The sequence below is a fragment of the Actinacidiphila paucisporea genome (assembly GCF_900142575.1).
GTDB lineage: Bacteria > Actinomycetota > Actinomycetes > Streptomycetales > Streptomycetaceae > Actinacidiphila > Actinacidiphila paucisporea.
The window spans coordinates 43,926-100,906 of the sequence record NZ_FRBI01000003.1 but is presented as its reverse complement, the minus strand read 5'-3'; the positions used below and the strand labels follow the sequence as shown (position 1 = coordinate 100,906).

Genomic DNA, 56,981 nt, shown 5'->3' with positions numbered 1-56,981 from the left:
TGGCCGGTCACCGCCGTCGCCGGCCCGCGCGACACGCGGCCTGCCGGGTGCCGGGGGCTCAGTGCCCGGCCGGCGGCCCTCCCCAGGGTGAAGCGCGCCGGTCCAGGCTCTCGTTCCAGAGCCTCCGATACGGGGCCAGCCAGGCGTCCAACTCCGCCAGCGGCTCCGCCCGTATCCGGTACCGCCGCCGCTGCGCGTCGACGGTGACGGTCACCAGTCCCGCGTCCCGCAGCGTCCGCAGATGCTTGGAGACGGCGGGCTGGCTCATCCCCAGCCGCTCCACCAAAAATGCCCAAGGCCTGCCGGGCCGTCTCTGCGAGGGCCCGGCGGGCGAGATGAAGGGGTGAGCTGGGCTACCGGCTGCGGGCGGCCCCCGAAGGTCGGTCAGGCCGGCGCCCCCATGATGATGCACCGGGCGGGCGAAACCGCTCCCGGCGACATGTCCGCCAGGTCGCCCGTGGAGGAGCCCCATGTGGCCGCCCCAGTGGGCGATTTGGCGACCGGTATCCCCGACCAGGGCATTTGACTTGCCTCTGGCATATGCGGGAGAGTAGCCGCCGTGGGAGGCGCGGAGTCGACCGTCATGGCTGACGCCGCCTGAGCGGTGGCCGCCCATGTGAGGCAGACCATGGCGGAAATAGCCATGGTCTGGGGCACTTTGTTCATTTCGTCCTTGCGGGCTTCGTAATGGTATAGAGGCGCCATAGGCTAGCGTTGGCTGAAATCCCTGCGCAACAAGATCCCTCCTGCGGCACGTGTGGCGATAGAATGTCGCGCACTTCCGCGTGCCGCGTGCCGTCCGGCGCCTCACGGACGGGCCCGGGTCAGTCCGTCAGGCCGTCCTCGATTTCCGCCAGGCGGCGCCGGATGGCCGCGCTCTCCCGGTGCTCTTGGGCCTGGGCCGCCTCGAATGCGCGCCGCAGCAACGTATGAGCCGTGCGCGGGGCGCCGGACGCGAGGTGGACTTCCGCCAGGAGAATCTGCGCCTCCACGACTTCGTCCAGGTCGCGTATTCTCGTGGCCGTCGCCACGGCGGCGGAGAGGTGCTCCGCCGCGGCGTCGAGCCGGCCCGCGTCGAACTCGATCCGGCCGAGGCCCCGCAGGGCCTCCGCGACCTGGTGTGCCGCCCCGATGTCGCGTGCGACCTGGAGTGCTTCGGTGAGGCAGGCGACGGCCTCCGCCGGCTCGCCGTGCTTCGCGTGCGCCACGCCCATGCTGATGAGGGTGTCCGCCTGGCTCTTCCTGTCGGCCAGCGAACGGAAGACCAGGAGCGCGGCTCGGCACAATTCGAGAGACCTTTCGCTGTCCCCCATTTCGGTGAGTACGTCGGCGAGGCTGCCCTGCGCGATGGCCTGTTCGTGCCGGTGCCCGGAATTTCCCAGGCGTGCGATGGCCTCTTCGAAGGCGTCGCGAGCCGCGTCGAGATCTCCGGTCCGCCACGACCACTCGCCGATGTTCACCAGAGCGCTCGCGGCCCACCTTTCGTCGGCGGTTTCCACGAATCCGGCGCGCGCTTTCTGGAAATGCTCGAGCGCGAGGTCGTTCTCGCCGAGATGGAGCCGCGCCACGCCGATGTTGTTGTGCAGCCGGGAAAGGAAGAAGACATCTCCCGTCTCCGCTTTCAAGGTGAAAGCCCGCTGGAAATGGTCAAGGGCGAGCAGGTGCTCGCCGCGGTGCCACTGGAGCGCGCCGACCGTACGGAGCGCCTCCGCCTCGGCGGCCGTGTCGCCCGTCGCGCGGGCGATGTCCTGCGCGCGCCGGCCGGCGTCGGCCGCGCCTTCGTACTGGCCCGTGTTGGCGAGCGCGTCCGACAGGCCGAGCAGCGCCCGGCACAGGTCCGGTGGCTCGCCGTGCTCCGACCAGTGGGCGACGGCCCGTTGCAGCACGTCGACGGTGTGCTGCCAGTAGCACTCGGCGTTGAGGAAGCCGGCGACGCCGAAGGCGAGCCGGGCGGCGAGGTCGGGGTGGCCCTGGGCCACGGCGAAGCGCTCGACGGACAGGATGTTCTCTCGCTCGCTCGTCAGCCAGGTCGCGGCGGCTTCGGCGTCGGCCCAGGTCGGAATGCGCACAGGGTAGTTGGCCGCACCAACGGCCCCGCGCAACCTGCGCGGATAGGCGAGGCGGTCGGCCCGGTCGACGGCCTCGACGTAAAAAGTGATCAAGCGGAGGGCGATCTGCCCGCGAAGGTGTTCGTCATCCTCCGTGGTGACGAGATGGTGGGCGTACTCGTGCAGAAGATCATGGTAGGTGCACCGGTCGGGAACGGTCTCGCGCAGGAGGGCGTACGCCAGCAGCCCTTCCACGACGCGTTCCGCCGCGTCCGGGGAGGTGTTCAGGATTGCGGCGGCGACCGGAACGGTGACGTCCGGTCCCGGGTGGAGGCTGAGCCGGCGGAATGCCTGGCGCTGCGCTTTGGTGAGCGTGCGATAGCTGAGATCGAAGATACGGGTGAGGTCCCGGTCCGCGGTGTCGTGGATCTCGTTGAGGCGCCCCGGGCGGGCCAGGCGGTCCTGGAGGGTGGCGAGCGTCCAGACGCCACGAGCCTGGAACCGGCTGGCGATCAGCTCAAGTGCGAGCGGCAGCCCGCCCAGCAGGTCGACGACGCGGCCCACCGCCGCGAGGTCCCGGGTGCGGTCCTCGCCGGCGAATCGGCGGAAGAGCGCGATCGCGTCCGGGCGCGGCAGCACGTCCAGCCGCACGCAACGGGCCGCGGGCAGCCCGGTGATGTGGCGGCGGCTGGTCAGTATCACCAGCGACGCGGTGTCCTGCGGTAGCAGCGGGCGGACCTGGGCCGCGTCCACGACATCGTCCAGGACGATGACGGCCCGGCGCCGGGCCAGCATGGAGCGCCATAATCCGGCCAATTCGTCCACGTCGACCGGGATGTTGGCGGACGGGGTGCCGAGTGCCCGCAGCAGGGCGGTGAGCGCCTCGGCGGGAGTCAGCGGGTCCTGGAGCGCGGAGTGGGCGCGCAGGTCCAGGTAGAGCTGCGAGTCCGGGTAGCGGTCGGCGAGCCGGGCGGCCGTGTGGACGGCCACGGCCGTCTTGCCGATGCCGCCCATTCCGCTGACGGACTCCAGGGCGACGACCGGGCCGTCGGCCGCGGTGGCGAAGGAGTCGGTGAGGGCGCGCAGTTCGTCGTAGCGGCCGATGAGCGGCGGCTGGCTGGGCAGATTCCGCGGGGCGTGGTCCCCGGCGCCTTCCGGGCGCGGGAGCGCGACGGCCCTCACCGGCGTGCCCGACGTCACGGGGGCGGACGGGGCGGCCGCCGCCCTTACCAGGTCGGCCACCGGGACGTGGTTGAGCACGCCGACGTGGATACGTTCCAGCGCCGGCCCCGGGTGGCCGCCGTACTCCTGCATCAGCACCCGCCGTGCCCTCTCGTAGACCCGCAGCGCGTCGGCGTAGCGCCCGCAGCCGTAGTAGGCGAGCGTGAGGTGGCCGAGCAGGGTTTCGTCGTCGGGGTGCAGGGTTGTCAACGCGACCAGCTCGGCGACGAGTTCGCGGTACCGGCCGAGGCGCAGGTCGACCGCGGTGCGCGAGACCGCGGCCGCGAGACGGCGCTCGGCGAGTGCCGCGCGCACGGTCTCGGCCCACAGGCCCGGCAGTCCGCTGAGGGCTTCGCCCTCCCACAACTCCTCCGCCTGGCGGAAGACCTCGGCTGCGCGGTGGTCCTCGGCGGTGGTGGCGGCGGCGTTCACCAGCCGCTGGTAGCGGTGCCAGTCGACGGTTTCCGGGTCGGCTTCGAGGGTGTAGGTGTGGGTGCGGCCGACGATCCGCGGGGCGTGCGGGGTGGTGCCGGCCCGGCGTAATCGGCCCTTCAGGCGGGAGATGTAGGTGTGGGCGTTCTCGCGCGCGTGCGGCGGCGGATCGCTGTCCCACAGCCGGCTCACCAGAGTGTGCAGAGCGACGGGACGTCCGACGTCCAGCGCGAGAGCGGCCAGGACGGCCCGCTCCTTCAGCGAGCCGAGCTCCAGGCGCTCGCCGCCCACCTGTAACGACACCGACCCCAATAACCGGATTTCCACCAGCGTTCCCCTCTCCGCTGGCCGCGTCCCTGATGATGAGCATGACATGGGCATGCGCTCAGCTGCCAGGGAGGGAGAACGGCCTGGCCGGATTACGGCCTTCAGGGCGTGAACGTGCGATTCGCGCAGACGAAATGACCTTTAGCATATGCGCGCGGCATGAGTTCGAGGGTGCGCATGCCGCACAAGGGGGCGTAAATGGACGGTTCACCGCACGGCGTGCACCACAACAGCATCTCGGGAGACGCGCAGCTGACCGGGCTCACCATCCAGGCCAGGGACGTGCACGGCGGCGTCCACCTCTACGCCCCGCCGAGACCCGTGCCACGACAACTGCCGCCCGTTCCCGGCCATTTCACCAACCGCACCGGTGACCTCGCGGCCCTGGACCGGTTACTGGCGCGCCTGCCGGCGGGGCACGGCGGCTCGGCGGCGGCCGTCATACCGCTGATCGTGGTCAACGGGCCGGCCGGCATCGGCAAGACCGCCCTGGTCTCCCGCTGGCTCAGCGGCCGCACCGCCGACTTCCCCGGCGGCCAGCTCTACGCCGACCTGCGCGGCCACACCGCGCAGGGGCCGGCGGCGCCCGGCGAGGTCCTGGGGCGCTTCCTGCGTTCGCTCGGCGCGTCCTGCGTGCCCGCCGACCTCGCGGAGCAGACGGCCGAGTGGCGGTCGCAGTCGGCGGGCATGAAGGTGGCGGTCCTCCTCGACAACGCCTTCACCGCCGCGCAGATACGCCCCCTGCTGCCCGCCGGTCCCGGCAGCGTCGCCGTGGTGACCAGCCGCCGACGGCTGACCGGACTCGGCCTGGACGGCGCCGACTTCCACCGCCTCCAGGGCTTCGACGCCGCCGACGGAGTCGAACTGCTCGCCCTCGGAATCGGCGCCGACCGCGTGGCCGGCGAACTCGCCGACGTCCAGCGCGTCGTGGACCTGTGCGCGGGCTTGCCCCTTGCCGTCTGCCTGGCATCCGCGCGGCTGGCGTCCCGCCCCCAGCAGCCCGTCGCGTCGCTCGCCGAGGCGCTGGCGCCCGACGCGGACGGACTCGCGGCACTCGACGTCGAAGGAGAGGTCACGGTGGGCAAGGCCCTGGACGCGTCCTACGCCGTACTCGACGCCGAGGCGGCACTCCTCTACCGGCGGCTGGGCCAACTCCCGCTGCTGACCGCCTTCGACACCCTGACCGCCGCGGCGGCCTGCGCGAGGACCCCGCGCTGGGCCGCCCAGCGGCTCGACGCACTCGTGGAGGCCAACCTGGTGGAGGTCGCCGGCCCCGACACGTACCGCTTCCACGACCTGGTCCGCGTGCACGCCCAAGGCCTGGGCGCCGCAGACGACGACCCCCAGGTGACCCTGCGACGCCTCTGCGACTGGCTCCTGCACACCACCACCGCCGCCGAACAGCTGTTGACTCCCAGCCAGTTGGTGCTGCCGCGCAACTACGTACATCCGCCCGACCTGCCGGTGCCGTTCGCCGACGAGCCGGGCGCCGTCCAGTGGCTGGACGCCCACCGCCTCGACCTGATGGCGGCCACGAGGCAGGCCGCCGACCGCGGCTGGCACGCCCTCGCCTGGCAACTCGCCGACGCCATGTGGCCGCTGTTCCTCCGGCTGCGCCACTACGACCTGTGGGTCGAGGCCTACGACATCGGGCTCGCCGCCGCACGCAGCGACGGAAACCCGCGCGCGGAGCGGCAGATGCTCAACTCCGGCGCCATCGGCCTCAACGCCGCCCGCCGCTTCGACGCGGCCGCGGCCCGCTACGAGGAGTCGCTGCGCGCCGCCCGCACTGCCGGCGACAGCCGGGACGAAGGCCAGGCCCTGCTCGGCATCGGCCGCTGCCACCGGGAGGCGGGCCGGCCGGACGCCGCCGTGCCGTACCTGCGGCAGGCCATCACCGTGTGGGAGGCGTGCGGTTACCCGCGCGGCGCGGCGCTGGCCCGTACGGTACTCGGCGAACTGGCCCTGACCGACGGCCGGCCCGCTCAGGCCGCGGCCCACTTCGCCCAGGCGCGGGAGGCGCTCGTGGCGGTGAACGACCCGCACGACGCCTCCCGCGCCCTCGCCTTCCTCGGCCGGGCCCGCGCGCTGGGCGGCGACCACGAGGGCGGGGCGGCCCTGATGGCGGAGGCGCTCGCCGTCTTCACCGCCTCCGGAGCGACCCACTGGCAGGGCCGAGCACTGGAGATGCTCGGCGACAGCGCCCACGAGAACGGCGACCACCACGGCGCGGTGGACCTGCTGACGCGGGCGCTGGCCTGCTACGAGATCACCAGCCCGGCGGATGCTCGGCGCGTACGCGGTCGGGTGGAGGAGGTGCGGCTGCCGCCGGGGCCTGGACCGGAGCCGGGGCTGCTCCCGGGGCCTGGACGGGAGCCGGGGCTGCCGCCGGGGCCTGGACGGGAGCCGGGGCTGCCGCCGGGGCCTGGACCGGAGCCGGGGCTGCCGCCGGGGCCTGGGGCGGAGCCGGGGCTGCCGCCGGGGCCTGGGGCGGAGCCATGGGCGGCGCCTGCGCCCGGGCCGGTTTCCGAGCCAGGGCGGGAGCCTGCGCCTGCGCCTGCGCTTGGGACGGAGCCGGGCCCGGGCCGGGGCCCGGACTTGGACCTGGACTAGGGGCTGGGCCCGGACTCGGGCTGCGGGCCGGGCGAGGGCGAGCAGCACGGCCCGGTGCCGGACGTCCCGTGGCGGCCGGATCCGCGCTCGCGAGGCGGGCCGGTGGACCGACCGCCACCAGGTAGGCGTGCAGGCAGGACGGGACGAGCGGGTGGTGTACGGTCCCGCTCCGGCCCGTACCCCGGCCGGCGGTGAGCCCGGGGGCGGGCCCGGGGGCGGGCCCGGGGGTGAGCCCGGCGGTCGCTCCGACGGTGAAAGCGGCCCGGCAGCCGGCGCGGGCGACCGCCCAGCCGCCGCCCGACAGGGCCACGGCCCCGAGGGCGGCGCCCGGATGCTCGGCGAGCAAGCGCGCCAGCCGGCGCCACGCCTCACCCTCCGGCCGCGGAAGGCACGCCGTCACGATGTCCGCGCAGGCGGCCAACCCCCGGTCCGCGCACGTATCGGCGTCCACGGCGAAGTGCTCGTCGAGGACGTCGGCTGCAGCGGGGGCCGCGGCCCCGTGGGCGGCTGTCAGCGCGAGGGCGTCCCTGCCCCACCGCAGCGTGACGTCCACGCCGCCCGGCAGGCCGACGCGAAGGGCCGTGCGCAGCGTGACGGTGACGAAGCCCGTCACGCCGACTCCCTCTCCGTGCCCCACACCAGCCGGTCCCACCCGGGTGGTTCCGGCAGCAGCCTGGTCACCGGCGGGTGGGCCGGACCGCCCAGCCCCATCACGCGGTACATCAGCGCGCGCATCTTCCGCGCGAAGAGGCCCGGTTCCGAGGTGATCCTGGTGGCGACGGCCGCGCGCCCGGAGTCCCGCTCGCCGTCACGCCGTTCGGCGGCCGCGTACTCCAGCTGTTCGAGCAGCGGATGTCCCGGCGACAGCGCCGGCACGGCGAGGGCGAGCGCGGCGGCCGGAGAGGCCGGGTTGACCTCCTGCGCCGGCGGTCCGGCCAGCAGCAGCGCCGCTTCCGTCAACGTGCCGTACAGCGTGACGGATCCATGGTCGCCGATGACCACGTCGGCGGCGATCAGCACGCTCCGCCAGTCGACTTCGGGCGGCACCAGCGCGATTCCCGCCTGCCGGCACCGCGCCATCCACGACCTGATCTGCCACGCGCCGTGGCCGGACCAGATGTTCGGGTGCATGAGCACGGCCACCCGGTGCGTATCGCGCGGCAGTTCGCCCATCAGCCGCGGCAGCAGCGCGTCGAAGCGGCTGAAGGACGACCACGGCCCCCACGTCGAGGCGGCCACCACCAGCTTCCGCCCGTCCGAGAGGCCGAGCGCCCGCCGGAAGGCCGGGCGCAGCGGCAGGCTCGCCGTGATCCGGTCGTGCACGGGGTCGCCGACCACCTCGGCGCGGGGCACCGCCTCGGGGCAGTTGCGCCGCAGTTCGCGCAGCTCGGCCCGGTGCGGCAGCACGACGGCCGCGGGCAGCCGCCCGCCGGGCATCAGGTCCACCCTGCGCATCCCGGCCACCCCGGGATCCCGTGTGCCGACCACCCGCTTCAGATACGCCGCCCCGTGCGGCATCGTGATCAGCGGCGCCCGCAACTCCTCCACGCCGAGCCGCCCCGCCGCCAGCGCGAGGTCGAACTCCATCCGTACGGCCTCGTCCCACGGCACCACGGCGCACCCCAGCCGCGCCAGCAGCGCGGGCACCTCGTCCCCGAACACGTGCGGTGGCGCCGTGAAGACCACCTGCACCCGGAAGTCCCCATCGAGCAGCGGCAGTACGTCCAGCAGCCGCCGCACGTAGGTGATGGTGTGCGCCACCACCAGAACCCTCTTGCACCCCACAACCGTCAGATACTGACGCGTCCCCGCGTCCGGCATCCGCCCGATCGTTCGTAAGGCTGACACGACATCCCCCAGGTATCTTCGCTCTGGGCAACCAACCTGGCACCCACTGATGAGGTGCCCGACGGGTCGGACGGATGCCTTGCCACGCCCTTGCAGAAACCTTGCACAGGCCTGTCGGCGGCCCCACCCTGCCGCCAGCCGTCCGGGCGAGGGGGACCGGATGCCCCATGCCGGATGACCGGACCGCGCGACCGGCGCGCTCTCCTCCGGCGTCACCGCCGTGGCGGCGGCTCCCCGCACTCGCTTGCCATGCGTAGGACCACCAAGCCAGCAGGCAGCGGCGGGGGAATGGCCCACCAGGGCTCACGCCCGGTTCGTTGTGGGAAGGCGCGGATGACTCGACGCGCACAGAAAGACAGAGAAGTGGTGCCCCCAACGGGATTCGAACCCGTGCTACCGCCTTGAAAGGGCGGCGTCCTGGGCCACTAGACGATGAGGGCTAACCGGCCAGCCGTCAGCGCCTTGCGACGCAGTTCGGGGACGTGAGGAGCATAGAGGATGCGCGGGGGCTTGGCCAAACGCGTTTGGCCAAACGGGTTTGCCCGAGCCGGTTCGTACCGGCGGGTCCGGCGCGCGGGGGGTCCGCCGGGGTGCGGGCCGCGACAATGGGGGTGTGCTGGAGATGAGCCGCGAGGAGTTCGAGGAGCTGGTCGGGGAAGCCCTCGACCGCATCCCGTCCGAATTGACCCGCCTGATGGACAATGTGGCCGTCTTCGTCGAGGACGAGCCGCCCGCGGGCGACCCCGATCTGCTGGGGCTGTACGAGGGCACGCCGCTCACCGAGCGCGGTGAGTGGTACGCCGGGGCGCTGCCGGACCGGATCACCGTCTACCGCGGGCCGACGCTGCGGATGTGCGAGAGCCGCGAGGACGTCGTGGCCGAGACGGAGATCACCGTCGTGCACGAGATCGCCCACCACTTCGGCATCGACGACGAGCGGCTGCACGACCTCGGGTACGGCTGAGGCGGCCGGGGCGGGGTGAGGTTCGCGTCCGCCGGGCGCTGCGGCCGTACGGGCGCGAGCGTATGTCCTGGCGTGTCCTGCCAGGAGGCGGGGCGTTGGACACGGGGAGACACCGCCCGGCGGCGTACGCCCGTAGCGTGCGCGCGCTCCCGTCACGAACCCCCGAGGTCCGCGCCAGATGCCCTCAGCGCCCGCGCCCGCAGCCGCAGCCGTCCCCGCACCTGAAGCGGCGCCCGTAGCCGTAGCCGCCGCCCGTACGACGGCCGCCGCCAGGTCGCGAGGGCTGCGGTCCGCCGTGCTCGTCGTCCTGGTCGCGGCCGGTGTCGCGTCGTGCGTCAGCGCGGGCAGCGAACCCGGCCGTACCGGACCCGCGCCCGCCGGTTCCAGCGGGAGCGTCGCCGTGTCCGGCCAGGACCACGCGGGGTCCGGTGGCCCGGGGCGGTCCGGTGTCGGCAAGGACGGGATGTCACCGTCTCCCGCGGCCCCCGGCGGCTCGCCCTCGCCGGGGACCGCCGGGCCCCCTGGCCCGGGAAGTAGCGCTCGGGGTCCGGGCGGCCGCGCCATGCCGCCCCCGGCGGGCCACCCGTCCGTACCGCAGCCCACCGCGGGCACCCCGCCGACCGCCGAGCAGACCAGCAGCGCACCGCCGACCGCGGACCCGACCACCGCGCCGCCGGACGACCCGTCCCCGTCCACGACCGACACCGGCACGGATCCCGGGACGACCGCCGGACCGGCGTAGTCGGCGTAGTCGGCGAAGCTGGCTTGGCGACGTATGTGCAGGTCAGAGCGCCTGTGGGGAGGGGATTGGCTAAAGCGGCGACTGATGCGTATGCTGGTAGATCGTTTGATCCCCTGATCCCATTGCCCGGCGCCTGATCCGTTGTGCGCCGCGTGGCGCGTTCCTTTTCTCCTGTGGCTGACCGCATCGAGGCGGTTGTAAGCAACCTACGGAGCTGGCGCGTGCCGTAAGTCTCCGAGAGGTTTTGCTTCCGCATGTCAATTGACAGTGCCGACCGTTCCGCCATGCCCGAGAACGCCGCCGACGCCGCCACCACAGAGATCACCGAGCTTCCCGGGCTCACGGAGCTCACCGAGACCGTCCCCGAGATCGCCGAGATCCCCGAGATCGACGCCGAGCCCGCCGAGCCCACCGTCACCTTCAGCGACCTCGGCCTCGCCGAGGCGATCGTCCGCAAGCTCAACCAGAACGGCGTGGTCACCCCCTTCCCGATCCAGGCCGCCACCATCCCGGACGCCCTGGCCGGGCGGGACATCCTGGGCCGCGGCCGTACCGGCTCCGGCAAGACCCTGGCGTTCGGCCTGCCGCTGCTGACCCAGCTGTCCGGCGGCCACACCGACAAGCGCCGCCCGCGCGGCGTCATCCTCACCCCGACCCGCGAGCTGGCCATGCAGGTCGCCGACGCGCTCCAGCCGTACGGCGACGTCCTCGGCCTGAAGATGAAGGTCGTCTGCGGTGGCACGTCCATGCAGAACCAGATCTACGCCCTGGAGCGCGGTGTCGACGTCCTCGTCGCCACCCCCGGACGGCTGCGCGACCTGATCAACCGGGGCGCGGCCGTCCTGGACCAGGTGCAGATCGCGGTCCTGGACGAGGCCGACCAGATGTCGGACATGGGCTTCCTGCCCGAGGTCACCGAGATCCTCGACCTGGTGCCGGCCGGCGGCCAGCGCCTGCTGTTCTCCGCCACGCTGGAGAACGAGATCGACAGCCTCGTCAAGCGCTACCTGGTCAGCCCGGTCACGCACGAGGTCGACGCCGCCCAGGGCGCGGTCACCACCATGACCCACCACGTGCTCGTGGTGAAGCCCAAGGACAAGGCGCCGGTCACCGCCGCCATCGCCGCCCGCAAGGGCCGCACGATCATCTTCGTCCGCACCCAGATGGGCGCCGACCGGGTCGCCGAGCAGCTGATCGAGTCCGGCGTGCGCGCCGACGCGCTTCACGGCGGCATGACGCAGGGCGCCCGCACGCGCACCCTGGAGGACTTCAAGGCCGGCCAGGTCAACGTCCTGGTCGCCACCGACGTCGCCGCCCGCGGCATCCACGTCGACGGCATCGACCTGGTCCTCAACGTCGACCCGGCGGGCGACCACAAGGACTACCTGCACCGCTCCGGCCGTACGGCCCGCGCGGGCAAGTCCGGCACGGTCGTCTCGCTGGCCCTGCCGCACCAGCGCAAGCAGATCTTCCGGCTGATGGAGGACGCGGGCGTCGACGCCTCGCGCCACATCATCGGCGGTGCCGGCGTCTTCGACGAGGACGTGGCCAAGATCACCGGCGCCCGCTCCCTCACCGACGTCCAGGCCGACGCCGTGCAGAACGCCGCCGCCCAGGCCGAGCGCGAGGTCGCCGACCTCACCCGCCAGCTGGAGCGCGTCCAGCGCCGCGCCACCGAACTGCGCGAGGAGGCCGACCGCCTCACCGCCCGCTCGGCGCGCGAGCGCGGCGAGGACCCGGACGAGGCGATCGCGGCCAAGGCCGCGGAGGCCGCCGCGGCCGCCGCCGCGGTGGTGACCGTGCCGGAGCCGCGCGAGGAGCGCCAGCCCCAGCAGTCCTCCCAGCGGCGCGACGACCGCGGCAACTTCGACCGCCGCCCGTCGTACAACAACCGCGACCGCGACGACCGCCGCTCCTCGTCCTCGTACGGCAACCGCAGCGACTCGCGTCCGTCGTACGGCGACCGGACGGACTCCCGTCCGTCCTACGGCAACCGCAGCGACAGCCGCCCGTCGTACGGCAACCGGTCCGACTCGCGTCCGTCGTACAGCAACCGCGACCGCGACGACCGTCGTCCGTCGTCCTCCTACGGCAACCGCAGCGACTCGCGTCCGTCGTACGGCGACCGGACGGACTCCCGTCCGTCGTACGGTGACCGGTCCGACTCGCGCCCGTCCTACGGCGACCGGTCCGACTCGCGTCCGTCGTACGGCAACCGCAGCGACTCGCGCCCGTCCTACGGCAACCGGACCGATTCTTCGCGTCCGTCGTACGGCAACCGCGACCGCGACGACCGCCGCCCGTCGTCCTCGTACGGCAACCGCAGCGACTCGCGCCCGTCCTACGGCAACCGCGACGACCGCGACAGCCGTCCGACGTACACCCGCGACAGCAACGCCCCGTCGTCGTACAGCGACCGCAAGCCGCGCTGGAAGCGCAACGGCTGACCGCCGTACCACCCGCTGAACGGGCCCGCGCCCTGCGATCTCTCGCAGGGCGCGGGCCCGTTCCGGCTACCAGGCCTCCCACTCCCCGGCCGCGGTCAACGACCTGACCGGCGACGGCGGGGCCGCCGGCCGACCCCCGACTGCCCCGATCCGCGGCGCGGGCCAGACCACCACAACCCTCCCGCACCCCCTCCGACCCCCCGCGCCCCCGGGCCCACCAGGCCCCGACACCCCCTCACCCTGCCAAGCCCCTCCGGAGACCCGGTTATGCTGTCGGTGCGGGCCGTTAGCTCAATTGGCAGAGCAGTGGACTTTTAATCCATTGGTTGTGGGTTCGAGTCCCACACGGCCTACGGGGTCCGGCCTCTTTGGGGGCCGCTGACCTGCGGTTCGGTGCCCCGGTCGTCGGAAGACGGCCGGGGCACAGCCGTGCCGGGGGGCGTGCGTGAGCGGGCGCGCGGCTGACGGAGAGGCCCCGCGACCTCCGGTAGAGGCGTCGCCTGCTGCCGGCCCGTTGTCACAGGGGCGCCCTATGGTGTGTGGCACCGGGGTGAGGTGACTTGGGGGTCATTCATGGGAACCAGTTACGAGGGCGTACTCGTCACGGCCGGAATCGAGCAGGTGCGCACTGCTCTGGTCCAGGCCGAAGCGACGGCGATCGTTGCCCCTGTCGGTGTGGATCGCACCGCGATACTGCCGCGTGAGGGCGCGCACAAAGTCTCGGAGGTCGACGACCTGGGGCGCTACCTCAGCGGCACCTGCGGGTTCAGCGTGCTCGTCCACAGCCTGTACGACTCCGACCTGCTGAGCTTGTACGTCTACAGAGGCGGGGAGTGCGTTCACGAGTACCAGTCGGAAATGGCCTACCTGGGAACTCCCTTTGAGGACGACGACGGTGAGATGAAGGTGGAGTTGGGCGGCGTACTTCACGATTCGGAAGATGCGTCTCCGCCGAGCGGCCCTGGTGGCGCTGATCCCGAGGTGATCGCACCTTTTGGCACCGGGGACGTGGATTTTGATCGGCTAGGCGCGCTGCTCAGGGGCGAGGGCTTGGACGAGGACGAGCGGATTTTTGCCGAGTGTCGGCATTGGGCTGTCGTAGAGGTGTTGAACCTTCAACCCGCCGCGCTGACCAAGGCATACCGTCACGCCAAGGTTTCTGATCTCCCCGGGGCCGTACTGGTCGGCCCTTCGCGGGACGAACCGTAGGCCGACTCCGCTGTTGAGAGACGTGGGAGCAGGCTGTTCGGCTGGCGGAGTCCGTGGTGCGGGGGCGGCTCGCGGCGGGGGCGCAGGTGTAAGCAGGCGTACCCGAAATGTCTGTGAGGACTGCGAACGTCAACCGCCCGGCCTGTAGGAACGGATTTCGCGTACTCAGAGGTCCGCGGCGAGCACCGCGGAAGGTGCTGGGAGCGTCAAGGAGACCCGGCCGCGGTCCACAGTTTGTCCATCAGGCGCATGAGAACCTCGTATGTCTGACCCCGGCGGTATTTGATAACAGGCGAACTGCTGCCGTGCCGGTCTGCTGAGTAGGGCGTCAGGTAGAGGACCCGCTCTGTTGCGACAACACGTCCCAGGTGAGGGATGTTGTAGCCACGCACTTCGAGGTGGCCGGGCACCAGGAGGGGGGTCAGGTAATCGTAGGTCGCCGCTACCTGTCGGCGGAGGAGGTCCGTACCGAAGGCAGAGTCGAAGACGTGCAGTTCGGCCTCACGGTCAGCGATCCAGTCGGCTTCGCCTGTAGGTACGGCGAGCTGCGGGAGCATGATGCGGCAGCGGCAGCGCCGGGTGTGGCTCCGGGTGATCATCTCGGCGAACGTTTCACGTTGGAGTTCGGCTCCGCGGCTTGTGAAGATGAACACCGTCTGCGCGCGGCTGAGTTCGCGCTTGATGTCCGGCCCTGCCTCCCCGCCGTTGGCGAACACCTCCTCGGAGTCGAGGTGAAGCAGATGGGCCGCGACACCGCGAGCGAAGTGGCGTGCTGTCTTCGAGAGTGTCCACGCGAGCAGCACGAAGAGAGCACTCGATAACAGCGATATACCCGTCTCCGTCAGAACTTCCATCCTCACTCCCCCATGGCCGCTGCGGCCATCGATTGCAGTGTCTTCGGTAGCCGGTCGCCAGATCAGAGTGGACGTGGCGAGGCGACCCGCCCGCTCATCATCGCGGAAGCTGCCGGTGTCGCTCACGGTGTTGGCGGACACCGCTGTCCTGGGGGCGGTACAGAAGTGGCAGCAGGAATTGCGGGGCACTATTGGAAGGGGATTTCCGATTGGCCCGGCGGTTCACCGGCAAGGATTGTCGGTCGCGTCAGGGACGTCCCAGCTCGATGCCTGGTGGACCGGAGCGACTGGACTCGGGCTCTGTCTACGGGCAGCACCGCGCCCCGTCAGCCGTAGGGCCGACGGTAGTCAGCCGGACGCAGCGGAGAGGATCACGTCCACCAGTCGGTCCGCCGCGTCCGGGCGGCCGTGCGCTTTGGCCCGCTCCGCCATCGCGGCCCGCTGCGCGGGGTCGGTCAGGAGTGGCCGTGCCGCGTGGCGGAAGGTGTCCGTGGTGATCTCACCGAGCAGGGCGACGGCTGCCCCGGACTCTTCCAGGTGTCGAGCGTTGTGTGCCTGCTCGTTCCCGGCCGAGGAAGCCAGGGGGATGAAGATCGCGGGCTTGCCCAGGGCGGTCAGCTCGGCGAGGGTGCCGGCGCCGCTCCGGGAGATCACCACGTCGGCCAGCGCAAGGACGTCAGGGAGCTCGGGGCCGACGAACCCCGTGAGGTAGTACCGGTCAGCGAACCCCGGGCGCAGGAGTGCCGCGTTCTGCTGCATGGCCTCGACGTTGGCCGGCCCGCACTGATGGATCACGTTCGCGCGTTCCAAAAGCCACGGCAGAGCATCCCGGACAACGTTGTTGATCTGCTGCGAGCCCTGGGCGCCACCGGTGACGTACACGGTCGGAAGACGCCGATCGAAGCTGTCCAAACCCAGGGCTTCGACCGCTTTGTCCGCGTGACCGGCCAGCACCTCGGGACGGACCGGATTCCCTGTGACCACCGCGATTCCGCGCACGGCGTCTGGCAGGAGTGGTAGCGACGAGTCCGACGAGAGAGCGATACGCGTTGCCGAGCCGGCGAGCTTGCGGTTGGCGAGCCCCAGGCGCACCGTCTGCTCGTGCAATACCAGCGGGCGGCGGCACATACGCGCGGCCAGGCCGGCGGGGACGGCGACGTACCCGCCGGTGGCGAGAACGACGTCCGGCCGAAAATTCGCGACGACTTTCCTGGCCTGAGCGACGCCGAGCGGGACTCGTGCCATGTCGAGTACGTTCGCCGGGGACACCATCTTCAGCGGGTTGCTGGAACGGCGGATCTTGCCTGTGGCGACGGTGGTGAACGCGATGCCCTCGGCCGGGGCGATCCGCGCCTCCAAGCCGCTGTCGGTGCCGATCCACAGGACGTCTAGCGCTCCGCCGCCGGCTGCGAGCCGGGTCGACAGCGTCCGAATCGCTGTCAGGGCGGGATAGGTATGGCCACCAGTCCCTCCTCCGGTGACGATCAACCGGAAGGGGCGGGGGAGAGGAGAAGCATTGTTCATCCCGCGCACCTTAGCGGCTCTCCGGTAGCGGACTGGTCGAGTTGTGATCGGCGCGGCACGGTCGGGTGTGCGTGAGCGATGCGTGAGCGGATGTGCTGGCACGGGGGCGATGCGCAGCGGACGGAACGGTAACCGCAGTCCGTCTGACCTACGGGTTTCGGATGGCGACCCACCGTCCACCACCGCCTGGCACGCCCTGGCCAGGACTTTTAATCCATTGGTTGTGGGTTCGAGTCCCACACGGCCTACCAGGCTGCGCCTCCCCGGAGGCCGCTGACCTGCGGGTATGGTGCCCCGGTCGCCTTCGGGCGGGCGGGGCACAGCCATGTCCGGGCTCGTGCGTGAGCGATGCGTGAGGGGCTTCGGCCTGCGGCCCGAGGCGAGTTCGACGTGGGAGGCACGGGTTGAAGGTGATGAGCTGCTGTGCGATCGCGGAGTTGACCGCGGCACGCAGGGTGCGGCGTATCGCCTGCTGGGCGGACGGGCCGGTCAGCTTGCGGAAGGGACACAGCTCGGCGAGCTTCGCCCGCTCCGACCTCAGCCGCGCCCGTTCGGCGTCGTGGACTGCGGCCGCGGGTCAGGCGTTCACTACGATGCCGAAGCTCTCCACGGGTACCTGGTTCTCGCCGGGACCGCCCGCGGCCACAGGTTCCTGCCGAGGTGCCCATCGGCGGCGCTTGCGCCTGTTCGACCGAGGCGACGTCGGCTGGGCTCGGCGTCACGCGTAGGCGCGGACCAGGAGCGTGCCAATGTGGTCAGGCTCGGGGGCGTCGAGGACGCAGGCTTGGGCAGCGGTGAAACCGGCCCGAGCCAGCAGACGTTCCCATACGGGCGGGCGGTAGCTGTAGCGGTAGGTGAACATGGCCTTCCCGGCAAAGCCGCCCTTGTACATGCCCTGCGGACCATACGCCCCGGGGATGGCCGGGGGCTGTGAGAAGACGAAGACGCCGCCGGGGTTGAGGCGCTTCCGGACGAGCGGAAAGAGCTTTGACGGGTCGGTGAACCAGGCGGCTCCGAAAATGGAATACACCGCGTCGTAGGCCTCGGCGGTGGAGCCGAGGTAGTCCAGTACCTCGGCGCAGTGGAACTGGGCACCGGTCGTCCCCCACCGCTCGGTCGTCCTCGCGACCATGACGGGAGACAGGTCCACGCCTGTGGCTTTCACGCCGCGCTGCGCCAAGTGGGCGAGCGCGCGCCCGGTGCCGCAGCCGATCTCCAGCACACTATCCGGGTCGCCGAGGACTTCGGGGCCTGGGCCGTGGCCGGCGTACTGCGTCCAGTGGAATGCCGGTTCGGCGTCCTCTTTGAAGGCGCTGCCGGCGTAGGCATCCCAGAGTTCGGTCTCGGCGGTGATGTCGTGTTGCGCAGGCATCTGTGTCCTCTGCTTGCGGGAAGGGGCTGTGCCCCGCCCCATGATGCCCGCGAGCATCGGAAGGGGCAGGGCACAGTGTCGTTCAGTGGCTGTCGGGAACCTTGTTGTCGCACGGCGAGCAGTCCGTTCCGTCGATCGCCCACAGTTCGATGTCGATCTCGAAGCCGATCGAGGTGAGGAAGTCGGCGGTGCGCAGGCACAGTCCGTCGCTGCGGCGCTCGATGAACGGGGCGTGGTGCTTGTACCGGCCGCTGTTGTACACGTCGCACAGGGCGAACCAGACGGGCGTGTCGAGGATGAGTTGGTGGACGCCGATGTCGACGAGTTTGCCGACTCCGAGGTGGACCTCGGGGTGCTCGATGCAGGCGAGGGTATACATGACGGCGTTGCCGAGGATCCGTTCGGCCATGTCGCGGACCATGGTGTGGTCGCGCAGCAGGAGGGCGATCTCCCGGTCCCAGAGGGTCATGCCGCTGTCGAGGATGTTGACGGTCAGGTGCGCGATGTTGGGCTGGACGGCGTTGAGGAGTGCCCTCGGGTCCCGAGTGCGTAACCCGATACCGGTGTCGATCTGGACGGCTGTGGTCATGGTGCTGTCCTCCTATTCTGAGGGTGAGTGGGGCTTCTGGTCCGCCAGCCAGCTGCTGGAGACCCGTACGGCGCCCTGAAGGCGTGGCGTCGTGCAGTCCGGACGATCGGCGACTTCCACCGGCGCCTGGGCTTGCTAGGGGCGCTCGCACAGCCGCGTCAGTGGGGGAGGGGCCGGGGCGGCGAGCGTGCCGGTTATGTGCGGCCTCCCGGGCCTGAGGCTGGCGAGCGTTGCTGGGCAGACGGATGGTGGGCGGCCCAGTCCTCGCGGGCGGCGATGAGCGCGGGGCGTACCTTTTCGTCGAGAAAGTCGGCGTGGGCGTGGAGCTTCGCCGCGACCTCGGCGAGGCTGTGCGGGTCCAGGCCGGTGATCCAGCGCCCTACGCAGACTTGGAGGTTGACGACCGGCACACGGTGGCCGGGGTCGGGGTCGTAGGGGTTGCAGTCGATGCTGCCTTCGAAGACCGTGTCGTCCTCGGCCCCTTCCCATACGTCAGGGGCGGTGATGGGCAGCATCGGGCCTTCGAAGAAGTTCCGGTGGTTGATGCCGGCCAGCCGTTCCGGCAGCTGGTCCAGGGGGACATTGGCCTCGGTCGGGTCGTCCTCTGCCCAGGCGGGAAGGTAGCCGGAGGTCGCCGATCCGCTGTCGGTGTTGATCGTCCACTTCCCCGGCGTGCTCAAGGGAGGTGGCGTCCGGTCGGACGGCCCGAGTTCGAACCAGACGACTTTCCCTGCGGGATCGGGGGCGCTTCCCCATGTGGTGGCCAGGGACTCGACCAGGAGCAGGCCGCGTCCGCCCTCCGCCTCCGGTGAGCTGTGGCGTCGGTGCGGGCGGGCAGGACTCACGTCGGTGACCTCGACGCGGACCCGCACGCCGGTCCAGCGCACGGCCACCACGCAGGGGGAATCGGTGTGCTGGACGGCATTCGTGATCAGCTCGGTGGACAGCAGCTCCAGGTCGCTGAAGGTGTCGTGCGGCAGCGGCACGTCCCAGTCCCGCACCAAGGCGACGATCTTGCGCCGGGCTTCGGGCACAGCCTCGGATTCGGCTTCGACGCGGAATCCGTGGTTGAAGGCGCGGCGTGGGTCGCTCAGGCTCGGCTGGGCGGGGGGAGCGGAGAGCGCCGCCTTACCCGGCGCGATGGTGTGTGACATGTCGTGGAGACCCTTCGGGGAGGAGACGAAGCACGCCGGTGGCTCAGCGATAAGAAGAGACTCCGCCGACCGTCCGCCCGGCGGGAGTGTGTGCGGGGTCTGGACCCGGGGTTGGCGAACACACACTGTGTGAATGCGAAGTGGTTACGCTCGGCTGCACTGAGTGATGTGAGGACTACATGGAGCCGAACACCCTGCTCGACGCTCTGCTTGACGAAGCCGGCATGTCCCGGATCGGCTTAGCCGCGCGCGTGAACGCCGCTGGCAAGTTTCGGGGCAGACAGATGCGCTATGACCATTCCTCGGTAATTCGCTGGTTGCGCGGGCAACGTCCACGCGGCATCGCGCCCGACCTGATCTGCGATGTTCTCTCTGAGCGCCTGGGCCGATCGGTGAGCCTCGATGACATCGGCATGGGCCTTCCTGGGACCGGTGGGCACGCCTCGCCGTTGGCCGGATTCATTGAGCGCTCCACCGCGCTGTGGCGAGGAGACGGCCAGCAGCGCGAGGGTCTTGCGCGCGCCCCGCTTCTCGCCGGAATGGCCGCGATCGGCCCGGTCTGGGAGTGGGAGAATCCACCGGAAGATCTCGACGTCTCACGTGCGGGCAGCCTCCATGTGGGCCGTGCCGACGTGGAAGTGCTTCGCGTCGCCCGTACGCACTACGAGGCGATGTACCGCCAGACGGGCGGCGTCGCCACGCGAGGCCGAATCGTAAGGTTCCTCGCCGAGCACACGTCCCCGCTCGTTCGGGGTGCCTACACGCATGCCACTGGCCGTGAACTCCACCGCGCGGTGGGCGGCTTGGCGGCAGTTGCCGGAATCTGCGCGTACGACTCCGACGCCCAGGGGCTCGCTCAGCGCTACTTCCACCAGGCATTACGCCTTGCCAAGGCGTCCGGTGACCGCGCCTTTGGTGGCTACGTCATAGCGCTACTGGTCAACCAGGCCGTTTTCGTGCGGGACTTCCGGCAGGCGGTGGCCTTCGCCGAAGCCGGTATCCGTACCGCTGGCGCTCACATCTCCCCAGCGCTGGCCACCGACCTGTACGCCATGCAGGCCAAGGCGTTCTCCCGCATGGGTGACCAGGCTGCGGCCCACCGCTGCATGCTTCTCGCCGAATCCGCCGCCGCGCGCATCCGGCCCGCTGACGAGCCAGCCGAGCTGGGCTACGTACAGCCTGGTCTGGTCGAAGCGCAGTTGGCGGAAGCGCTCATCAGCCTGGGCGATTGGGTCCCGGCCCAGACGTACGCCACCGAAGCGGTACGAGCCCGCGCGCACGCTCGCGGCTCCGTACACCGCCTGGCGACACTTGCCACCGCGGACCTCGGCCGCGGCAATCCCGAACAGGCCGCCGCACACAGCCTGGCCGCACTGGAACTGGCCAAAGGGCAGGAGGCGCAGCGGCTACGGGACCGCTTCACCAAACTCCGTGGTCTGCTCGCCGACCATGGTTCCGCGGCAGGCCGCGATGCGGTGGAGCAGATCGACGCCTCCCTCGCGCTGCCGCTGTGACGGGCACAGCACGTGTCCGGTGCGATAGCGTCCCAGGCACCGAAGCAGACGATCAGGTACGGAGAGGGCACGTGTCGGTCTGGAAGAACCACGGCGAGAAGACCGTCTACGAGAACCCCTGGCTCACCCTGAACCTCGCGGACGTCGAGTTACCGGACGGCCGCCACCTCGACCACTACGTCATCCGTCAGCGCCCGGTCGCCCTCGCTACCACCATCAACGAGGCCGGCGAGGCCCTGTTGCTGTGGCGGCACCGCTTCATCACCGACTCGTGGGGCTGGGAACTGGCCGCCGGGGTCGTCGAGCACGGCGAGGACATCGAAGCGGCAGCCGCTCGCGAAATGCTTGAGGAGACCGGCTGGCGCCCTGGCCCGCTCCAGCACCTGCTGACCGTCGAGCCCTCCAACGGCCTTGCCGACGGCCGCCACCACGTCTACTGGTCCACCAACGCCGAATACGTCGGCCACCCCGAGGACGACTTCGAATCCGATCGCCGGGAGTGGGTCCCGCTTGCCTCCGTCCCGTCCCTCATCGAGCGCGGCGAGATCAGGTCCGCCAACGCGGTGGCCGCGCTTCTCCTGTTGCACCACATGCACGCCGGAGGTTAGAGAGCCGCCGGGGCTCTGCTTGAATCAGCGGTCTGTAGGACGGAGTTCTCGCGCCGTATGCGTGAGCGATGCGTGAGCGGATGCGCTGGCACCGGGCGGTGCGGTGCGGACAGGGCTGCAACCTCGGTCCGTCTGACCTGCGGCTATCGGACGGCGGCCCGCCGTCCGCCACCGCCTGGCACGCCCTGGCCAGGACTTTTAATCCATTGGTTGTGGGTTCGAGTCCCACACGGCCTACCAGGCTGGGCCTCTTCGGAGGTCGCTGACCTGCGGTTTCGGTGCCCCGGTCGTCCTCGGACGTCCGGGGCACGGCCGCTCCGGCCAGTGGCTGTCGGGGACCTTGTTGTCGCACGGGAACACTCCGCGCCGTCGATCGCCCACAGCTCCTCGTCGATGGCGAAGCCGATCGCGGTCAGGTAGCCGGCGGTGCTCAGGCACAGGCCGTTGCTGCGCCGCTCGATTTTGGAATGCGACCGACCTGAAGGTGAGGAGCTGCCGAGTTCACCAGGTGGGCCGCCCTTGGGGGCCACGAAACCGCCCCCGGAGGCGCTTAGACCGTGGCCAGTGCACGTACACCTGGCGCGAGGGGGTGCCTTTTCTGGAGCTCGGTGACGATGCGGCGGATCGCGGGTCGGTCGCGCACCTCGGCCGGGGCGGCCCGGGCAGCGGCCAGGAGTGCGGCTGCGGTCTGCTCAGGCCGACCCCACTGCCACCAGGCGCGCGCCATGTCGGTGTGGAACCGGCCTCGCCGTTCCGCGGTGGCGAACTGCTGCGGAAGCAACCTGCTGCCGATGTCCAGCGCCGTCCCGGAGTCCCCAAGTGCCCAGTGCACGCTCACCGCGTAGGCGTCGACTGCAGCCGGCGTCACCGGGAACAGGCGCTCCCTGGGTGCCGCATCCGGCAGGTTGCGGGCGGCGTCCGCCGCTTCCCGGATCATTGTCAGGGCTTCCGCGCGGTCACCTGACTGCGCCGCGGTGTACGCCGTGGTGCACAGCATCTGGGCGTAGGCGGACCTCTGGGCGTCCGTCGTCAGGCCGGTGGCACCCACGGCCAGTGCGGCGTTGGTGACCAGTTTCTGGGCGGCCTGGGGCTGCCCTTGGTGTCGTAGGACGATGGCCATCTCGCGGGTGGCCGCTGCCGCGGCTAGCGCGGAGCCTGACAGGTCCGCGTAGACCGTGGCCCGGTCGGCGGCGATCCGCGCACTGTCGTATCTCTCGATCTTGATCAGGGCCTGTGCGGTGAGCCCGTAGCAAGCCGACAGGCGCCCCTAACCAAGGTCTGAGCGAGTCCGCGCAGCTTGGTGAGCAGCGCCGAGCAGATCCGGGAGCCCCTCCAGGAGGGACGTGTACCGGCCGGCATCGAACAGAGCCCGAGCGCCGGCCACGCGGGCCTGCAATGCGATCGGCTCGGCGGTGGGTGCAGGCACGGCGGCCAGCGCGTCATCAACGAGCGCGAGCAGTTGGGTCGGGGCGACCAGACCGGCGGCTGCGAGCACGGATCGGCGGCGCATGGGATCCTCCTCGTCGCGACTGGCCGCAACTGTAGTGGTCCCGAACCCGGTTAACCCCAGTGCCGCACCGAGGGCGCCGCCAGGTACACCGACCTCGCGCGCGGCTCGCTGGAGAAGCCGCAGATCCCCGGCAGGACCGTTCTCCAGCCGCGATACGGTCGATGCGGAGCAGCCGATCCGGCGCCCCAGCTCGTCCTGCCGCCACCCGAGGCGGCGGCGCCCTATGCGGACCAACCCTCCGGGCTGGTGCTTCGTGACGTACTCGCGGGCCTGGGAGCTGCTCCACAGCGGATCGACGTTTCGCATAGCGTCTCCACGAGGCCGAAGGGCCGGTCTACTGACCGTAGCCGTAGCCGTAGCCGCACGCCCCGTCGATGACGTGTGCAGAACCTGCAAACCGCTTGCACGGTCCGATGGCTGATCACTGTTCACGTCCGGCCGTTGGTCTCCTGGAGCCAGCGCCCCCACGACGGGGGCCGCCCGCGAAGGGAGCACATGGTGACTACCGTCCTGGAACCCCTTACCAGCGCAAGCCCGCTCGCCCCGACCCGCGACCCGCGTGACTTCGTCACGCCCGACCAGTGGGAGAAGCTGACCGGCCTCCTCATGAGGGACTACCCGTTCGACAGCGTCATGGCGCAGCGCGTCCTCGGGCAGGGCATCGCCTACCTGATCACGGCCATGGAATGCCGGGGGCAGGGGCTGGGTCTGGGCCCCGGGAGCATCGTGGACATCGGCGTCCACATGATGATCCTCGACACCGTCGCCTACGCGGAGTTCTGCCAGAAGTACAACGGCGGCGACTTCCTGCACCACGTACCCGACGTCGCGATGAAAGTCGACGGCTCCGTGGCGCGCACCGCCCAGCAACTCGCCCGCCACGGCTTTCTCGTCGACCAGCCGCTCTGGGACGCCGACAGCTCCAAGTGCACCCCCTGCCGCCCTGGAGAAGACGGCCACTGACCGACGCCTTCCCGTCTGGCCCCCGCTTCGTACCAGAGGTGGGGGCCCCGCGTGCGTCATCCGGGTGGATTCCCCGCAGTCGGCCACGTGCCCGCCCCCACCCCGCCAGGATGTGGCGGGTGACTTCCTCCACCTCACCCGGCACCGATCTTTGGCACCGCTACGGCCAGAGCCTGGTCTGCGACGACGTGAAGCGCGGCGTGGACGGCCGCCTGTTCTGGGACTGGTACCAGCGCACCGGCCCAGGCGCTGAAATCCTCGGGGAGCTGGCCGGCCGCACCGTCGTCGACGCCGGCACCGGGAACGGCCGCCAGGCCGCCCACATCGCCGAGGCACTCAACGCCGCACGCGTCATCGCCATCGACGCCTCCGCCGGCCAGATCGACCGCGGCCGGGAGATGTTCGGGCATGTGGCCCGGCTCGAGTTCGTCCACGCCGACGCCGCCGACCATCTTGCAGCCGCACCGGACAGCGTCGACGTGGCGTACTCGCTCTTCGGGGCCGCCGATTTCACCGACCCCCGCACGTTGCTGCCCGCCATCGCCACCGCGCTGCGGCCGGGCGGAACACTCGTCATCGCCACCCTTGCCCACTACAGCAGCGGTCAGCCGCCGGAGACGGACCTCCGGCCGGCGAGCATCCCGGTCCGACGCGCGGACGGCGCCCGGACCACGATGCTCCGCTGGGTCCTCGACATTCCCGTGTGGGAAAAGGTGCTCACCGAGGCTGGGTTCGGTGATCTCACTACCGTCACGATCCGGGAAGCGGGCACCGAGCAGCAGAAGCCCATGGCGACCAACCTCTTCCGTGCTGTTCGCCAACCCGGCTGAGTGGCTCTCGGCAAGGGCCGGCTGCGCAACCGACCGGAAGCCGTCCATCGAATGCGTGAGCGATGCGTGAGCGGATGTGCTGGCACGCGGCACCTCCCGACGGACCAGGTGGCAACCCGCTGCCGTCCGACCTGCGGCTTTCGGATGGCGGCCCACCGTCCACTACTGTCCGGCATGCCCTGGCCAGGACTTTTAATCCATTGATTGTGGGTTCGAGTCCCACACGGCCTACGGGGTTCCCCCTCTGCGGAGGGGGCTGACCTGCGGTTTCGGTGCCCCGGTTGTCTTCGGACGGCCGGGGCGCGGACGTGCCGGGGCCTTGCGTGAGCGGGAGCGCGACCGGCGGCTAGGGGTGGCGGATACGCGGTACTCTGCGCGGGATCTGAATCCGCCAGCGTCGTCCGCGGCTAAGGGCTCGTGTCGAGGGCGCGTGCCAGGGCCGTCGCCTGCTTTGCCAACGCCCGCTTCCACAGCGCTTCGTCCTGCTCGGCGATCTCCCTCCACAGGGACGCCGTCGCCGTACCGAACGCCGCGAGTGCTTCGGGCGCCGCGTCGCACCACGACGGGAAGCGGTCGGCGAATTCGATCGCGGCCCCGACCGGGTGGCCGGCCTCCATGAGGCGCAGCGCGAGGGCGCCCGGGTCGATCCAGGCGGCGCCGCGTGTCGGCCATGCCCAGTCGATGAGCCGTGCCCGACCTCCTGCGATCAGGACGTTGTCCGGGGCGAAGCCCGTGTGCGGCAGCGCGTCACCGTCGAATTGCTGCAACGTGCCCGGCGGTGTGTACTGCGCCCAGCGGTCGACGGCCTGCTTGATCTCGACGTCCGCCGGTGCGGTGATCCCTTGCAATTCGGCCAGTGCCGCTTCGGGTGGAGCGGCGGGCTCCCCATACGAACGCGAGATCGTGCCGCAGGGTGTGCTCCAGTTCCCCCTCCCACTGCCCGTACAGCAGCAGACGCGGTCTCCACCTGGATCCGGAGCAAATGCGCTGATTCTGATCGTACGAGCCGCAGCGTCAGGTGGGAGGCTGTCGGGCGGTCATCCCCAATCACGAGAGGATCTCCTGTGATCGAGCTGGAATTGGACGCCCGTGGGATGGGGAGTTTACGCTTCGCGATCTCCCAGAGCCACATCCTCGTCGACTCGCTCATGATGCTGCGCGCTTGCGCGCCTGCCGGAACGCGTGAGTGGATTCAGCCCCTGCGTTATGCGTTGACATCCCGTCGCCTCAACGTTGTTCGCGCGCTGTTCTGCGGACCAGCCGACTACATCCCCGATTTCACGGCTCCCCACCCCCCCACGTATGAGCGGTCGTTCGATGAGTGCCTGCACGCCATCGCGACGGCCTCACCCGAGCAGGTGCGGGAGGAGATGGGACTGGTGCTGGATCAGACCCGGGAGTCGGGCCGAGAGGTGCCGCAGCCGTTACTGCGGGCGCTGGACGGCGGTGAACAAGCCTTTGCCGAGGCTGCGGCCGCGGAACTGGCGCAGGTGTGGCGGATCTCCCTGGCAGACCGCTGGCCCGGGTTACGCGCACTCAGCGAGGCGGACATCGCCTATCGCTCGCAGCGCATCACCCAGATCGGCATGGCGGCGACGCTGACCGGACTGACTCGTGACGTGGATTACGCAGCCGGGCGGCTTCGGGTTGCTGCGCGGGCGGACGTGCGGGTCCGCGAAGTCGGTGATCTGGTCCTGTTGCCGCGGGTGTTCGGCCAGCGCGGAGGTGTCGACATCACGCACGGCCCCGGCGATGTGCGGGCGGCCGTGTGGTATCGGATGCGTCCGGTGGGCACATCCCGGGACGCACGGCCGTCGCCGGCGTGCGACCTCGTTGGTCCGACTCGCGCCGCGCTCCTGGCGGACCTGTCCGTTCCCCGGAGCACGAGTGAACTGGCTCACTGCCATGGGCTCAGCCCCAGCACCGTGTCGTACCACTTGGCTGTCCTTCACCGCTCGGGGTTGGTCACCAAGATCCGGGACGCGCGCTCCGTGATGTATCGGCAGACCCATCGTGCGACCCAGCTCCTTGGTGAGTGAAACCTCCTCCCGGCCGATTCGAGCACCTTCGAATTGCTGGTCCTCCCCTGGCGCTGGCTGGTTGATTGATGCACGCAGCCCGCTGTGGCGCCGGCCTTCGCGGGCCGCAACGCGACCGGGTTCGGCACGCCCGGGTCGATCGGCAGACCGGATCCGGAGAACGCCAAACAGGAGGAAGAAACGTGCTCAAAAAGTTGATGGCGAGCGGAGCCGCTGTCGCGGCGGTCAGCATGGGGCTGGCCATGACGTCGGCCGCGACCGCGTCCGCCAGCACATGCCCCTCGGGCGCGCTCTGCGCCTACCTGTCCGCGAACTACGCGGGCGACCCGGGAACGGTGTACGGCAACAACGACAACCTGCTCCAATACAACAAGTTCAACAACGCAGTGTCGGTGTCCAACTCCGGGACACAGTGCTCGGTGCGAATCTACAGCGGCCTCGGCCGGACCGGCAGCTCCGTGACCATCCCGCGCGGCTACGGCATCGGCGACCTCACCGGCACCGCCTTCTACAAGAACGTCGCCTCCAACTACTGGTGCTGATGACATGCGTTCCGTACCAGCGGTCATGATCGCTCTGTGTCTGCTGGCGGTGGGTGGGTGCGGCCAGGCACCCACCCACCGGGGTAGCGATGTACTTCCCGCGCCTTTCGATGGCATCGACGCGGTCCCCCTACAACAGGCCCGGCTCCTCCACGAGTCGGAGGAACGGGCCGTCGCCACCTGTATGCGGCAGCGGGGCTTTCCCTACCTCACGGTTCCCCCGGGACGCCTGGCGGAGGAGAACCCCTACGGGCTACTGACTCAAGCGCAGGCCGCTCAGGACGGCTACGGCCTGACCGCAGCGCTCCTGGCGGGGCCGCCACCCGACCCCAACGCGAAGTTCCTCGCCCAGATGGATGAGGGCCGCCGCACCGCATGGCAGAACGCCCTGACCGGCAGCGGCAAGCACGAGCGCATTCTCCGCGCGCCAGACAGCCCCGAGATGCGCATCAATACGGACGGTTGTGTCTACCTCGGCCGGCGCGCGTTCTACGGCAGTTCCTGGGAGCAGACAGAGCTTACTGTCTCGGGCCTGGTCGTTCGGGTGATTGCCGGGGTCACCTCAGACCCGGGGTTCCGTACGGCGCAGCAGACCTGGGCCGATTGCATGCGCGGCAGGGGTGAGTCGTTCACGACCGTCCAAGAGGCGCGCGGTGCGATCCAGGGGGCTGCCTCCAAGGCCGGAAGTGACAGACTCGCCCTTCAGAACCTGAGTCGCCGCGAACTCCAGCTCGCCGGGCGGGACGCCACCTGCCAACGGCAGAGCGCCCTCGTAGCGGCCGTACGCGCCGCCCAGAAACGCGCGGAGGCTGCCCTGCCGGATGCCTCACGTCAACAGGCCGCCAAGCTGGCCAACCTGCGGAAGCAGGCACTGAGCTCGCAATCTGAGTCGATGTTGTCGTTCCGCACTTGAGGGCGGCGTTTTGCCTGGCCAGGCGTAGGGAGGGTGAACGGTGGGTGCTCCTTGCGTACGCGTGGACACCGGATGCGGGGCGACGCTGCCGGGACCGGCGGGCGCGCACGGCGCGATCTGCTGAGCGATCACACCGGCCAGTGCGGCGCCCTGTGTCGATAACGGGAACGGGGGAAGGCGACGAGGGGCGCCGCGCCCCCAAGCGGGTGGGCGCGGCGCCCCTGTTCGCCGATTGGGAGTGGGCCGGTCAGCCCGCCAGGAGGGGCAGTGCCGCTTCGGCCACCGGGTAGCTCGTCGCCGTCATCGCCTGCTCGATGGCGTACGAGTAGTTCAGTGGGGGCAGCGGCTGGCCGCGCTTGAGTTTGATGAAGACCGAGTCGAAGCCGGAGGTGCCGTTGAACGCCGTGCATTGCAGTTGGACTTCGACGGACGCGGCACCCGGCTCGGTGTCGCCCCACAGGGGAGTGCCGAAGCAGTGCGGTGTCAGCCGGTTGATGGTGGACTGCTCGGCTGAGACCAGCGTGGACTTGAGTAACACGGTGCTCTCGCCCGCGTAAGTGCGGGCGAACAGGGCGATGGGGCCGACGGTGTTGAGGGCGAACCCGACGCTGTCGACCGCGTGCAGGTCGGAGAAGGCGTTGACGTCCGCCTGGGCGAGCGTGACGCAGCTCGTTGTCGCGGCGGCGAACGCCTGCCGGTTGTCCGGGGAGAGCACGCGGATGTCGGCGACCTCTATCACCGCGCTGCGGGCGCACGCTTGCACGTCGGCCGCCTGGACCGCGTCGATCTCGTTGAGGATCTCGGACTTGGCGGCGGTGATCGCGTTCTCGATCTGCGTCGTCGCCTGGTCCAGGGTGAGCGCCCCTCCGAAGAACTTCTGGTAGGCGTCGTACGCCTGCTTCACATAACCCGCGTAGCCGGTGAAATCCCCGATCGAGACGGCCTGGGCGGGTGTCGCCCCGGTCGCGGCCACCAGGACGACGGCGGTGGCCAGCGCGGTCGCCGTACCGGACAGTCGGGCGATCAATCTACCTGACATCGTACGTACCCCCTCCATGAGAAACGTGCTGCCGGCACCCGTGGGCTCCGGTCCCGCCGTGCGCGCGTACCGGTCCCCGTATGCCGCGTGACAGTCGGTCACGTGCATCATGAGTGGGTCGGCAGAAGGGCCGCCATACGAGGGTTTGCGTATGCCCGAGGCCTCGGCGACCGCATACGCTGGGTGCGGGGATGGGGGGCCCGATGCCGAGCTTGTTATCGGTCAGCGATGTGGATCTGCGCACCTTGGCGGGGATCGTCCAGGAGAAACGCACCGATGTGCCGGAAGTGGGGCTGCCACCCTCCCTACTCGGCGATCTGGTGGGCCAGATCCGCTGCGACGAACTGACCGTCGCAGGCTTCGACAGTCACCGGCAGGCGTGGTGGCTGGCGCAGACAGGCACCGGTGGCGGTGGCGAGGCGGCCGAAGAACCCTTCCCCGACGCCGACGTGACGCACTGGTGCCACTACTGGGACTGCCAGCCGTGCAGTTACCCCGACCGCACCGCCGACCTGCGCAGTGTCGTGACGATCACGGACTTCTACTCGGCCAGGCAATGGCACAGCACCGGGATGTACACCGACTACTACCGGCCGCTGGGGATCGAGCACGAGCTCATGCTCTGCATGCCCGCAGGAACGCCGGGAACCGCCGGCCCCGGCCGGACCCTGCGGATATTCCTGTTCCGCGGGCCGGGTCCCGACTTCTCCGAGCGTGACCGCGCGCTGCTCACGTTGCTGCGGCCGCACCTGCACGAGGCGTACCTGGACGCCGAACAGCGTCGGCACCCCGCACCCCGGCTCACACCCCGGCAGTGGCAACTGCTGCACCTGCTCGCCGCGGGGCACACCAACATCCAGATCGCCCGCCGGCTGGGCCTGTCCGAAGGAACGGTGCGCAAGCACCTGGAGAACGCCTACCGCCGGCTGCACGTCTCCAACCGCATGGCCGCGGTCGCCCGCGCGTTTCCGGCGGGAGCACCCCACCAGCGCCGGACCCGCTGACAACGTCCCGCCAGCGCGCCGGCCCCGCTGACCGGGACGCCGGCGCTGGACCCGCTGACCGGGACGCCGCGCGCGCCGGGCGCCGGAAGGAAGCTGGGCCCCGACCGGAACCGGCCCGCTTCAATCTGCCGCGGCTGTGAACCCTGCGTAGAATCGAAGAAGTGGAAGGCTGGCGCGCCGAGTGGGACCACCTCGTCACAAAGCCACGGGGCCGGATGACAGTGGCGCTGCCACTTGCGATCATCGCGCTGATCAGCCTGGCGGACATGATGTCGTCGGCGGCCATCCACCTCGGTCCGCTCGTGGCGCTGGCCCCCGCGCTGACCGCCGCTTTCGCGGGGCCGCGGACGACCGCACTGGTCGGGCTCGTGGCGGTCGGTGCCCAGGAACTCGTCGACGGATTCAACGGCGAGAGTATGACCAACCACATAGCGCAACTCGCTGCCCTGGTGGCCCTGTGCACCGCGATGGTCGCCACCAGCTATGTGCGGGAGCACCGAAACTGGCAGTTGACCCGATTGCGGTCAGTGGCCGACGCGGCCCAGCGGTGCATTCTGCGGCCCCCACCGAATCGCATCGGTCCTCTGCGGTTGGGATGGCTGTATCTGGCTGCCGAGGACGAGGCCCGGATCGGCGGGGACCTCTTCGCCACCGCCCGGGGTTCGGATCCGTCCACCCGAGTGATCATGGGAGACGTACGGGGCAAGGGAGTCGCCGCGATAGGCGAGGTGTCGGTCGTTCTCGGTGCCTTCAGGGAAGGCGCGCACCGGTGCCGCACACTGCCCGATCTCGTCGATGCACTCGAGGAGAGTGTCAGCCGCGACATCGAGGAGGTCGCCGATGTCGAGACCGATCTCGGCGAGCACTTCGTCACCGCGCTCATGCTGGAGATCCCCGATCAGGACCCGTTCGCGGAGGTGATCAACTGCGGGCATCCGCCACCCCTGTTGATCCACCACAACCACGTCACCACTCTCGACTTCGAGCACGCCTCACCTCCGCTGGGCCTGGGCGGGCTGCCCGCCGCGGCCCAGCAGACCGACTCCATCCCCTTCGCACCGGGCGACATCCTGCTCCTCTACACCGACGGCGTCATCGAGGCCCGGTCGCCGAGCGGGGAGTTCTACCCCCTCGCCGAACGCCTCGGCTCCTTCTCCGGGTCCAGCCCGGACGCCCTGCTGCGGCAGATCCAGAGCGACCTGATCAGCCACGCGGGAAAAGAGCCGGCCGATGACGTCGCCCTGCTGGCCATCCAGCGCCTGCCCGCCGGGAAGCACCATGTCTACGAGGCGCATCGGTGACCGACCGCATACGCGCGGCTCTTCGGTCGCCCGGAGAACCCAGTGAAATAGTGTGCCGCGCGCGTGCCGGGACGGCCCCTTCCTGACCCCGCACGGGTGCTTGGGCGGAGGAGGGGCCGAGGGCCGGAGAAGGTTCCCGCCGGTGTCCTACGGCGCCCGCAGCAGCCCGTTCCAGCCGTCGCGCCACACCCTCCGACCTGGCCTTTCACGCTCCTCGTTCCTACGATCGCTCCGGGTTGAGAGGGGGCCGGATGGACCGGAACGTACGCACTGTCGACGATGTGTTCGCGCTGCTGGACGCGCTGTTCACGACCGGATCCGAGGCCGGTCGGCCGGCGACCGGCGACGGCAGGGACTTCTGGGACCGCTTGTACGGCGACCGCTCCAGGCCGGTGCCCTTCTTCCCCGCGAAGCCGGACGAGAACCTGGCCGCCTACGTCGAGCAGGGCCTGATCAGCCCCTGCCGGGTCCTGGACCTGGGATGCGGACCGGGCCGCAACGCCCTGTACCTCGCCTCGAACGGCTTCGAGGTGGACGCCGTCGACCTCTCCCCGGTGGCCGTCACCTGGGCCGAGGACCGGGCTCGTGAGGCCGGAGTGGACGTCCGCTTCGTGTGCGGTGACGCCTTCGCCCTCCCCGCCGGCGAGTTGAACGGCCCGTACGACCTGGTCGTCGACTCGGGGTGCTTCCACCACCTGCCGCCGCACCGCCGCGTCAGTTACCTGGCCTTCCTCGACCGCGTCCTGGTCCCCGGCGGCCACCTCGCGCTCACCTGCTTCGCCGCCGGCGAGAAGGGAATGGGGTCGGAACTTCCCGACGCGGACCTCTACCGCGCACGCAGCCTGCAGGGCGGCCTCGCCTACACACCCGAATCGCTACGCTGGATCTTCTCCGACCTGGCGGAGGTCGAACTGCGCCGCATGCGCGAGCAACCGCCCGAGTCGGCGCTGTTCGGCGTGGCGTTCCTGTGGGCCGCGCTGTTCCGACGACGGCCTTCCTCCCGGAGTGCGACGCGCAGGTCGACCCGCGACTGACGTCGCCGATACGGCCCCCCGCCGAGTCAGTCGGCCATGTCCCGCGCCTGGTAACCCAGCAAGTCCCCGGCGAGCAGCGGGTGCACCAGCTCTTCGATATACCACGCGATGTCGGTCATCTCCGGCGCCGACGAAAGCGTACGACGGTTGATCGACGGTGTGAAAGACGCTTCCTGCCGCCCCGGGTAGAAAAGCAGCAGCCCACCCGTTTCCGCGTCCGGCCGGTACACCGAAATGCCGACATGCAGGGAACGTACCGCGAATGCGTCCAGACTGGCGAGGACTTCCGATTGCTTGGCCGGTTCTTCCTGCGCCCAGTCCAGGTCGTCGTCCTCCTCGATCATGTAGGAGATCCCCAGCGGCTCGACCGGCGTCCAGCCCCTGCCCGCAAGGTTTTTCAGGACGTCGGCGACGCTGACCGAGCAGCCGAAGGTGAGGTCGATGTCAGCGCTTCTGGACAACGGTCACTCCTATTCCATGGGGATGATGCGCCAAGAGAAGCCCTTCTTGGTGAGCCACTCGATGATACTCTGCGGGATGTCGTTCTCGGATATGAGGAGAAAGTTCTTTCCGTTCGCCTGCGCGATCCGCCGCGCGTCTCCCAGGCTCGACTTGAATTTCGCCAGGACTTTGGGATCCCGTTCGGCCAGCTCCCAGTACCTCCCGGACTTCGCCTCGTACCAGGATTCGCGATCGCCTTCCCGCAGGGTTCCGTCGAACTCTCGCCCGCCCTCCTTGAAATTACCCTCGCCGTCGAGCTTCTCGTGCAGATGGTCCTCGTATTCCTTGCCGCGCCTCTGGGCGCCCCTGCCGGGAGGCTCCTCTCCGGGCTCCTCCGGCGGGGGTTTCCCGCCGCCTCTGGCTTCCGCCTCGGCCATCTCGCGGTCGAGTGCCTGGGTGACCTCGGTGGTCTCGGCGTCCACCGCCTCGACCTCGGGGACGCCTTCGGCGGCGGAGGCGAGGACGGTCTCCAACTCGCCTATGTCCTCGGCCGCGAGGTCGGCCATGGCGGTGTCGAGGATGCCGTCGACGGACGCGAACAGCACGGCGGCCTCGCCGGCGTCCAGGGCGGCCGCCCCGGCGTCGGACCCGCCGAGGGTGACGACCGTACCGAGGACGCCCAGTGCGGTGGTGATCCCGATGGCCAGGCCCGCCTCGGTCACCTTGTGCTCGAACTCGCTGTGCGCCTTGTCGATGGATGCGGCGAACTTCTCGCACACCGACGCCAGTTGCGTGCAGGCGAGGTGTGCGGTGGAGAGCGGGGCGAGGCCGCCGGGGTCGCCTTCGTGCCAGATCCGGGCCCAGAAGGCGGCCATCGCTGTGACGGCGCCACTGGTGTTGACGTCGGTGATGGCCTGCACCTGTAAGTGCAGGCTGACGCCGAGGCCGTTGATGTCTCCGGCCGCCGTACGGAAGGCGGCTGCCGCGGAACGAAGCCGGTCCTGGTGGCCGTTCGCCCAGTATTTGTCGATCGGCGGGGGCCAGTGGTTGCTGCCGCCGCCGATCGCCGATGGCGGGTCGGGATACATCACGTCGTCCACCACCGCGGGCCAGCCGAAGAGCTTCAGCGTGCTCTTACCCGCCTTGGGGTTGGAGTGGTGGTCGGCCGTGAGGTAGTTGTTCGCGGTACGCACCAGCCCGGTGGCGGACTGGCCGACCGCCCTCACGGACGCCGACAGCACCGTGAACAGCGCCCTGGCCGCAGGGTCGTAGCTCTTGGCGAACTGCTTGCCGTACTTGTCGTCGCCGGCCATCCCCGCGGCGGCGCGCAGTGCCGAGCCCAAGGTGTCGGCGATGCCGTCCAGCCGGGTCTGCCCGCCGGCGAACGTCGTGGCCGCCGCGTCGAGATCGGACGGCGTGATGTCGATCGGCCCGGTCGGCTCACCCCAACTCACGCTGGACCGACCTGGTGACCAGGGGTTCCCGCGCTGCCCGCGCGACCTCTCGCACGGCCGCGCCCCGGGCGTGCCCCCGGCGGGCTGCCTGCGGTGGGACTGAGTAACGGCGCTGTCATGAAGCCCCCTCCGGCGGTAGCTGCCACTGGCGAAATCCTGGCACGACCGCCGCGAAGCGGACAGGCCCCGACCGCGGCCCGTACGGATCCGGCAGGACTACCACCTGACCGTCCAGCCGCTGCCTGCCGCGTAGGGAGCGGGGTTACGCGGCGCCGCGCGGCGGATCGGCGACGGCGGCCGCGGAGTGCCCGAGATCCAAGTCGGCGACGGAGGCAGTGTGCTGGGCCGCTGCACCACAGGCCGGCCGGAGCCGGACCCGCCGGGATTCGAACCCGGGTCCCTCTTTTTTGCAGAAAGAAGTATCCGTTGCCTGCGCACCGGGCACCCCGATGGCGTGCTGCGAGCCTAGCCCACGCCGGGCACGGGCACGGGCGAACAAAGGCCGGTCCCGCCCGCCGGTCCGTCCCGCCGGACCGCCTCCTCAGCCCTCCGGCGGGCCCGGCAGGGCGTCCGGCACCGACTCCCGCAGCACCGCCAGCAGTTCGAGCAACTGCGCGCGCTGCGAGGCGTTCAGGCTGCGGGTCGCGGTGGCCAGCGCGGTGCGGTCGATCTCCTCGGCCTTGGTGTGGGTGGTACGGCCGAGGTCGGTCAGGGCGAGGAGGTACGCGCGGCGGTCCGTGGGGTGGCGTACGCGCGCGACCAGGCCTTCGCGCTCCAGGGCGTCCACGAGGGAGGTGACCGTGCGGGGGGCGACGTTCAGCACCTCGCCGAGGTCCCGCATGCGCAGCGGTTCGCCCTGCGCGGTGGCGAGTGCCCTCAGCAGTCGCAGGCGCGATACGGACAGGCCGTGGCCGCGCAGCCGGGCGTCGACGTAAGTACGCAGGCGCACCGTCGTCCTGAAGAGGTCGTCGACCAGTACGTCGCTGCTCCGGGTCTGCACCACTGGGTCCCGCCACACTCCCTCTGCATTCGACTGTCGCGCCTGACTTCTGCGCCTGACTTCTGCGCCTGACTGCTGTGCCCGACGCGTGCGTCGACCACCGTGTCGACTCGTGCGTCCACCCGTGCGTCCACCCGTAACGTCGAATTCCCCGCTCGACCTGCGGCGCACGACGCCCGTCCATCTTCATGCGCTGACTCATAGTGAGTAGACTCAGCATATCCTCTCACCCCGTGGGTGCCGGGGACGCACGCCGTTGAGGGCGACGCACGCACTACCCGCCGCAGACCGCCCCGGGCGCCCGCCCCGGGGGGAGGAGGACCATGTCCGGCCGCCGCTTGGACCAGCGCCTGGTCGTACCCGTCATGTTCGTCGCCACGTTCTTCCTCGTGGTGATGGACGGTGCCATCACCACCGTGGCGCTGCCGTCCATTGCCCACCAGTTCGGCGTGTCGGCGGCCGGGAGCGACAGCGTGGTCGTCGTCTATCCGGTGTGCGTGGGTATCAGCATCCCGCTCTCGGGCTGGCTCGGCGACCGTTTCGGCGGCAAGCCGGTGCTGCTCGCCGCGATGGGCCTGTTCACCGCCTCCTCCGTGCTCTGCGGATCGGCCGACAGCCTCGGCCAACTCGTCGTCTACCGCGGCTTGCAGGGCCTGGCCGGCGGGCTGCTGACCCCGGTCGCCGCCGCCATGCTCTTCCGCACCTTCACGCCCGCGGAGCGGGTGCGGGCCTCCCGGATCATGACCATCCCGCAGCAGATCGCGCCGGCGGTCGCGCCCATGCTCGGCGGTGTCCTGATCGACGGCCTGTCCTGGCGCTGGGTCTTCTACGTCAACCTGCCCTTCGGTGCCGCCGCCCTCCTCTTCGGCCTGGTCTTCCTCGACAACTCCCGGCACGGGGCGCCCGGTCGGCTCGACGTGCCCGGCCTGCTGATGTCCGGCGGGGCGATATCGCTGCTCATGTACGGCGTGTGCGAGGGCGCCAGGCAGGGCTGGTCCTCGCCGCCGATCGCCGGCAGCCTGGCCGCCGGCGCCGTACTGGTGACGGCGACCGTCGTCTTCGAACTCCGCACCCCCGCACCGATACTGCGGCTGCGCCTGTTCAAGGACGCGCTCTTCCGCGACACGAAGGTGGTCGGCCTGATCGGCGTGGTGCCGTTCATGGGGGCCATGTACGCGGCGCCGCTGTTCATCCAGGAGGCGCAGGGCGGCAGTGCGCTGCGGTCCGGCAGCAGCACCTTCACCGAGGCGATCGGCGTCCTGCTCACCGTGCAGGTGGTGGCCAGGCTGTACGACAGGGTGGGCCCGCGCCTGATCATCGCCTCCGGGATCTTCTGCGTCGCCGTCGTGCTGGCGGTGATGACCACGGTGGACGCGGGCACGGGGGCGTGGGCCTTCCGGCTCTACATGTTCCTGCTGGGCCTGGGCATGGGTGCGGTCTTCATGCCCCTCACCGTCGTCTCGTTCAGCACCATCGAGAAGGCGGACATGGGGCAGGCGTCCACGCTCAACAGTGTGACCAGCCAGTTCTCCATGGCCATGGCCCCGGCGCTGGTCGCGACCCTGCTGATCGCCAACACCTCGGAGTCCAGTGCGACCGCCCCGCCCGCCGCCTACCGCACCGTCTACCTGGTCCTCGCCGCCATGGCCTTCGCCGCGTCCCTGTTCACCCTCACCCTCCCCGACACCCGCCCCCGACGCACCTCCCCGCCCGGCGCTCCGGCCACCGCGCGGCGCCGCCGCCGACGGGCCGGCGTTGGTCCAGACTATTGACAGGTCCAGACCAATCCGTGGGAGTGTTGCCCTCGACCCCACTCAACCCCCATAAGGAGTGGTCACGTTGTCGAGACAGCGTCTCATCGCGTTCCTGGCCGCACTCGCGGCCGTCGTCGGCCTGGTGGTCCTCGTACCCCTGGCGTCACCCGCCTCGGCGGCGACCTGCGCCGCCGCGTGGAATTCGTCCTCGGTCTACACCGGCGGCATGACCGCCTCCTACAACACCCACAACTGGTCGGCGAAGTGGTGGACGCAGGGCGAGACGCCCGGTGCCGCCGACGTCTGGGCCGACCAGGGTACGTGCAGCGGTGGTTCGGGCGGCACCGGCGGTACGACCGGCGGCTCGGGCGGCGGGTGCAGCTACCCGGCGTGGGTCGCGGGCCGCTCGTACGTCACCGGCAACATCGTGCAGTACAGCAACGGCCTCGACTACATCGCCACGCACGACAACCCGGGCTACGACCCGACGATCAGCACCTGGTACTGGAGCCCTTACACCTGCTCCGGCTCGGGCGGCACCACCGGCGGTACGACCGGTGGCACCACCCAGCCGCCCGCCGGCGGATTCGTGGTCAGCGAGACGCAGTTCAACCAGATGTTCCCGAGCCGGAACTCCTTCTACACCTACGCCGGCCTGACCGCGGCGCTCAGCGCGTACCCGGGCTTCGCCACCACCGGCAGCGACACGGTCAAGAAGCAGGAGGCCGCGGCCTTCCTCGCCAACGTCAGCCACGAAACCGGCGGTCTCGTCTACATCGTGGAGCAGAACACCGCCAACTACCCGCACTACTGCGACGCGAGCCAGCCCTACGGCTGCCCCGCCGGCCAGTCGGCGTACTACGGCCGCGGGCCCATCCAGCTCAGCTGGAACTTCAACTACAAGGCGGCCGGCGACTCGTTGGGCATCGACCTGCTGCACAACCCGAACCTCGTGCAGACCGACTCGGCCATCGCCTGGAAGACCGGGCTGTGGTACTGGAACACCCAGTCGGGACCGGGCACGATGACCCCGCACAACGCCATGGTCAACGGCGCCGGTTTCGGTGAGACCATCCGCAGCATCAACGGCAGCATCGAGTGCAACGGCGGCAACCCCGCCGAGGTGCAGGACCGCGTCAACGCCTATCAGCGCTTCACGTCCCTCCTGGGCGTACCCGCGGGCGGCAACCTCTCCTGCTGACCTCCGCCGATCCGCTCGACCTCCCCGCCCCCGGCGCACCTTCCGGGGGCGGGGTCGTTCCTGCGGGTCGCCGGTGCGGGTCCTCAGCGCGGAAGGCGGGTCATGTAGACGTCGATCGGGTCCTCGGCCGTGACGACGAAGCCGTGCCGCTCGTAGAGGCGGCGGGCGGCGCTGCCTTGCAGGACGTTCAGGTGCACGGTGACGTGCTGCTCGTCGGCGCGGTCCAGCAGCGTACGCAGCACGGCCGAGCCGAGGCCGCGGCCCTGGTGGCGCGGGTCGAGGTAGAAGTGCTCCAGCCACTGCCCGGCCACACCCTCACCGGCGACTTCGGCGGCTCCCTCGCCGGCGACTTCGGCCGGACGGAGGGCGACGCAGCCGGCGAAATCGCCGCCGACCGTGATGATCGAGGTGTGCCGCGGGGAGAAGGCGTCCCGAAGGCGCTGCCGCACGCGGTGCTCGTCGTAGCGCCCGAGGCGTTCCAGGTCCGGGCGCATCACGAGGGCGCGCAGCTCCGCGATCGGCTCGACGTCCGCCGTCGTGGCGGGGTGCAGCGCCCAGTCCGCACCGGGTCCGGGCCCCGGTTCCGGCGCGGGTGCGGTGGCGAGGTCGGTCGTCCGGCTTTCCATGCGCCGGATCATCTCATTCCGGATCGCACGGGTGTACGGGGGTGCGGCTGGGCGGTGCGAGGTGGGACGGGGTGGGACGGGGTGGGGCGGCGCGGCCGGCGACGGCCTGGTCAGCGGTTGGTGTGCACCGGGCCCACCTGGAGGTTCTGGATCCCGGAGGCGACGCACTCCTGCTTGTTCCAGGCGATGTTCGTGGACTCGGTCTGGTTCGGCGGGTAGATGCGGAGGGTGGGGACGGTGGCGAGGCCGCACTGGCTCGCGTCGTACCCGCCCTGGCCGTTGACGGTCCGCAGGTCGACGTACGCGTGGGCGTTGGGGATCAGCGTGACGACGGGGGTGGCCGCGGGGGTCCTGGCGGCCGCCTTGCCGAGCTGGGCGTTGTGGGCCTTCACGAAGGAGACGCCCGGGTAGCCGCGCAGGGTGCAGGGGGCGCTGCCGGTGTTCTGGAAGACCAGGGTGTAGAGGGCGCTGCCCGCGGCGCCTCCCTCACTCTCGACGGTGGTCTTCAACTTGGCCGTGGCGCACGCCGGTTGTATCCCGCCCGCGGATCCGCCCCCCGTGCCGCCCGTGGTTGCGGGATGCTCGGTCGGCGGGGTCGTGGTGGTGGCGCCGGGCGCGGGGGTGTCCGTCGCGGACGGGGGCTCGGAGGTGGCGGTGGCCGCCGCGGTGGGGCTGGAGGACGTGGACGCGACAGGCGCGGCGCCCGAGCTGTCGGAGGGCCCGCACGCCGCCAGTGCCAGGCCCGCGGTGACGAGCAGCAGCGCCGGTACGGTGCGGCCGATGGTCCTGGTGCCCATGGTGTGCCTCTTTCCTGTGCGCCGGGAGTGCTGGCTGTGCTGACGAGTGAAGCCTTGGTGCCGTAGGCGATCCTGCCCCCGGCAGGGGCTCCTGAGGCTGAGCGTTACCGCTCAGGGACAGAACATCCGACCCGCGCGCACATTCGTCTCCCGCCGTGTCGGCCTGCCGTGTCCGCCTGCCGTGTCCGCGCGCCGCATCCGCCCGCCGGGGACCGATGATTTCCGCGCCCCGCAACGGTCCACCGTGCAGCCGCACCCGTACGCGTACCGAGGGAGACCGACATGACCCCGCCGACGACCACCGGCCTCGCGACCCAGCGCGGCCCCGCGAGCGAGGACAACGCCGCCGCCACCCGTATCACGCTCAGCGCCGACGAACTGGCCCCGCCCCAGCCGATCACCGGCCAGGTGGCCGGCGACCGTTACTCGGACATGTCCCCGACCTCGGCGGGCGCGCGAGGCCTGAATACCGGCTGTCGCCGCCTTCAGCGGCAGCGGGTGGTGTCGACGGCGGTACCGGTCGCGGCCGCCGGGTCGGTGGAGACGGTCACGCCGATGTAGGGCCGGTCCGGATTGTCGTGGTAGGCGAAATTGGCCGTGTAGACATAACTGGTCGATCCCTTGGGGAATTCGGCCGTCTGCGGGGCCATGGTCGTCGCACCCCGGGGGCTGCCCGTGGCACTGCGCCACCACGTGAGCCGGAGCGTGCCCGCCGCCGTCCCGTCGTACTCCACCCGTACGACCGCCGTCGCCGTGCGGCCGCGGGGCGAGCAGGTGAGCGTGGTGACGATCCTGGACACGTGCGGGCCGGCCGCCGGCGGGGCTTTCGTGGGCGTGGGGGAGGCGGACCGGGCCGGGGTGGCGGTGGGCTTCGGCCTGGCCTTGGCGGGCGCGTGCGATGCGGACGGGCTGGGCGGGGGAGTCGCCGTCGCGGCCGGCGTGCTCGTCGCGGAAGGCGCGGTCGTGGTGGGAGCGGGGGCGGGCGCCGCAGCCGTTGCGGACGGCACGGTGGCCGTCGGCGAGGCTGTCGCCGCGGTGGCGGCGGCGTCGTCGCTGTTGCCGGTGGCGACGGCGGCGACCGTGACCGCGCCCGCGACGATCACCGCGGCCAAGGCGATGGCGAGGATCTTGGCCCGCCGCCCGAACCGCTGCTTCCCGACCGGAGGTTGTTCACTCGGCGGTTGTTCCATCGGCACGGCGACGACGGGCGGAGCCGGCGGCGGCGTCAGCAACGCAGCGACGAGGCAACCGAGTTCGTGGCGACCCCGCGCCGCCCAATCCTCACCGTGGGCCGCGACGGCGAACGCCTCGACCTCGGCCGCGAAGTCGGCGGCGGACAGCGGCGGTTCGGCCGCGGCCAACCCCCGGTCGAGCAGGGGCTGTACGTCCGCCTGCGACACCGCGCACGCGGCGAAGGTCGCCGTGGCCGCCTGGACGTCGGTGGCCTCCGCCACCGGCTCGGCCACCCCGAGGTCGGCGAGCTTGACCTCACCGCGGGCGGTGACCAGCACGTTCGAGCGCTGATAGCCCTTACGATCGAGCCCGGCCCCCTGAGCGGCCGCCAGCCCGAGCAGCGAGTCCTTCAGCACGACCAGCGACGCCTCGGGACCCGCCGGTATGCCGCCCTCGGTGAGCAGCGCGTCCAGGGCGACACCGTCGACGGCTTCCCGCACGATCGCGGCGTTCTGGCCGTCCTCGACATAGGCGTAAAGCCGTGCCACGTAGGGTGATTCGAGCGGGCCGAGCACGTCGGCCGCCCGCTTGAAGGCCTCCCCGAACCCCTGCTCGTCGGCCACCGCGGCCGAGACGTACGTGATAGCGACCGCGGTCCCATTGCCCTCGTGCCGCGCCCGCACCACGGCGTTCCCTGCCGCGTCGACCCCGGCCTCCCCCTCCTGCACGTACCCGGGCACCCGCCAGGGCCCGCCCGCGGGAGGCCCGGCGGGGGCCGCCGGGGTCTTCGCGGTTGTCACCGGGGCCGCCTTCGCGGGTCCCGCGGCCTTCGCCGGTGCCGCCTTCTTGGCGGGAGCCGCCCGCCTGGCCGGCGCGGCCTTCTTCCGCGGGGCGGCCTGGCCGGCCTTGCCCGCCCGTGCGGCTGCGCCTGCGGCGGTGCTCGTACGCGCCCGGGTGCGCTTGCCCGCACCCGAGCTGGTGGCAGCGGTTGTTGCGTCGGCCGCGTCGGGGGTCGCGGCCCCGCTCTCACCCGCGGGGGTGGTGCTGGGCGCCGCGTCCGTGGGCGGGGTGGTGGCCGTGGTGGGTCCCGCGTCCGTGGCCGGAGTTGCGGCCGCCGTGGGAGTGGCGTGCGCGGCTGCTCGGGTCGCCGCGTCGGGAGTTGCGCTCGCGCTCGTACCCGTGGCCGTACCGCCAGCGGGTGTTGCGCCCGTGGTGGGTGCGGCGTCCGCAATCGGGCCGGTGGGCGTGGCCGGTGCGGCGTCCGTGGTCGGGCCGGTGGGCGTGGAAGGTGCGGCGTCTGCGATCGGCCCGGTGGCCGTGGCGGGGTCAGTGGCCGTACTCGGGCCGGTGGCCGCGGCCGCTTCCGCGGGAGTCGTGCCGGGGCTCTTGCGCGCGGCCGCACCGGAAGCGCGGCCCGCGGCCGTACCGGAAGCGCGGCCCGTGGCCGAGGTCTTGCGCGCCGCAGGCTCGGCGTTCGTGCGCTTGGGCGCGCTCGCCGCCTTCGTCGTGGGCGCCTTTCGGGGCTTCGCCGCCGGGGCCGGGCGGGTCGCCGGCTGCTGGGGGGCGCCGGTGGGCTGGGGCGGGGCAGCGGGTGGGAGGGGCTGCTTCGCGGCGGCCTTCCGCGGGGCCGGGGCCCTGCCGGGCTGGGCGGCCGGGGAAGGCGCCGCGGCGGGGCGCCGCCGGGCGGGCCCGGCACCGCCCGCCCCGGCCGCCGGCTTCGCTCCGGGCGGTTGCGCCGCCGGAGGCTGGTTCTCGTTCTCGCCGGGTATGCCCGTGCCGTCGTGGTCCTGGTCCACCTGATCCCGTCCCTCGTGCTGCCCCTTGTGGCGGAGCCGCTGTTCGCGGCCCCGCGATGCCCGGTTCCGTACTCGGGTTCCACCGGCAGCCGAGCGGATCAGCCGGGGCTCACGGCGGCCGTTGCCCTTTCCTCCACGAGAGGGCCGAGCGTCGAAGACGCGTGCGCCCAGGGGCCGGAGAGGTGGTGCCGTGAGGATCACGAGGGTACTGCCGACCGCCGGAATGCGGGCCCCCGGGGCGCGGTCCTCACTCGTTCCGGTCCGGCCGGCCGGCGGAGGGGTCCCGGGGTCGTGCCGCTCGCCGCGCGTACGACAGCGCGCAAGCCGGGGCGCGCAGGCCCGGCAGCCGCCGTGGCGCGTCGTGCGGACGGGTCCCGCACCGGCGGGACGCGCGCGGGCGGGGTGCCCCGCGTACCGGCCCCGAGGCGCTTCGCCGGCGCGGAAGCCGGCGGGCCCGCCCGCCCGGCGCGCGTGATCGCGTTCCGTATCCAGAGGGTCGCGTGATGTTAGCGTGGCCGCCCACGGCATCGCAGCTGAGTCCGGACGGAACCGACGGAGTTCGACATGACGCATTACCAGGTCATCGCGCATCACCACATCGACCCGGACCAGGATCTGGACGAGGTGCTCGCGCTCTATCCGCCGCTTGCCGAGGCCTCTCGCCAGGAGCCGGGCAACGTGTCCTTCCGGGTCTACCGGCAGTTGGACGACGAGCGTGCCGTCGTGGTCCTGGAGCGGTACACCTCGCGTGCGGCCTTCGCCGAGCACCAGCGGACCCCGCACTTCGAGGACATCCTGCTCGCCCAGATCGTGCCGCGGCTGCGGGAGCGGACCCGGGAGGCGTACGACGTGCCGCCCGCCGAGTGATCACCCCGTGCCGAGGCGGACCTCGGCACGGGGCGGGCCACAGGGATCAGTGGTGCTCGGCCGGCAGCAGGATGCACAGCAGGGAGCAGGCCACGGCCGATGACGGGTCGGTGGTCGTGGGGTGGGTGCCGTAGGGGGAGTTGAGGGCGACGAAGCTCGCGGTCGCCGTGTTCTTCAGCGGGAGCGCCAGCAGGAACGAGCTGCAGTAGACCTGGCGGCTGGTGCCCGAGGCCAGCGTGAAGGTGCCGGCCGCGTGCGAGCAGGACGGTGTGGTCGGGTCGTTGACGGTGACGTCGGTGGCGTCGACCGGGCCGGCGTTGGTGACGGTGATGCGCCAGTAGGCCGTGCCGAGGACCTGGAGCAGGCCGACGGGGCTGGACTTGACCCACGGGCCCGCGCCGCCGGGGCCGCAGGCGTGCGAGGAGCCGGCGCAGATCTCCTTGTTGACGGAGACGTGCGGCTGGCACGCCGCGCCCGGCTGCACCGGGACGGTGACGGTGTTGGAGGTCAGGGCGCCGGTGGCGTCGCTGCCGGTGGCGGTGTCGGCGACCTGGCTGGTGGCGCAGTCAGCGGTGACGACGGTGCGCAGGCACAGTTGCGGGTCGTCGCCCTGGAAGGACACCGTCAGCGAGGGGTTGTGGCCGTTGCCGAAGTCGCTGGTGTCGGTGAGGCTGAACTGCACGGTGACGGTGATGGAGGGATGGCCGGCGGCCGAGATGCCGGACAGGTCGACGGTGCCGGACGGCGAGAGCGCCGGGGTCGCGATGACGGTGCCGTCGGGGTCGGTGACCGAGACGGTGGTGGCGGCCGGGTCGGTGTGGGCGAGGTCGAGGCCGGTCAACCGGGCCTCGGTGTAGGCGGCGGTGTGCCCCGTGCCGCCGTCGCAGTAGAAGTCGGCGGGCGTGAGGGTGACGGACACGCCGGTGTGCAGGCAGGGCGAGCCGCCGGTGGCCGGGTCCATCGAGAAGAGGATGCCCGCGTCGCCGAGGCCGATCAGGCACCGGGTCGTGGCGTCGTAGGCGTACCCGTAGTCACGCGTGGCACCGGAGTTGACCGCGGGGTGCCCGGCGACGGCCGGGAAGCCGGCGCACGGCTGGGCGTGCGTCCAGCTGTAGCAGACGGTGTCGCCGGGCAGCGGCCCGCCCCATACGGGGAAGTAACTGCGGTTGTCGCCGCCTGCGTTGACGACCTCGGGGTTGAAGACCAGCGCTCCGCCGGGCAGCGCGTCCAGGCCGGTCGGGGGCGCGGCCAGCGGGCCGCCGTCGAGCGCGTAGCAACTGGTCGACGGCGAGCCGCCGGTGGAGTCCGCCGTGCAGACACCGGTCGGGTGTCCCGCGGTGTCGTAGGCGACGAAGGCGTTGTATGTGTACGCGTTGGCGTCGGGTCCTGCCGGGTGGGGCGTCGTCCAGCCCGCGCAGGTCGCGCCGGTGGCCGGGTCGAAGCAGCCGAGTGCCGGGCGGCCGGGGGCGGTCGATCCGCCGGCCATGGGGGCCGAGGAGGCGTAGATCCGGCCGTCGGCGACCGCCAGGGAGCCCTGGTAGAGGGCGTAGGTGCTGCCGGGCAGGTCGTGGTTGGCCGGCACGATCGCGGCGAAGGGCTGTCCGGCGCAGGGGGTTCGGGAGGCGATGTCCAGGCACAGCACCTGGCCGGTGCTGGCGACGCCGTAGAGCCTGCCGCCCTGGGCGACGAGTCCGGCGAGCCCGTTGGCGCTGCTCGGGGAGCCGGACGCGGCGGCGAGCGGGAAGAAGCCGCAGTTGGCGCGGGCGCCGAGGTCCAGGCAGCCGGCGCCGACCGAACCGGCGGCGACCGCCGGGTAGTAGACGACGCCGGGCCGCCCCGGGTCCCTGACGTACTGCGGGGTCAGCGTGGTGTAGACGTCGCTGGTGGCGCCCGAACCGAGCTGTCCTGGCGTGGTGTTGAGCGGGCGCGGCCAGGGTCCGCCGGGGCAGGGCTGGCCGGAGGACAGGTCGTTGCAGACGACCAGTCGGACGGTGGGGCCGCTGTGGTGGTAGATGTTCCACGCCTCGACGTCACCGGACGGCGCCCGGAAGAGGATGGGTGCGAAGCCGTCGCCGCCGGTGCTGCGGGGCGCGGCCTGCACCGGCGGCAGCAGGTCGCCGCTCACGTTGGTGCCTGCGCCGATCGCCGCCGGGTCGGTGCCCCGCACGACGGTGGTCGCGGCGCCCTGGTCGGTGCCGGTGAAGGTGCTGCCGTCGGTGGACCACTCGGGAGTCCAGCCGGGCGGTACGTGCAGCGAACCGGGGACGTAGGTCTGCCCGGCCCCGGCGTTGCTGATCGGATCGGTGATGGTGGTGGCGGCCGGCGCACCGGTGGTCGAGGTGTTGTGGTAGGTCACGGCCCAGTTGAGGGTGTCGGAGTGCTGGGCCTGCGTCGTGCCGGGAGTGGTGACGTTCTGCACGGTCTTGACCAGCGGGCCGGAGCCGCCGCCCGGAGGGTGGGTGGCGGGGGACTGGCTGCCCGGGCCTTGCGCGCCCTGGGCCATGACCGGCGAGAGCGAGCCGGCCGCCGTCGCGAGCAGCGCCGCCGATATGGCGACCGCCGCCCGCGCGGCTAACCGGCGCGGTCTGCGGGTCGGGGGGTCTTGTGCGGAGCGGGAGGGCAAGAGTCGGAGCATGGATGTCCCCACCTTCGTCTCGGTGCGCGCGGGCGCCGTCCCGGGGCCCCGCGCCGCGGAACAAGCTAGGCGGGAAAGGAGCCGCGGGTCACTCGAACGGGCGAAAGGAAAGGGGGGTTGAAAGCAATTCTCCGCATGCTTTCGGGAAAGCGCGGAATGGTGGTGATCCGGCGGCGTCTTTACGACCGTGAATGCTCGCGAACGGGAATGCCCAGCCGGGGCGCGCGACCCGCGCGCATTGGCTCAAGTATGCGCTTCTTTCCGATGTTTGGCGGTGCCAATGAGAGGTCGGGCCGGGGCGGAGGCCGCGGGTCTGGGGTGAGCGGGGAGGGCGTGGCTCACGGGGTGAGGCGTGACAGGTGGGGCGCCAGGTGTGTCACGGCATCGCTGCGCCGGGCAGTCCGGCCGTGCGGTCCCGGGACCGGCGCGGCTCCGCCGGCTCCCCGACGATCCCGGCCGCCGTCCGTCAACCGGGCTTTTCGCCCCCGCAATTGGAGCGGCCCGGCGCGCCTCTGGCATAGTCGGCGACTATGGACACCGACGCGTTCTGGACCCTCCTTGAGGACTCCCGGCGGCACGGATTCGGTGGTGACAAGCGTGATGCCTGGCTGCGCCACGCGCTCGCCCGGTGGCCCGCCGACGAGATCGTGTGCTTTCAGGCCCGGCTCGACCAGATGACGGACGAGGCCTTCACCTGGAATCTGTGGGGGGCTGCCGACCGGATCTTCGGCGGCTGGTGTTCCGACGAGGCTTTCCGCCCCTTCCAGCACTGGATGATGGGCCTTGGCCGGGCCGTTTTCGAGGCGGTGGTGAACGACCCCGACGTCCTCGCCTACGCGCCCGAGGTGCTGCGGCTGGCCGGCCGCCCCAGGGCGGCCTGGCCGGCCGAGGACCGGCCGGGCTGGCCGACCCTCGACACGCTCGGCCTTGAGGCGTACGAGCTGGCGACCGGCCCGTCGGACGACTTCGGCGACGCCTTCTACGCGGCCGTACGCACCACCCGCCGCGACGCCGCCGGCGCCCCGGGGCACACCGGCGCCCCCTCGCTGGTGCCGGTCGGCGACCGCGGCCCGTCGGGGCGCCGCTGGACCGCCAGCGACGAGGAGGAGTCGGCCCGGCGGCTGCCCCGGCTCAGCGTCATGTTCCCCCTGGACGGGCCCGCTGAAGACGGCCAGGGGCCGGCGGACCTCACACCCCGTTGACCAGCCGGATGTAGCGCACCCAGTCCCAGTTGGGCCCCGGGTCGGTGTGGTCGGTGCCGGGCACCTGGGAGTGGCCGATGATGTGGTTGCGGTCCTTCGGGATGCCGTACTTGTCGCAGATCTCCGCGGTCAGCGCCGCGGAGGCGTGGTAGAGCGCGGTGGTGAAGTAGGACGGCTGGTCCACCCACCCCTCGTGCTCGATGCCGATGCTGCGGGTGTTGTAGTCCCAGTTGCCCGCGTGCCAGGCGATGTCGTGCTCCCGGACGCACTGGTCGATGGCGCCGTCGGCGGACCGGACGACGTAGTGCGCCGTGGCGGCGTGGGCCGGGTCCTTGAAGAGCGCGATGGTGTCGGCGAAGGTCTCCTGCGTGACGTGGATGACCACCAGCTGGATCGGGTAGCTGGACGGGCGGCTGGACGCGGTGTAATTCGCGGTGCTGGCCGGCGCCCAGGTGGCTGACGGGTAGTCGACCGCGGCCGCGTGCGGGGCGGCGGGTCCGGCGGCGGCGCGGGCGGCACCGGCGGGCCAGAGGTCGGCGGCCAGGCCCGCGGTGGCGGCGGCACCGAGGCCGAGGCTGCCGCGCAGCAGCGAACGGCGGCTGGGCGCGGCGGAGATGGGGCGTTCCATCGAAGGCTCCCTGAGGCGTCATGGTGCGGGCGGGTGCATGACAAGAACGTCGGTCCCGCCCATCGTGCGGCCCGCGCCCACGGCATGCCAAGCGGTTCGCGAATTGGCACAGGTCCAGACCACTGGTGCCACTGTGCCGGCCTCGCGGATATCTCCGCCCGCACCGCACCGGGGTCGCGCCCGCGCCCTCCCGGCGGTCCGCACATCCCGGCAACCGCGCCCCTTTTCGCGCCCGACCGTGCCCCGCTGCGCCCCGGCGTCGCCGCCTCACCGTCGGTAGCCACGCCGCCCTCCCCGATAACAACTGATACACACTCACATCACCGCCCGGCCACATCCGCTGTCCGGTTAATCCCCTTCATCTACGCCCTGTCCGATTGGTTCCCACCCCCAAATCTCCCGTTCGGCTTGGAAAACCTCTCCGGCTCTATTAACGTTCGATAACGCAGCGCGGTCGTCACCGCCGCCGACAAGGCGGCACCGTGCGCTTGCCGAATCCCGTCCGCGGGAACCGGGGACCCGCCCTTCCGCTACCGCGGGAGGGGTCCAATGGGGTGAATCGGGCAGCCGTCAGGCCCGTAGGAGACCTTCCTGCTCCGAACCCGTCAGCTAACCCGGTAGGCGAGAAGGAAGGAAAGGAGTGCGCCCCCGTGGCGTCCAACCAGCCTGCCTACGCTCCTTCCCCGGTAGCAGCACCGACCGGGGAGTGGCCCTTCGGGGAGCGGGACGAGCACCTGCCGTCCGCCGACCCCGCCGCCTCCCCCTCCCCGTACGACGGGTATGACCCCGGCCCCGGTCCCGAGGCCGCAGGACCGCGCAGCCAGCCGCGCCTGCCCCGCCAGCGCAGTGGCCTGCCGGCCCGCGGCGCCGCGGTCGGCACCGCCGTGCTCGGCATCGCGGCGATGGCCGCGGTCGGCACCGGCGGAGTGGCCGCCGCGGCCGACGCCCCCGCCGCCGCGCCCCCGATATCCCTGCCGGACGCACCCGGCTTCCCCGACGCCCTCCCGGCGCCCGCCGTCCCGGCCGCCCAGCCCGAGGTCGCCGTCGGCACACCGTCCTACGACCCCTCGGCCGTCGCCTACACGGCCGCCCCGGCTGAGGACGCCGCCGCGCCCGCTGACGCCGCGGAGGAGGCCCCCGCCGACCCCGGCGAGGCGCTCCGCACCCGCATCATCGACCAGGTCATCCGGCAGCGCGACGCCGCGGCCCGGGCCGAGCGCGAGGCGGCCGAGAAGGCCGCCGCCGAGCAGGCGGCGAAGGAGTCCGCGGCCCGCAAGGTGCGCGAGCAGGCCGCCGCCGCCAAGGCGGAAGCCGACGCCAAGGCCAAGGCGGCCGCCGAGGCGGAAGCGAAGGCCGAGGCCGAGCGGCTGGCCCGGCTCGCCGCCTCCTACGTCAAGCCGCTGGCGTCCTACACCCTCACCACGGCCTTCGGCGAGACCGGCAACATGTGGGCGACCCACACCGGCCAGGACTTCGCCGCCCCCACCGGCACCCCCGTCCACGCGGTGCACAGCGGTACGGTCACCTCGGCCGGCTGGGCGGGCTCGTACGGCTACCGGGTCGTCCTCCGCCTCGATGACGGCACCGAGTTGTGGTACTGCCACCTGTCGACGATGGTCGCCACGTCCGGCCAGGTCGTCACCGGCGACACGATCGGCCGCGTCGGCGCGACCGGCAATGTGCCCGAGCCGCATCTGCACCTCGAAGTACGCCCCGGCGGGGGCGCGCCCGTCGACCCGGTGCCCTGGCTGTACGGTCATGGCGTCGCGGTCTGAGGCACCCGACCTTCCGCCGCACCACCGGCAGTAACCCGCAGGGCCCACGGCCCGCCGCCCCGAGAACAGCCGGCGGCCCCGGCGTACACCCCCCCCGACGCCGGGGCCGTCGGCATGTCGGGCCGCCGCTCAGCCCCCGCTGCCGCTGCCGTCCGCTGCGGCGGCCTCCCGCCGGTGGGCGAAGCCGGCCGCGAAGCCCACCAGGCCAACCAGGTCCGGGGGTTCGGTCTCGCCGTCCAGCGCGCGGTATTCGACCGCGGCGAGGATCGCCATCCGCTCGGCCAACCCCCAGCGCGGGTAGGGGTCGTCGGCGATCAGCTCGGCGGCCAGCACCGGCAGCGGGCGGCCCGCCGCGTGCCCGCGGTGGACGGCGGCGCGCAGGCCGAGCAGGTAGTCGGCGTAGCGGCCGACCTCCGCGGGCGTCATGACCGGACCGTGCCCCGGCACCACCACCCGCGGGTCGCACTCCAGGATGCGCAGGCACGCGCGGTGCACCGACTCCAACGGACCGGCCCAGTGCACCGGGTGGTCCTCGTTGAAGACGACGTCGCCGGCGCAGACGACGCCCTCCTCCGGCAGGTGGACGATCAGGTCGCCCGCGGTGTGCGCGGGCCCCACCTCGATCAGCCGCACCGCCACCCCGTCGACGTCCAGGTCCACCTCACCGCTGAAGGTGCGGGTCGGGTGGACCACGCTCACCCCGCCGAAGTCCCCGTAGCGCCCGAAGTGCCGCCGCATGTACGCCCCGAGGGCCGATTCCGGGTCGCTCAGGGCGATCAGGGCGGCCAGTTCGGCGGGCGCGGGCTCGGCGCACAGGTGCTTGCCGTTGGCGTCGGTGGCGATGATCTCGGCACCGGGGAAGAGGCCGTTGCCGTACGAGTGGTCGCCGTTGCCGTGGGTGTTGACGACCGTGCGGACCTCGGGGGCGGCGCCTTCCGCGGCACCGATGCCGCCGATCAGGTCCTGGAGCCGTCGGGTCATGTCCGCGGTGTACGGCGTGTCGACCAGGAGCGCGGCGCCCGACCCGGCCTTGCGCCCGGTCACCACGACGCAGTTGGCCAGGCCCCAGGTCGCGTGGCCGTCCGGGAGCCATGCGTGGACATTCGGTGTCAGCGCCCGCAGCGCGTGCGGCAGTGGGTTGTTCATGGTGCCTCATTGTGCTGGCCGACCGGGCACTTCGCGGTGTGCGTGTGCGCGCAGGCCAGTTCGGGCCACGCCGGGTCCACCGGCCCGGTCGCGGGCGCGGCCAGCGCGGGCCCGTGCTGCGGCTGCTCGCCCTGGTCGAACAGCACGAACATCAGCCGCCCGCCCGGCACCCCGAAGGGCCCCGCCGTGCACAAGGTCGCCCAGCCCGGACCCCGTTCGGTGTGCAGCAGCGGCAGCGCGTTCTCCGCCCGCGGCCCGATGTACTCGGCCGTCGGGGTGTGCAGATACCGCGCGACCACCGGGTCGAGCCCGGCGTCCGCCTGGAGCTGCGCCAGCGTCCTGTTGTGCGGGTTGGCGACCACCGCGGCCCGCAACTGCGGGACCAGCAGCGTCAGCCAGCTCTGCTCCCAGTCCCCGAGGGTCACCCGGGCCTCCGGGTCGAGCAGCATCCAGCGCATCAGGTTGCGCGGCACCTCGCGCCGCCGGAAGATCCCGGCGAAGGCCGCGTTGTAGGCGACCATGTCCCAGGCGGCGTCGTTCACGTACGCCATCTCACGGGAGCCGCGCAGCACCCGCTCCCACGGGCTCGGCACCGCCTGCCCCAGCTGCGGGTCGAGGCGGTACGCGGGCGGCACGCCGGTCGCGTAGAGGACCAGCGCCTCCCACTCGTGGTCCGACAGGTGCAGGATGCGGGCGATGGGTTCGAGCAGCTCGGTCTCGATCGCCGCCAGGCGACCGCGCTCGACGTAGCCGTACTTGTGCTCGGGCCAGCCGAGCAGCCGCGTCATGTGCTCGTGCGTCAGCCCGGCGACCTTGCGGCCCCGCGGGTCGCCGCGCGGCGCGAGCCCGAACTCCCCCGGGTCGACGCGCGCCCGGGCACGGGCGAGCAGGGTCTGCAGCGCCTCGCGGTCGCGCATGCCGCTCATGGCTCCCTCCCGGCCCGCACCCGCCGTGCGCGTACGGGCCGCACGCTCACAGGTCCCGCGGGTCGACCTCGCGGGCGAGTTTGTACCCGGCCTCGAAACGACTGCCGGCGCCCAGGCGTTCCATCAGCGCGGTCACCACCGACTGCACGTCCGGTGCGGTGATGCCCAGCTTCCTGGCGATCCTGTCGTCGCTGTAGCCGTTGGTCATCAACCGGATCACCGCCTTCTCCCGCGGGCCCAGCTGGGTGTGGTGCGGCCCCGCCGACGTACGCGACAGCGGGGTGGCCCGCTGCCAGTAGGACTCGTAGATCGCCGCGAACGACGCCGCCAGCAGCGTCCCCTTGACCCGTACCAGCGGCGCCCCGCCGGTGGCCGGTCCGGCGGTCAGGCAGGCGGTCTGCCGGTCGAAGACCAGCAGGTCGTGCGGCACATGGTCGAGCACCCGCACGCTCACCCCGGCGTCCGACACCCGCCGCAGGTGCGCGGCGTGCAGCGGCACGAAGAGCAGCGCCCGCGGATAGACGGCCCGTACGCGTACCCCGCGCCGCGCCATCCCCGCGTCCAGCGCCAGCGCCGCCTCCAGCCCGGCCGCGCCCGTCCACTCCCCGCCCTGCCGCAGCGCGTCGGCCGACTCCCGTACCCCGTCGGTCAGTTCGCGCAGCACCTGCTCGTGCTCCTGCGGCAGCGGGTACTGCTCCACCACCAACCGGGCCGCCGCCCCCGGCTCCGCCTCGAACACCGCGCCGGGCACCCGGCAGAACCACCCCGCGCCCGGCACCTTCCCGGCCCTCGCATCCGGCTGCATGCCCGGCCCTCCTCGCTCGCCTCGGCGTCCACCGCCCGACCGATCGCCCGCCGCCGGGCGCGAACGAGCCCGTGCGCGTGCTGTCGGCCCGTCAGATACCCGTCAAATACAGAGTGTTACAGGGAGGTCACGCGTTTTCCAGGCCGAATCCGTCGAGGAAATCAACCACCCCAAACCGTCCGATCGAGGACATCGCGCAGGTCGCCCGCACCGCTCCGACAAGCCGTAACGGCCGCTGGCATATGCGTGTTTCGGGGCGGGGGAGCCCGCTAGAGGTGCTTGGGGCCCGGCGGGGCGTATCCGGCCCTCGGGGCGTACGGGTGGTGCTGCGGCCAGTACGGGGACGGGGACGGGGGGCGGGGCGCCGGGAAGGGCGGGGGCCAGGGAAGGGGGGCGGACTGGAGGAGGGCGGGCTGGGCCAGGGGCCGGTCGTGCCAGAGGTGGTGGAGCAGTTCGGACTCGCGGGCCGCGAAGTCGGGCGGTGGCAGGCCGCGGGTGGCGGCGGCGCGCAGGAAGGCCAGATGGGTGGCGTAGGCGGCGTAGTCGCGTACCGCGCGGGCACCCGCGTCGCCGTGGTGGCGGCGGGCCGTGTCGCGGGCGTCGGCGCGGATCCGCATGGAGCCCAGGGCGACGGGCTCGCGCGGGTGGAGCCAGCCGGCGGTGGCGTAGACGGCCAGGTGGGTGCGGATGGTGCGCAGTTCGCCGGCGCGGGCCCAGAAGGCGAGCCAGACGACCAGGCCGAAGACCGGGATCATCACGGCCACATAGACGGTGAGGAAGCCGACCGGGGACAGCTGCGACGAGCCGTTCCACGAGGCGTGCAGGACCATCGCGAGCAGCCAGCCGCCGATCGGCGCGAGCCAGCGCCACGGGCGCCCCGGGCGGCTGGCGGCGGCGACGGCGAAGCCGAGGCCGGTCATGGCCGTGAAGAGCGGGTGCGCGAAGGGTGTCATCAGCACCCGTACGAAGAAGGTAGCCGCAGTGGTGGAGTCCAGCACGCCCGCGCCCACGGCCTTGTCCTCGCCGAAGGCCGACCCGAGGTAGAGGATGTTCTCGGTGAAGGCGAAGCCGGTGGCGACCAGGCCGCTGAGCACGATGCCGTCGAGCAGCGACTCGAAGTGGCGGCGCCGGAAGAGGAAGAGCAGCAGGATCGCGGTGCCCTTCGCGGTCTCCTCGACCAGTGGCGCCACGAAGACCGCACCCCACCGGTCGGACTGCGTCGGCGTCGCCGACAGGGTCGTGGCCAGCAGTTTGGCGCCGTACTCGTTGGCGAACAGCGCGACGAGGGTCGCGGCGCACGCCCCCCAGGAGAAGGCGAACACGACATTTTGCCAGGGGCTGGGCGCGACCCGGTCCAGCCACAGGAAGGCCCACAGCAGCAGCGGCACCGGCAGCACCGCAAGCGCCAGGCCGACCAGGAAGGGCTCGGTGCCTATGTGCTGGCGCACCACCGCGAGGATGACGACACCGCACACCGCGAGCGCGGTGAACAGCGCACCGGTGCGCACCGCCCGGCTCTCCCAGAACGGCCGCCGAGGAGCGTAGTGCCAGGAGGCGGGGGGCACCGGTACGTACATCCGCTCATCGGACCGCGGGCCGTCGGACGGCGAACCGGAGTCGGGCTGGGACGGGTACGAGTACGTTGCCACCAGTCGACAGTACGGGGCGACCGCCCTGATCCGCGAGGGTACGGCGGCGGCGGATACGTGTGCCCGCGTCCGCGCCGGGGGCGTGCGCCGCCGGCGCGGACGGCACCGGTCAGAGCCGGGTGAACAGCAGGTCGCGCACCACGTGACCCTTGGCGAGACCCTGCCGCTCGAACTTCGTCATCGGCCGGAAGTCCGGCCGCGGCGCGAAACCCGTCGCCGGGTGGGCGTTGGCCAGACCCGTCGCCGCGCTCAGCACGTCGAGCATCTGCTCGGCGTACGGCTCCCAGTCCGTCGCGCAGTGCACGACCGCGCCGGGCCGCAGCAGCGGAGTGACCAGGGCCAGGAAGGACGGCTGTATCAGCCGGCGCTTGTGGTGCTTGGCCTTGGGCCACGGGTCCGGGAAGTACACCCGCAGCCCGGACAGCGACGCGGGCGCCAGCATGTCGCGCAGCAGGACGACGGCGTCGCCGTTGGCCACCCGTACGTTGGTCAGGCCCGCGCGGTCGGCCAGCGCCAGCAGATTGCCCTGGCCGGGAGTGTGCACGTCGACGGCGAGGATCCCGGTGGCCGGCTCGGCCGCGGCCATCTGCGCGGTCGCGTCACCCATCCCGAAACCGATCTCCAGCACCACCGGCATGGCGGCCGAGCCGTAGAGCGCGGCCAGATCGAGCGGGCTGCCGTCCAGCTCCACGCCCCACATGTCCCAGTGCCGGTCGATCGCGGCGGCCTGCGCCTGCGTGATCCGGCCGCGCCGGGCGTGGAAGGAGCGGATGCGGTGCTCGCCGCGCGAACCCGCCGGGTCGGCGGCCGGCCCGGCGGGGAAGCGGGCGGCGGGCACGGCGGGGGCGGGAGCGTCGGGGGTGGCGGGGGAAAGGGGTGACGTGGACACAGTGGGTCCGATTCTACGGGACCGCGCCGCGGGGCCGCCGCGAGTGCGTTGCCGGGCCGCCGTCCGTGCGCCATGGGTCCGCCGCAGGTCACAGCGCTGCGAGCGCCCGGCGGGCGACCTCCCGGCCGATCGGCAGCGCGGCGGTCGCCGCGGGGGAGGGGGCGTTCAGCACATGCACGAACGGGGGCGAGCCGGCGAAGCGGAAGTCGTCCACGAGGGTCCCGTCGGGCAGGACGGCCTGCGCCCGTACGCCCGCGGGAGCCGGGCGCAGATCGGCCGACCGCAGGGCCGGCAGCAGGCGGCGCGCGTTCGCCGTGAAGGCCCGCTTCGACAGCGAGCGCAGCACCTCGCCCGCCTCCTGCCGCCAGTGCCGCCGCGCGATCCGCCAGGTGCCGGGGTACGCCGCGGTGCCCGCCAGGTCGCGGGGCCGCACCGTCCAGCGGCCGTACCCCTCCCTGGCCAGCGCGGGCACCGCGTTCGGACCGAGGTGGACGCCGCCGTGGACGTCCCGCGTGAGGTGGACGCCGAGAAAGGGGAAGTCCGGGTCGGGAACCGGGTAGACCAGCCCGCGGACCAGGCCCCTGCGGGCCGGCGCCAGCTCGTAGAACTCGCCCCTGAAGGGCACGATCCGCATCCCCGGGTCGTCACCGGCGAGGCGGGCGACCCGGTCGCTGTACAGGCCCGCGCAATTGACCAGCACCTTGGCGCGGATCGTCTCCTCGGCGCCGCCGTCCTTCACGGTCACGGTGACCGCGCCGTCTGCGGTACGCCCGATCCCTGCGACCCGCAGGCCGTACCGGACCGTGCAGCCCGCGTCCGCCGCGAGGCCCGCCAGCGCGGCCGCCACCGCCCGGAAGTCGCAGATACCCGTCGAGCCGACGTGGATCGCCGCCAGCCCGGCGACCTCGGGCTCGTACTCCGCGATCTGCGCCGGCCCCAACTCCCGCACCGCGATGCCGTGCTCGCGCCCGCGCTGTACCAGCCCGTGCAGACGCGGCAGTTCCGCCTGCTCGGTGGCGACGATGAGCTTGCCGGTGACCTCGTACGGGATGCCGTGCGCGGCGCAGAATTCCGGCGTCTCGGCGCAACCGGTCAGCGCGTAGAGCGCTTTGAGCGAACCCGGCCGGTAGTAGATCCCGCTGTGGATCACCCCGCTGTTCCGCCCGGTCTGATGCCGCCCGGGCCCCGCCTCCTTCTCCACCACCGCCACCCGCAACGCCGGCGCCGCACGCGTCAGCGCGTACGCGGTCGACAGCCCGACGATTCCCGCGCCGACGACGGCGACGTCATACGGCCTCGCCTGCGGCATGCTCCTCGCAACCATGGCGCCACCACCTCCCGTGCCGGGCCCCGGCGATCAACTTACTTCCCCACCGCCGCCCAACCGGGCCGCCACGTCGCGCCGCAGGGCGCCCCCTGGGGGCGCGGGGAACGGCGTGCCCGGCCGTTCACGGGCTGCACGTCGCCACCGGCCGCACGGGGCTGCTTCTGCCGCGTCCGGCCCACCGCCCGGTGGTGGGGCGCCGTCCGCGCCGCGGGGTGGCCCCTCAGGGGCGCGGGGAACGGCGCGACCAGC

General features: G+C 71.8%; 47 protein-coding genes, 3 tRNA genes, 1 pseudogene and 1 riboswitch. Of the genes and pseudogenes, 22 read left to right on the top strand and 29 right to left on the bottom strand.

Going from position 1 to position 56,981, the window contains the following annotated elements; translation table 11 throughout:
• Nucleotides 1-58: 58 nt before the first annotated feature.
• Both BUE44_RS39725 and BUE44_RS06515 read right to left on the bottom strand, forming a co-directional pair.
• Nucleotides 59-472, bottom strand: a complete 414-nt coding sequence (locus BUE44_RS39725; protein ID WP_079189534.1) for an ArsR/SmtB family transcription factor — start codon at nt 470-472, stop codon at nt 59-61.
• 352 nt (nt 473-824) lie between these two features.
• Nucleotides 825-4,004, bottom strand: coding sequence for an AfsR/SARP family transcriptional regulator (locus BUE44_RS06515; RefSeq protein WP_073494781.1), 3,180 nt, complete (start codon nt 4,002-4,004; stop codon nt 825-827).
• 222 nt (nt 4,005-4,226) lie between these two features.
• Between BUE44_RS06515 and BUE44_RS06510 the strand changes: the two genes are divergently transcribed.
• Nucleotides 4,227-6,641 carry a tetratricopeptide repeat protein gene (locus BUE44_RS06510; RefSeq protein WP_073494779.1) on the top strand — a complete coding sequence of 805 codons (2,415 nt, stop codon included), beginning with the start codon at nt 4,227-4,229 and terminating at the stop codon, nt 6,639-6,641.
• A gap of 609 nt (nt 6,642-7,250) precedes the next feature.
• On the opposite strand, the gene BUE44_RS06505 is transcribed toward BUE44_RS06510, so the two are convergent.
• Both BUE44_RS06505 and BUE44_RS06500 read right to left on the bottom strand, forming a co-directional pair.
• Nucleotides 7,251-8,462: a hypothetical protein gene (locus BUE44_RS06505; RefSeq protein ID WP_200804354.1), complete on the bottom strand. Its 1,212-nt coding sequence runs from the start codon at nt 8,460-8,462 to the stop codon at nt 7,251-7,253.
• A gap of 391 nt (nt 8,463-8,853) precedes the next feature.
• Nucleotides 8,854-8,929, bottom strand: a tRNA-Glu gene (locus BUE44_RS06500).
• A gap of 173 nt (nt 8,930-9,102) precedes the next feature.
• On the opposite strand from BUE44_RS06500, the gene BUE44_RS06495 reads away from it, so the two are divergent.
• The 5 genes from BUE44_RS06495 (at nt 9,103) to BUE44_RS06475 (ending at nt 13,851) form a co-directional block, all read left to right on the top strand.
• Nucleotides 9,103-9,453, top strand: coding sequence for a metallopeptidase family protein (locus BUE44_RS06495; RefSeq protein ID WP_200804353.1), 351 nt, complete (start codon nt 9,103-9,105; stop codon nt 9,451-9,453).
• A 562-nt stretch (nt 9,454-10,015) separates the two neighbouring features.
• Entirely contained in the window at nt 10,016-10,195 is a 180-nt protein-coding gene (locus BUE44_RS06490) for a hypothetical protein (protein ID WP_073494775.1), read from the top strand.
• A 254-nt stretch (nt 10,196-10,449) separates the two neighbouring features.
• Entirely contained in the window at nt 10,450-12,642 is a 2,193-nt protein-coding gene (locus tag BUE44_RS06485) for a DEAD/DEAH box helicase (protein WP_107415637.1), read from the top strand.
• 280 nt (nt 12,643-12,922) lie between these two features.
• Nucleotides 12,923-12,995, top strand: a tRNA-Lys gene (locus BUE44_RS06480).
• A 220-nt stretch (nt 12,996-13,215) separates the two neighbouring features.
• Nucleotides 13,216-13,851: a hypothetical protein gene (locus BUE44_RS06475; RefSeq protein ID WP_073494771.1), complete on the top strand. Its 636-nt coding sequence runs from the start codon at nt 13,216-13,218 to the stop codon at nt 13,849-13,851.
• Nucleotides 13,852-14,057: 206 nt separating this feature from the next.
• Here BUE44_RS06475 and BUE44_RS06470 read toward each other — a convergent pair whose 3' ends face one another.
• The 6 genes and pseudogenes from BUE44_RS06470 to BUE44_RS06445 all read right to left on the bottom strand — a co-directional run bounded on the left by BUE44_RS06470 (nt 14,058) and on the right by BUE44_RS06445 (nt 19,344).
• Nucleotides 14,058-14,705: a hypothetical protein gene (locus tag BUE44_RS06470; RefSeq protein ID WP_143172474.1), complete on the bottom strand. Its 648-nt coding sequence runs from the start codon at nt 14,703-14,705 to the stop codon at nt 14,058-14,060.
• A gap of 348 nt (nt 14,706-15,053) precedes the next feature.
• Entirely contained in the window at nt 15,054-16,229 is a 1,176-nt protein-coding gene (locus tag BUE44_RS06465) for a UDP-N-acetylglucosamine--N-acetylmuramyl-(pentapeptide) pyrophosphoryl-undecaprenol N-acetylglucosamine transferase (protein ID WP_073494767.1), read from the bottom strand.
• Between the two features lie 354 nt (nt 16,230-16,583).
• Nucleotides 16,584-16,785, bottom strand: a pseudogene (locus tag BUE44_RS38335) (site-specific integrase); the annotation flags it as partial.
• Between the two features lie 162 nt (nt 16,786-16,947).
• A complete protein-coding gene (locus BUE44_RS06455; protein WP_073495362.1) occupies nt 16,948-17,601 on the bottom strand; it encodes a class I SAM-dependent methyltransferase in 654 nt (217 codons plus the stop codon).
• An 82-nt stretch (nt 17,602-17,683) separates the two neighbouring features.
• A complete protein-coding gene (locus BUE44_RS06450) occupies nt 17,684-18,190 on the bottom strand; it encodes a hypothetical protein (RefSeq protein WP_073494765.1) in 507 nt (168 codons plus the stop codon).
• A 194-nt stretch (nt 18,191-18,384) separates the two neighbouring features.
• Entirely contained in the window at nt 18,385-19,344 is a 960-nt protein-coding gene (locus tag BUE44_RS06445) for an ATP-binding protein (protein ID WP_073494763.1), read from the bottom strand.
• 179 nt (nt 19,345-19,523) lie between these two features.
• Between BUE44_RS06445 and BUE44_RS06440 the strand changes: the two genes are divergently transcribed.
• Nucleotides 19,524-20,858 carry a transcriptional regulator gene (locus BUE44_RS06440; RefSeq protein WP_073494761.1) on the top strand — a complete coding sequence of 445 codons (1,335 nt, stop codon included), beginning with the start codon at nt 19,524-19,526 and terminating at the stop codon, nt 20,856-20,858.
• 71 nt (nt 20,859-20,929) lie between these two features.
• Entirely contained in the window at nt 20,930-21,466 is a 537-nt protein-coding gene (locus BUE44_RS06435) for an NUDIX hydrolase (RefSeq protein WP_073494759.1), read from the top strand.
• A gap of 550 nt (nt 21,467-22,016) precedes the next feature.
• Here the strand turns inward: BUE44_RS06435 and BUE44_RS39485 are convergent.
• Entirely contained in the window at nt 22,017-22,586 is a 570-nt protein-coding gene (locus BUE44_RS39485) for a hypothetical protein (RefSeq protein WP_322939618.1), read from the bottom strand.
• A 147-nt stretch (nt 22,587-22,733) separates the two neighbouring features.
• Nucleotides 22,734-23,282: a helix-turn-helix domain-containing protein gene (locus BUE44_RS39480; RefSeq protein WP_322939617.1), complete on the bottom strand. Its 549-nt coding sequence runs from the start codon at nt 23,280-23,282 to the stop codon at nt 22,734-22,736.
• Nucleotides 23,283-23,471: 189 nt separating this feature from the next.
• Here BUE44_RS39480 and BUE44_RS06425 point away from each other — a divergent pair, with 189 nt between their 5' ends.
• Both BUE44_RS06425 and BUE44_RS06420 read left to right on the top strand, forming a co-directional pair.
• Nucleotides 23,472-23,939, top strand: a complete 468-nt coding sequence (locus BUE44_RS06425; RefSeq protein ID WP_073494757.1) for a glycine-rich domain-containing protein — start codon at nt 23,472-23,474, stop codon at nt 23,937-23,939.
• Between the two features lie 119 nt (nt 23,940-24,058).
• Entirely contained in the window at nt 24,059-24,769 is a 711-nt protein-coding gene (locus tag BUE44_RS06420) for a class I SAM-dependent methyltransferase (RefSeq protein WP_235001936.1), read from the top strand.
• A gap of 407 nt (nt 24,770-25,176) precedes the next feature.
• On the opposite strand, the gene BUE44_RS06415 is transcribed toward BUE44_RS06420, so the two are convergent.
• Nucleotides 25,177-25,617 carry a hypothetical protein gene (locus BUE44_RS06415; RefSeq protein ID WP_235001935.1) on the bottom strand — a complete coding sequence of 147 codons (441 nt, stop codon included), beginning with the start codon at nt 25,615-25,617 and terminating at the stop codon, nt 25,177-25,179.
• Between the two features lie 216 nt (nt 25,618-25,833).
• Here BUE44_RS06415 and BUE44_RS06410 point away from each other — a divergent pair, with 216 nt between their 5' ends.
• From BUE44_RS06410 to BUE44_RS06400, 3 genes are all read left to right on the top strand, one after another.
• A complete protein-coding gene (locus BUE44_RS06410) occupies nt 25,834-26,808 on the top strand; it encodes an ArsR/SmtB family transcription factor (RefSeq protein ID WP_073494752.1) in 975 nt (324 codons plus the stop codon).
• Between the two features lie 182 nt (nt 26,809-26,990).
• The gene (locus BUE44_RS06405) at nt 26,991-27,350 is read left to right on the top strand and encodes a peptidase inhibitor family I36 protein (protein ID WP_235001934.1); all 360 of its coding nucleotides are present in this window, start codon (nt 26,991-26,993) and stop codon (nt 27,348-27,350) included.
• Nucleotides 27,351-27,375: 25 nt separating this feature from the next.
• A complete protein-coding gene (locus tag BUE44_RS06400) occupies nt 27,376-28,263 on the top strand; it encodes a hypothetical protein (protein ID WP_073494748.1) in 888 nt (295 codons plus the stop codon).
• A 247-nt stretch (nt 28,264-28,510) separates the two neighbouring features.
• Here the strand turns inward: BUE44_RS06400 and BUE44_RS06395 are convergent, their stop codons facing one another.
• On the bottom strand, nt 28,511-29,302 hold the full coding sequence (locus BUE44_RS06395) for a hypothetical protein (protein ID WP_143172473.1): 792 nt from the start codon (nt 29,300-29,302) through the stop codon (nt 28,511-28,513).
• 203 nt (nt 29,303-29,505) lie between these two features.
• Here BUE44_RS06395 and BUE44_RS06390 point away from each other — a divergent pair, with 203 nt between their 5' ends.
• The 3 genes from BUE44_RS06390 (at nt 29,506) to BUE44_RS06380 (ending at nt 32,641) form a co-directional block, all read left to right on the top strand.
• Entirely contained in the window at nt 29,506-30,306 is an 801-nt protein-coding gene (locus BUE44_RS06390; RefSeq protein ID WP_159450235.1) for a helix-turn-helix transcriptional regulator, read from the top strand.
• Nucleotides 30,307-30,521: 215 nt separating this feature from the next.
• Complete coding sequence (locus tag BUE44_RS06385; protein WP_073494742.1) at nt 30,522-31,607, top strand: PP2C family protein-serine/threonine phosphatase; 1,086 nt, start codon at nt 30,522-30,524, stop codon at nt 31,605-31,607.
• 251 nt (nt 31,608-31,858) lie between these two features.
• Nucleotides 31,859-32,641: a class I SAM-dependent methyltransferase gene (locus BUE44_RS06380; RefSeq protein ID WP_073494740.1), complete on the top strand. Its 783-nt coding sequence runs from the start codon at nt 31,859-31,861 to the stop codon at nt 32,639-32,641.
• Nucleotides 32,642-32,667: 26 nt separating this feature from the next.
• On the opposite strand, the gene BUE44_RS06375 is transcribed toward BUE44_RS06380, so the two are convergent.
• The 4 genes from BUE44_RS06375 to BUE44_RS06365 form a co-directional block, all read right to left on the bottom strand.
• On the bottom strand, nt 32,668-33,102 hold the full coding sequence (locus BUE44_RS06375) for a hypothetical protein (RefSeq protein WP_073494738.1): 435 nt from the start codon (nt 33,100-33,102) through the stop codon (nt 32,668-32,670).
• A gap of 9 nt (nt 33,103-33,111) precedes the next feature.
• Nucleotides 33,112-34,536 (bottom strand): hypothetical protein, encoded by a 1,425-nt coding sequence (locus BUE44_RS06370; RefSeq protein WP_073494736.1) that lies wholly within the window; start codon nt 34,534-34,536, stop codon nt 33,112-33,114.
• Between the two features lie 371 nt (nt 34,537-34,907).
• A tRNA-Cys gene (locus BUE44_RS37380) sits at nt 34,908-34,981 on the bottom strand.
• 96 nt (nt 34,982-35,077) lie between these two features.
• The gene (locus tag BUE44_RS06365; RefSeq protein WP_073495359.1) at nt 35,078-35,536 is read right to left on the bottom strand and encodes a MarR family winged helix-turn-helix transcriptional regulator; all 459 of its coding nucleotides are present in this window, start codon (nt 35,534-35,536) and stop codon (nt 35,078-35,080) included.
• 323 nt (nt 35,537-35,859) lie between these two features.
• Between BUE44_RS06365 and BUE44_RS06360 the strand changes: the two genes are divergently transcribed.
• Entirely contained in the window at nt 35,860-37,308 is a 1,449-nt protein-coding gene (locus tag BUE44_RS06360; protein WP_073494734.1) for a DHA2 family efflux MFS transporter permease subunit, read from the top strand.
• Nucleotides 37,309-37,375: 67 nt separating this feature from the next.
• The gene (locus BUE44_RS06355; protein ID WP_073494732.1) at nt 37,376-38,491 is read left to right on the top strand and encodes a glycoside hydrolase family 19 protein; all 1,116 of its coding nucleotides are present in this window, start codon (nt 37,376-37,378) and stop codon (nt 38,489-38,491) included.
• Between the two features lie 83 nt (nt 38,492-38,574).
• On the opposite strand, the gene BUE44_RS06350 is transcribed toward BUE44_RS06355, so the two are convergent.
• Both BUE44_RS06350 and BUE44_RS06345 read right to left on the bottom strand, forming a co-directional pair.
• A complete protein-coding gene (locus BUE44_RS06350) occupies nt 38,575-39,117 on the bottom strand; it encodes a GNAT family N-acetyltransferase (protein WP_200804352.1) in 543 nt (180 codons plus the stop codon).
• A 110-nt stretch (nt 39,118-39,227) separates the two neighbouring features.
• Nucleotides 39,228-39,914 (bottom strand): DUF4232 domain-containing protein, encoded by a 687-nt coding sequence (locus BUE44_RS06345; RefSeq protein WP_073494730.1) that lies wholly within the window; start codon nt 39,912-39,914, stop codon nt 39,228-39,230.
• A gap of 282 nt (nt 39,915-40,196) precedes the next feature.
• On the opposite strand from BUE44_RS06345, the gene BUE44_RS39720 reads away from it, so the two are divergent.
• Nucleotides 40,197-40,475, top strand: a complete 279-nt coding sequence (locus tag BUE44_RS39720; protein ID WP_079189529.1) for a hypothetical protein — start codon at nt 40,197-40,199, stop codon at nt 40,473-40,475.
• Here BUE44_RS39720 and BUE44_RS35680 read toward each other — a convergent pair.
• Nucleotides 40,400-42,883 carry a protein kinase domain-containing protein gene (locus tag BUE44_RS35680; protein WP_079189528.1) on the bottom strand — a complete coding sequence of 828 codons (2,484 nt, stop codon included), beginning with the start codon at nt 42,881-42,883 and terminating at the stop codon, nt 40,400-40,402. The genes BUE44_RS39720 and BUE44_RS35680 overlap by 76 nt on opposite strands.
• A gap of 564 nt (nt 42,884-43,447) precedes the next feature.
• Here BUE44_RS35680 and BUE44_RS06325 point away from each other — a divergent pair.
• The gene (locus tag BUE44_RS06325) at nt 43,448-43,750 is read left to right on the top strand and encodes a putative quinol monooxygenase (protein ID WP_073494724.1); all 303 of its coding nucleotides are present in this window, start codon (nt 43,448-43,450) and stop codon (nt 43,748-43,750) included.
• A gap of 46 nt (nt 43,751-43,796) precedes the next feature.
• Here BUE44_RS06325 and BUE44_RS06320 read toward each other — a convergent pair whose 3' ends face one another.
• A complete protein-coding gene (locus BUE44_RS06320) occupies nt 43,797-46,385 on the bottom strand; it encodes a DUF7617 domain-containing protein (protein ID WP_159450234.1) in 2,589 nt (862 codons plus the stop codon).
• Between the two features lie 530 nt (nt 46,386-46,915).
• Between BUE44_RS06320 and BUE44_RS06315 the strand changes: the two genes are divergently transcribed.
• Nucleotides 46,916-47,587 carry a DUF4240 domain-containing protein gene (locus tag BUE44_RS06315; protein WP_073494720.1) on the top strand — a complete coding sequence of 224 codons (672 nt, stop codon included), beginning with the start codon at nt 46,916-46,918 and terminating at the stop codon, nt 47,585-47,587.
• Here the strand turns inward: BUE44_RS06315 and BUE44_RS06310 are convergent.
• Nucleotides 47,574-48,215, bottom strand: coding sequence for an N-acetylmuramoyl-L-alanine amidase (locus BUE44_RS06310; RefSeq protein WP_073494718.1), 642 nt, complete (start codon nt 48,213-48,215; stop codon nt 47,574-47,576). The genes BUE44_RS06315 and BUE44_RS06310 overlap by 14 nt on opposite strands.
• A gap of 479 nt (nt 48,216-48,694) precedes the next feature.
• Nucleotides 48,695-48,853: riboswitch (cyclic di-AMP (ydaO/yuaA leader) on the top strand.
• A gap of 12 nt (nt 48,854-48,865) precedes the next feature.
• Here BUE44_RS06310 and BUE44_RS06305 point away from each other — a divergent pair.
• On the top strand, nt 48,866-49,990 hold the full coding sequence (locus tag BUE44_RS06305) for a M23 family metallopeptidase (RefSeq protein ID WP_073494716.1): 1,125 nt from the start codon (nt 48,866-48,868) through the stop codon (nt 49,988-49,990).
• Between the two features lie 129 nt (nt 49,991-50,119).
• Here the strand turns inward: BUE44_RS06305 and BUE44_RS06300 are convergent, their stop codons facing one another.
• From BUE44_RS06300 to lhgO, 6 genes are all read right to left on the bottom strand, one after another.
• Nucleotides 50,120-51,136 carry an MBL fold metallo-hydrolase gene (locus BUE44_RS06300; RefSeq protein WP_073494714.1) on the bottom strand — a complete coding sequence of 339 codons (1,017 nt, stop codon included), beginning with the start codon at nt 51,134-51,136 and terminating at the stop codon, nt 50,120-50,122.
• On the bottom strand, nt 51,133-52,062 hold the full coding sequence (locus BUE44_RS06295; RefSeq protein WP_073494712.1) for an MmyB family transcriptional regulator: 930 nt from the start codon (nt 52,060-52,062) through the stop codon (nt 51,133-51,135). The genes BUE44_RS06300 and BUE44_RS06295 overlap by 4 nt, the downstream gene beginning before the upstream one ends.
• A gap of 46 nt (nt 52,063-52,108) precedes the next feature.
• Nucleotides 52,109-52,867 (bottom strand): helix-turn-helix transcriptional regulator, encoded by a 759-nt coding sequence (locus tag BUE44_RS06290; protein ID WP_073494710.1) that lies wholly within the window; start codon nt 52,865-52,867, stop codon nt 52,109-52,111.
• Nucleotides 52,868-53,136: 269 nt separating this feature from the next.
• Complete coding sequence (locus tag BUE44_RS06285; RefSeq protein ID WP_073494709.1) at nt 53,137-54,444, bottom strand: PrsW family intramembrane metalloprotease; 1,308 nt, start codon at nt 54,442-54,444, stop codon at nt 53,137-53,139.
• Between the two features lie 181 nt (nt 54,445-54,625).
• Nucleotides 54,626-55,405, bottom strand: a complete 780-nt coding sequence (gene trmB, locus BUE44_RS06280; protein WP_073494707.1) for a tRNA (guanosine(46)-N7)-methyltransferase TrmB — start codon at nt 55,403-55,405, stop codon at nt 54,626-54,628.
• A gap of 88 nt (nt 55,406-55,493) precedes the next feature.
• Nucleotides 55,494-56,729, bottom strand: coding sequence for an L-2-hydroxyglutarate oxidase (gene lhgO, locus BUE44_RS06275; RefSeq protein ID WP_235001932.1), 1,236 nt, complete (start codon nt 56,727-56,729; stop codon nt 55,494-55,496).
• Between the last annotated feature and the right edge of the window lie 252 nt (nt 56,730-56,981).

Bases quoted from the DNA above. Each gene is read 5' to 3' on its own strand.
- BUE44_RS39725 (WP_079189534.1), bottom strand. From the start codon at position 472: ATGGGGCTCCTCCACGGGCGACCTGGCGGACATGTCGCCGGGAGCGGT.
- BUE44_RS06510 (WP_073494779.1), top strand. From the start codon at position 4,227: ATGGACGGTTCACCGCACGGCGTGCACCACAACAGCATCTCGGGAGAC.
- BUE44_RS06505 (WP_200804354.1), bottom strand. From the start codon at position 8,462: ATGCCGGACGCGGGGACGCGTCAGTATCTGACGGTTGTGGGGTGCAAG.
- BUE44_RS06490 (WP_073494775.1), top strand. From the start codon at position 10,016: ATGCCGCCCCCGGCGGGCCACCCGTCCGTACCGCAGCCCACCGCGGGC.
- BUE44_RS06485 (WP_107415637.1), top strand. From the start codon at position 10,450: ATGTCAATTGACAGTGCCGACCGTTCCGCCATGCCCGAGAACGCCGCC.
- BUE44_RS06475 (WP_073494771.1), top strand. From the start codon at position 13,216: ATGGGAACCAGTTACGAGGGCGTACTCGTCACGGCCGGAATCGAGCAG.
- BUE44_RS06470 (WP_143172474.1), bottom strand. From the start codon at position 14,705: ATGGAAGTTCTGACGGAGACGGGTATATCGCTGTTATCGAGTGCTCTC.
- BUE44_RS06465 (WP_073494767.1), bottom strand. From the start codon at position 16,229: ATGAACAATGCTTCTCCTCTCCCCCGCCCCTTCCGGTTGATCGTCACC.
- BUE44_RS06455 (WP_073495362.1), bottom strand. From the start codon at position 17,601: ATGCCTGCGCAACACGACATCACCGCCGAGACCGAACTCTGGGATGCC.
- BUE44_RS06450 (WP_073494765.1), bottom strand. From the start codon at position 18,190: ATGACCACAGCCGTCCAGATCGACACCGGTATCGGGTTACGCACTCGG.
- BUE44_RS06445 (WP_073494763.1), bottom strand. From the start codon at position 19,344: ATGTCACACACCATCGCGCCGGGTAAGGCGGCGCTCTCCGCTCCCCCC.
- BUE44_RS06440 (WP_073494761.1), top strand. From the start codon at position 19,524: ATGGAGCCGAACACCCTGCTCGACGCTCTGCTTGACGAAGCCGGCATG.
- BUE44_RS39485 (WP_322939618.1), bottom strand. From the start codon at position 22,586: ATGGCCATCGTCCTACGACACCAAGGGCAGCCCCAGGCCGCCCAGAAA.
- BUE44_RS39480 (WP_322939617.1), bottom strand. From the start codon at position 23,282: ATGCGAAACGTCGATCCGCTGTGGAGCAGCTCCCAGGCCCGCGAGTAC.
- BUE44_RS06425 (WP_073494757.1), top strand. From the start codon at position 23,472: ATGGTGACTACCGTCCTGGAACCCCTTACCAGCGCAAGCCCGCTCGCC.
- BUE44_RS06400 (WP_073494748.1), top strand. From the start codon at position 27,376: ATGATCGCTCTGTGTCTGCTGGCGGTGGGTGGGTGCGGCCAGGCACCC.
- BUE44_RS06395 (WP_143172473.1), bottom strand. From the start codon at position 29,302: ATGTCAGGTAGATTGATCGCCCGACTGTCCGGTACGGCGACCGCGCTG.
- BUE44_RS06390 (WP_159450235.1), top strand. From the start codon at position 29,506: ATGCCGAGCTTGTTATCGGTCAGCGATGTGGATCTGCGCACCTTGGCG.
- BUE44_RS06385 (WP_073494742.1), top strand. From the start codon at position 30,522: ATGACAGTGGCGCTGCCACTTGCGATCATCGCGCTGATCAGCCTGGCG.
- BUE44_RS06380 (WP_073494740.1), top strand. From the start codon at position 31,859: ATGGACCGGAACGTACGCACTGTCGACGATGTGTTCGCGCTGCTGGAC.
- BUE44_RS06360 (WP_073494734.1), top strand. From the start codon at position 35,860: ATGTCCGGCCGCCGCTTGGACCAGCGCCTGGTCGTACCCGTCATGTTC.
- BUE44_RS06350 (WP_200804352.1), bottom strand. From the start codon at position 39,117: ATGGAAAGCCGGACGACCGACCTCGCCACCGCACCCGCGCCGGAACCG.
- BUE44_RS06345 (WP_073494730.1), bottom strand. From the start codon at position 39,914: ATGGGCACCAGGACCATCGGCCGCACCGTACCGGCGCTGCTGCTCGTC.
- BUE44_RS39720 (WP_079189529.1), top strand. From the start codon at position 40,197: ATGACCCCGCCGACGACCACCGGCCTCGCGACCCAGCGCGGCCCCGCG.
- BUE44_RS06325 (WP_073494724.1), top strand. From the start codon at position 43,448: ATGACGCATTACCAGGTCATCGCGCATCACCACATCGACCCGGACCAG.
- BUE44_RS06320 (WP_159450234.1), bottom strand. From the start codon at position 46,385: ATGCTCCGACTCTTGCCCTCCCGCTCCGCACAAGACCCCCCGACCCGC.
- BUE44_RS06315 (WP_073494720.1), top strand. From the start codon at position 46,916: ATGGACACCGACGCGTTCTGGACCCTCCTTGAGGACTCCCGGCGGCAC.
- BUE44_RS06310 (WP_073494718.1), bottom strand. From the start codon at position 48,215: ATGGAACGCCCCATCTCCGCCGCGCCCAGCCGCCGTTCGCTGCTGCGC.
- BUE44_RS06300 (WP_073494714.1), bottom strand. From the start codon at position 51,136: ATGAACAACCCACTGCCGCACGCGCTGCGGGCGCTGACACCGAATGTC.
- BUE44_RS06295 (WP_073494712.1), bottom strand. From the start codon at position 52,062: ATGAGCGGCATGCGCGACCGCGAGGCGCTGCAGACCCTGCTCGCCCGT.
- BUE44_RS06290 (WP_073494710.1), bottom strand. From the start codon at position 52,867: ATGCAGCCGGATGCGAGGGCCGGGAAGGTGCCGGGCGCGGGGTGGTTC.
- BUE44_RS06285 (WP_073494709.1), bottom strand. From the start codon at position 54,444: ATGTACGTACCGGTGCCCCCCGCCTCCTGGCACTACGCTCCTCGGCGG.
- lhgO (WP_235001932.1), bottom strand. From the start codon at position 56,729: ATGGTTGCGAGGAGCATGCCGCAGGCGAGGCCGTATGACGTCGCCGTC.